This window comes from Undibacterium sp. KW1 (assembly GCF_009937955.1).
Taxonomy (GTDB): domain Bacteria; phylum Pseudomonadota; class Gammaproteobacteria; order Burkholderiales; family Burkholderiaceae_D; genus Undibacterium.
In genome coordinates, this window is sequence record NZ_AP018439.1 from 6514132 (window position 1) to 6557365 (window position 43234).

At 51.9% G+C, this 43234-nt stretch carries 38 protein-coding genes and 1 pseudogene; 15 read left to right on the forward strand and 24 right to left on the reverse strand.

The genetic code is table 11. From position 1 onward, the window contains the following. Nucleotides 1-122: 122 nt before the first annotated feature. Together UNDKW_RS29385 and UNDKW_RS29390 are read right to left on the reverse strand one after the other, a co-directional pair. The gene (locus UNDKW_RS29385) at nt 123-464 is read right to left on the reverse strand and encodes a hypothetical protein (RefSeq protein WP_162061665.1); all 342 of its coding nucleotides are present in this window, start codon (nt 462-464) and stop codon (nt 123-125) included. A 263-nt stretch (nt 465-727) separates the two neighbouring features. After that, entirely contained in the window at nt 728-1993 is a 1266-nt protein-coding gene (locus UNDKW_RS29390; RefSeq protein WP_162061666.1) for a flavin-dependent oxidoreductase, read from the reverse strand. Between the two features lie 198 nt (nt 1994-2191). On the opposite strand from UNDKW_RS29390, the gene UNDKW_RS29395 reads away from it, so the two are divergent. The 3 genes from UNDKW_RS29395 (at nt 2192) to UNDKW_RS29405 (ending at nt 4245) form a co-directional block, all read left to right on the forward strand. Then, the gene (locus tag UNDKW_RS29395) at nt 2192-2428 is read left to right on the forward strand and encodes a hypothetical protein (protein WP_162061667.1); all 237 of its coding nucleotides are present in this window, start codon (nt 2192-2194) and stop codon (nt 2426-2428) included. Then, a complete protein-coding gene (locus UNDKW_RS29400) occupies nt 2425-2724 on the forward strand; it encodes a MarR family winged helix-turn-helix transcriptional regulator (protein WP_162061668.1) in 300 nt (99 codons plus the stop codon). Before UNDKW_RS29395 ends, UNDKW_RS29400 begins: the two co-directional genes overlap by 4 nt. Before the next feature lie 378 nt (nt 2725-3102). Beyond that, on the forward strand, nt 3103-4245 hold the full coding sequence (locus tag UNDKW_RS29405) for an ABC transporter substrate-binding protein (protein ID WP_162061669.1): 1143 nt from the start codon (nt 3103-3105) through the stop codon (nt 4243-4245). A gap of 81 nt (nt 4246-4326) precedes the next feature. Here the strand turns inward: UNDKW_RS29405 and UNDKW_RS29410 are convergent, their stop codons facing one another. From UNDKW_RS29410 to UNDKW_RS29420, 3 genes are all read right to left on the reverse strand, one after another. Next, nucleotides 4327-5733 carry a DASH family cryptochrome gene (locus UNDKW_RS29410; protein WP_162061670.1) on the reverse strand — a complete coding sequence of 469 codons (1407 nt, stop codon included), beginning with the start codon at nt 5731-5733 and terminating at the stop codon, nt 4327-4329. A 33-nt stretch (nt 5734-5766) separates the two neighbouring features. Then, complete coding sequence (locus tag UNDKW_RS29415; RefSeq protein WP_162061671.1) at nt 5767-7323, reverse strand: FAD-binding domain-containing protein; 1557 nt, start codon at nt 7321-7323, stop codon at nt 5767-5769. A 64-nt stretch (nt 7324-7387) separates the two neighbouring features. Further along, entirely contained in the window at nt 7388-7942 is a 555-nt protein-coding gene (locus tag UNDKW_RS29420) for a lipocalin family protein (protein WP_162061672.1), read from the reverse strand. Between the two features lie 515 nt (nt 7943-8457). Here UNDKW_RS29420 and UNDKW_RS29425 point away from each other — a divergent pair. After that, nucleotides 8458-8688 carry a hypothetical protein gene (locus UNDKW_RS29425; RefSeq protein ID WP_174247622.1) on the forward strand — a complete coding sequence of 77 codons (231 nt, stop codon included), beginning with the start codon at nt 8458-8460 and terminating at the stop codon, nt 8686-8688. A 107-nt stretch (nt 8689-8795) separates the two neighbouring features. Here UNDKW_RS29425 and UNDKW_RS31255 read toward each other — a convergent pair. The 6 genes from UNDKW_RS31255 to UNDKW_RS29455 all read right to left on the reverse strand — a co-directional run bounded on the left by UNDKW_RS31255 (nt 8796) and on the right by UNDKW_RS29455 (nt 17894). After that, nucleotides 8796-9583, reverse strand: a protein-coding gene (locus tag UNDKW_RS31255; RefSeq protein ID WP_370529065.1) for an IS5 family transposase whose coding sequence is annotated in 2 segments (ribosomal slippage) — nt 8796-9232 and nt 9232-9583 — 789 coding nt in all. Because the reading frame shifts where the segments join, the coding sequence is not laid out codon by codon here. A gap of 372 nt (nt 9584-9955) precedes the next feature. Further along, complete coding sequence (locus UNDKW_RS30915; RefSeq protein WP_162061673.1) at nt 9956-11713, reverse strand: methyl-accepting chemotaxis protein; 1758 nt, start codon at nt 11711-11713, stop codon at nt 9956-9958. A 69-nt stretch (nt 11714-11782) separates the two neighbouring features. Beyond that, nucleotides 11783-13498 carry a methyl-accepting chemotaxis protein gene (locus tag UNDKW_RS29440; RefSeq protein ID WP_162061674.1) on the reverse strand — a complete coding sequence of 572 codons (1716 nt, stop codon included), beginning with the start codon at nt 13496-13498 and terminating at the stop codon, nt 11783-11785. A gap of 215 nt (nt 13499-13713) precedes the next feature. Next, complete coding sequence (locus tag UNDKW_RS29445; protein WP_162061675.1) at nt 13714-14127, reverse strand: hypothetical protein; 414 nt, start codon at nt 14125-14127, stop codon at nt 13714-13716. 14 nt (nt 14128-14141) lie between these two features. After that, nucleotides 14142-15335, reverse strand: coding sequence for a porin (locus tag UNDKW_RS29450; protein WP_162061676.1), 1194 nt, complete (start codon nt 15333-15335; stop codon nt 14142-14144). 342 nt (nt 15336-15677) lie between these two features. After that, complete coding sequence (locus UNDKW_RS29455; protein ID WP_162061677.1) at nt 15678-17894, reverse strand: TonB-dependent receptor; 2217 nt, start codon at nt 17892-17894, stop codon at nt 15678-15680. A gap of 314 nt (nt 17895-18208) precedes the next feature. Between UNDKW_RS29455 and UNDKW_RS29460 the strand changes: the two genes are divergently transcribed. Continuing rightward, nucleotides 18209-19951, forward strand: a complete 1743-nt coding sequence (locus UNDKW_RS29460) for an ABC transporter substrate-binding protein (RefSeq protein ID WP_162061678.1) — start codon at nt 18209-18211, stop codon at nt 19949-19951. 43 nt (nt 19952-19994) lie between these two features. Next, nucleotides 19995-22238, forward strand: a complete 2244-nt coding sequence (locus UNDKW_RS29465; protein WP_162061679.1) for an ATP-binding protein — start codon at nt 19995-19997, stop codon at nt 22236-22238. 59 nt (nt 22239-22297) lie between these two features. On the opposite strand, the gene UNDKW_RS29470 is transcribed toward UNDKW_RS29465, so the two are convergent. From UNDKW_RS29470 to UNDKW_RS29490, 5 genes are all read right to left on the reverse strand, one after another. Continuing rightward, complete coding sequence (locus tag UNDKW_RS29470; protein ID WP_162061680.1) at nt 22298-23713, reverse strand: metallophosphoesterase; 1416 nt, start codon at nt 23711-23713, stop codon at nt 22298-22300. 15 nt (nt 23714-23728) lie between these two features. Continuing rightward, on the reverse strand, nt 23729-24907 hold the full coding sequence (locus UNDKW_RS29475; protein ID WP_232063171.1) for a serine hydrolase: 1179 nt from the start codon (nt 24905-24907) through the stop codon (nt 23729-23731). Nucleotides 24908-24945: 38 nt separating this feature from the next. After that, on the reverse strand, nt 24946-25266 hold the full coding sequence (locus UNDKW_RS29480; RefSeq protein WP_162061682.1) for an AzlD domain-containing protein: 321 nt from the start codon (nt 25264-25266) through the stop codon (nt 24946-24948). Continuing rightward, nucleotides 25263-26000 (reverse strand): AzlC family ABC transporter permease, encoded by a 738-nt coding sequence (locus UNDKW_RS29485; RefSeq protein ID WP_162061683.1) that lies wholly within the window; start codon nt 25998-26000, stop codon nt 25263-25265. Before UNDKW_RS29485 ends, UNDKW_RS29480 begins: the two co-directional genes overlap by 4 nt. Before the next feature lie 596 nt (nt 26001-26596). Then, nucleotides 26597-27424 carry an AraC family transcriptional regulator gene (locus tag UNDKW_RS29490; protein ID WP_162061684.1) on the reverse strand — a complete coding sequence of 276 codons (828 nt, stop codon included), beginning with the start codon at nt 27422-27424 and terminating at the stop codon, nt 26597-26599. A 385-nt stretch (nt 27425-27809) separates the two neighbouring features. Between UNDKW_RS29490 and UNDKW_RS29495 the strand changes: the two genes are divergently transcribed. From UNDKW_RS29495 to UNDKW_RS29510, 4 genes are all read left to right on the forward strand, one after another. Next, nucleotides 27810-29426 (forward strand): ABC transporter ATP-binding protein, encoded by a 1617-nt coding sequence (locus tag UNDKW_RS29495; protein ID WP_232063172.1) that lies wholly within the window; start codon nt 27810-27812, stop codon nt 29424-29426. Continuing rightward, complete coding sequence (locus UNDKW_RS29500; RefSeq protein ID WP_162061685.1) at nt 29419-30486, forward strand: ABC transporter permease; 1068 nt, start codon at nt 29419-29421, stop codon at nt 30484-30486. Before UNDKW_RS29495 ends, UNDKW_RS29500 begins: the two co-directional genes overlap by 8 nt. A gap of 6 nt (nt 30487-30492) precedes the next feature. Next, on the forward strand, nt 30493-31413 hold the full coding sequence (locus tag UNDKW_RS29505) for an ABC transporter permease (RefSeq protein ID WP_162061686.1): 921 nt from the start codon (nt 30493-30495) through the stop codon (nt 31411-31413). Nucleotides 31414-31484: 71 nt separating this feature from the next. Then, complete coding sequence (locus UNDKW_RS29510) at nt 31485-32642, forward strand: BMP family ABC transporter substrate-binding protein (protein ID WP_162061687.1); 1158 nt, start codon at nt 31485-31487, stop codon at nt 32640-32642. Nucleotides 32643-32848: 206 nt separating this feature from the next. On the opposite strand, the gene UNDKW_RS29515 is transcribed toward UNDKW_RS29510, so the two are convergent. Further along, nucleotides 32849-33775: a LysR family transcriptional regulator gene (locus UNDKW_RS29515; RefSeq protein ID WP_162061688.1), complete on the reverse strand. Its 927-nt coding sequence runs from the start codon at nt 33773-33775 to the stop codon at nt 32849-32851. Next, entirely contained in the window at nt 33772-34563 is a 792-nt protein-coding gene (locus UNDKW_RS29520) for a class II glutamine amidotransferase (RefSeq protein WP_162061689.1), read from the reverse strand. Before UNDKW_RS29520 ends, UNDKW_RS29515 begins: the two co-directional genes overlap by 4 nt. 89 nt (nt 34564-34652) lie before the next feature. Between UNDKW_RS29520 and UNDKW_RS29525 the strand changes: the two genes are divergently transcribed. Together UNDKW_RS29525 and UNDKW_RS29530 are read left to right on the forward strand one after the other, a co-directional pair. Then, complete coding sequence (locus UNDKW_RS29525) at nt 34653-34949, forward strand: YciI family protein (protein WP_162061690.1); 297 nt, start codon at nt 34653-34655, stop codon at nt 34947-34949. A gap of 161 nt (nt 34950-35110) precedes the next feature. Then, on the forward strand, nt 35111-35446 hold the full coding sequence (locus UNDKW_RS29530; RefSeq protein WP_162061691.1) for a hypothetical protein: 336 nt from the start codon (nt 35111-35113) through the stop codon (nt 35444-35446). Between the two features lie 57 nt (nt 35447-35503). Here UNDKW_RS29530 and UNDKW_RS29535 read toward each other — a convergent pair whose 3' ends face one another. Next, entirely contained in the window at nt 35504-36220 is a 717-nt protein-coding gene (locus UNDKW_RS29535) for a helix-turn-helix transcriptional regulator (protein ID WP_162061692.1), read from the reverse strand. Between the two features lie 87 nt (nt 36221-36307). Here UNDKW_RS29535 and UNDKW_RS29540 point away from each other — a divergent pair, with 87 nt between their 5' ends. The 3 genes from UNDKW_RS29540 to UNDKW_RS29550 are packed head-to-tail and all read left to right on the forward strand — an operon-like array spanning nt 36308 to nt 38582. Then, nucleotides 36308-37513 (forward strand): cytochrome P450, encoded by a 1206-nt coding sequence (locus tag UNDKW_RS29540; RefSeq protein ID WP_162061693.1) that lies wholly within the window; start codon nt 36308-36310, stop codon nt 37511-37513. Then, entirely contained in the window at nt 37510-37854 is a 345-nt protein-coding gene (locus UNDKW_RS29545) for an antibiotic biosynthesis monooxygenase (protein ID WP_162061694.1), read from the forward strand. Before UNDKW_RS29540 ends, UNDKW_RS29545 begins: the two co-directional genes overlap by 4 nt. 23 nt (nt 37855-37877) lie before the next feature. Next, nucleotides 37878-38582, forward strand: coding sequence for a DUF6058 family natural product biosynthesis protein (locus UNDKW_RS29550; protein ID WP_162061695.1), 705 nt, complete (start codon nt 37878-37880; stop codon nt 38580-38582). Nucleotides 38583-38628: 46 nt separating this feature from the next. On the opposite strand, the pseudogene mnmE reads toward UNDKW_RS29550, so the two are convergent. The 5 genes and pseudogenes from mnmE to rpmH form a co-directional block, all read right to left on the reverse strand. Further along, nucleotides 38629-40034, reverse strand: a pseudogene (gene mnmE, locus UNDKW_RS29555) (tRNA uridine-5-carboxymethylaminomethyl(34) synthesis GTPase MnmE). A 320-nt stretch (nt 40035-40354) separates the two neighbouring features. Then, nucleotides 40355-42019, reverse strand: a complete 1665-nt coding sequence (gene yidC, locus UNDKW_RS29560) for a membrane protein insertase YidC (RefSeq protein WP_162061696.1) — start codon at nt 42017-42019, stop codon at nt 40355-40357. Between the two features lie 9 nt (nt 42020-42028). Next, entirely contained in the window at nt 42029-42325 is a 297-nt protein-coding gene (gene yidD / locus UNDKW_RS29565; RefSeq protein WP_162061697.1) for a membrane protein insertion efficiency factor YidD, read from the reverse strand. A 20-nt stretch (nt 42326-42345) separates the two neighbouring features. Next, nucleotides 42346-42780: a ribonuclease P protein component gene (gene rnpA / locus UNDKW_RS29570; RefSeq protein ID WP_162061698.1), complete on the reverse strand. Its 435-nt coding sequence runs from the start codon at nt 42778-42780 to the stop codon at nt 42346-42348. 39 nt (nt 42781-42819) lie between these two features. After that, on the reverse strand, nt 42820-42954 hold the full coding sequence (rpmH, locus tag UNDKW_RS29575) for a 50S ribosomal protein L34 (RefSeq protein ID WP_061535510.1): 135 nt from the start codon (nt 42952-42954) through the stop codon (nt 42820-42822). Nucleotides 42955-43234 lie beyond the last annotated feature (280 nt).

The following is a 43234-nucleotide window of genomic DNA, read 5'->3' on the forward strand; positions in this document are numbered from 1 at the left end:
ATTGACGTACTGATCTGGTAGTGATTTTTGGCTACCAGATCAGCATTAGCTACATCTTGCAAACTACCAGAGCTTGTTGAATCCTATATCTTGCTATGCCTGCAAAAACTTAGCATGCGAATCTACTCTTGCTTGAGCTTGCTGGCATGCGACATCATTCTGACGCCAAAGAATGTACCGATAGGGAAAGCGAACAATAAGGGAGTTGCCAAAATATACGAAGCAGTAGATGCCCATGTTTTACCTTTTTCAACAGCATCACTGGTCTTGTAATGTGCAAAAGTCCAAGGAATAAAAATTCCGCAAGCAATCAACATTTTTACCAGCTCGTCTCCACCTTTGCTAAAGCTTTCATACAGCGAATACAGACATAGCAGTGACATAAAAGCATACATCACAGCGAAATAAAGATGCATGCTCGTGAGTGGGCGCACAGGTGAATTACTGTCCCATGAAGAAGACATAGTGGTGATCTTTCAAATTTTGATTTTATTGATACGTATGCGCCCGGTGCACTGTGAAAAATACTACACGATGATGCAATCTTAATCAAACGCAAAGCAAATTCGGAGAAAATTCACAGATAAGCGCAATTGATTGATCGCAGTTTTACGTGCGTCGCGTACGGACATTAGGCACGTCAATCTCGTATCATAGTGAGGCTTGGCCCAGGTGACGAAATCTCAAAGGCCAGACTAGCCACCCCAATAGCTATCCTCAATGGACATCAACTAGTCTTCCCGACTCCCGCCACCTTCAAAGTATCCTTGTCAAACCCAGCCAAACGTTTATAACGCAAAGAAATCGCCTCAAGCTCAGCCTGCGCAATCACCTCATTCACATCAGAAAAACCCTGAGGCGCACGCTCCTCTGCCATCTGCATCACCTGCTCAGGCCCGTTCATGCGGTTACGCAATACTATGCCTGTCGTGCGCGGCAAACGCTCAGCTTCATACTCACGCAAGGCATACAAGGTACTTGCTTCACCACGCAGGCAATCGGCCAGGCAGTCACTCAAATACCGCGCATCAAGTATTGCCTGCGCACTACCGTTCGAGCCTATAGGGTACATGGGGTGGGCAGCATCACCCAGCAGCGTCACACGTTCAAATGTCCAGCGCGGCAAAGGGTCACGATCTACCAGCGGGAATTCATATACCACCTCTGCGGCCTCTATAAGTGCAGGAATATCTATCCAGCCCCAGTTCCAGCTATCAAAGGGTTTGCTGAATGTAGATTTATCGACCTTGCGGTTCCAGTCCGAGGCGGGCAATTCGCCACCCGGCACCCGCAATTCTGCAATCCAGTTGATCAGCGAACGGCCCTGTTTGCGCAAAGGCTCAGAGATAGGGTAGCAAACAAATTTCTGGTCCTGGTGCCCCGCCATGAACATGCTGCGCCCATCCATATACGGTGCAGCTTCTGTCACGCCACGCCACAACATGCGTCCAGAAAACCGTGGCTGATCACCCTGCGGATACAAAAAGCGCCGCACTGCTGAATGTATGCCATCCGCACCTATCAGCAAATCAGACTCCACCGTCACCGCCGCTTTGTCCGCCTGCCTTGTGAAAGTAGAAATCACCTTGTCTGCGACCTGCTCAAAAGACGTGAATGCATGACCTTGGTGGATACACCCAGCACCCAGGCGCTCAATGACATTTTGCAACAAAGTCATCTGCAATTCGCCACGGTGTATCGAGTATTGCGGTGAGTCATACCCAGCTGCACGGCCACGTGGCTCCTGCCAGATTTTTTGCCCCAATTTATTGAAGTAGGACAATGATGAGGTCTCGATGCCCAGCTCGGCAAGGCAGCTTTCCAGCCCCAACTGGCACAATTGCTGGCTCGCATGCGGCAGCAAATTAATGCCCACACCCAGCGGCTTGATCTCATTGACTGCTTCATAGACTTCTACATCTATCCCGCGCTCATGCAACATCAAGGCAAGAGTCAGGCCACCTATCCCGGCACCAGCGATTACCACTTTCATGTCTTCCTCCAGCAAATTGATAATACTGCGCGTTTTTAAATACGACTATATTGTTCTACTGTATAACAATTATTCCGGGTAACACAAGTCTTGTTGCAAATTTCTATTTGTCTATTGCTGGTAATGTAGATTAGCTAATTTAAAATAACCCAACATGTACAATACTTCAACGAACAAGTTCACTCATATTGCCTGACCATGCCCAAACAAAAAACAGACAACTCCAAAGTACAAGCCAGGGCCGTAGCAAGCAAGCGTCAGCCCAGCACACCGCAACTGCCCACTTTCAACGCCCGTATAGAAGGCATAGACTATGGCATCCTTGATGAACTGACTGGCTACGCCGTCCGCCGCGCCCAGCTATCCATCTATGCAGACTTCAGTGCCAGCCTCTGTGTCTATGACATCACCCCCAGCGCTTCTCATCCTTGGTGATAGTCAGCAACAATCCAGGCATCTCCCAAACCCGCCTCGCAGAAGTCATGGGCATCGCCCGCTCAGGTGTGGTCGCCATCATCGACAATTTTGAACAGGCAGGCCTGCTGGAACGCCAGGGTTCTGGCGACCGCAGGGCCTATAACCTGCACCTGACCAAAGAAGGCCAGAAGCAATTAGAGAAATACCAGCAGGCAGTGAAAGAACACGATGACAGGGTTAGCCAGCACCTGAACGCGAAGGAAAGGCAGCAGTTGCGTGCCTTGCTGGGGAAGTTGTGTGTGGAGCCGAAGTAATAATTTTGCGTAGGTTGGGCCGCGCCTCGCTAGGTTACGCTGCATCAACCCAACACTTAGCGGTTAAATAAGGTATACGTTTATTGAGGCCCAGTGTTGGGCTGATACCCCGTAGCCCAACCTACGGTATACGAGTTTACGTTTTCGTGGCGCAATGACTACATCGTCGTCGCCAACGCGAAACTCAAAAATTCAAATCCCCGCTTGCATCCCATCCAAAATATTATTATATTAAATAACTGTTATGCGACATAACAATATTGCGTCGCAATAAAAAAAGCAAAATTGCTAGCCCGGCCAGCAACAAGGCCTATAGAGAAAAGCAACAATACGCCACACCACGCATCTGCAATACCAACAATAATTCAGGAGACCGCAATGCAAATCAAACTCAAACCCAGCTTATTGGCCTTGCTGATAGCCGCCACCACAGGCATGGCCCACGCCGACATCACCATAGGCGTCAGCCTGCCACTGACCGGCCCCGCATCTGGCCTGGGCATTCCCACCAAAAACGGCATAGGCCTGTGGCCAGAAACCATAGGTGGTGAAAAAGTAAAACTGATTATTCTGGACGATGCATCCGACACCACCCAATCGAGCAAGAACGCCCGCAGACTTATCACTGACGACAAGGTTGATGTCATCGTCGGTTCTACCGCCACACCTGCCTCCGTTGCCCTGGCAGAAGTTGCCTCTGAACTCAAGACGCCACAAATCTCTACCTCGCCTGTTGAGGTAGCACCCGGCAAAGGTACCTGGACTTTCCGTGTCGCTCAATCAACCCCGCTCATGGCCCACGCCGTGGCTGATCACATGAAAAAAACAGGTGTCAAAACCTACGCCTACCTTGGTTATTCTGATGCCTATGGCGAAACCTGGTTCAAGGCCATCACCGCTGCTGCCAGCAAAGACGGCTTGCAATCGGTCGCCACAGAACGCTTCAACCGCCCCGACACCAGCGTCACCGCACAAACCCTGAAGTTACTTGCCGCCAAGCCAGATGCGATACTCATAGGCGCATCCGGCAGCGGTGCAGCCATGCCGCACAAGGCTTTGATAGAACGCGGCTACAAAGGCAAAATCTACCAGACTCATGGCGCCGCCTCGCGTGACCTGATACGCCTGGGCGGCAAAGATGTAGAAGGCGCCTTCGTCGTCGCAGGCCTGGCCATCCTGCCCGAGCTGCTGCCAGACAACCACCCGTCAAAACAACTGGCTACAGACTTCACCAACCGCTATGAAAAACAATACGGCGAAGGCACAAGAAACCAGTTCGCCGCCCACGGCTACGACGCCTACCTGCTACTGAACCGCGTCATCCCCCTGGCACTGAAAAAAGCCAAGCCCGGCACACCAGAATTCCGCGCAGCTTTGAAAGATGCGATGGAATCCGAGATCGATATCCCTATTACCCAGGGTGTTTTGCATTACACAGCAAATGACCGTTTCGGTCTGGAAGAAAAGGCGAGGGTGATGTTGACCATACAAGGTGGCAACTGGAAAGCCGTAGGCCCTTGATGTTCAGGGTGAAACCTGGAGCTAAGCACTGATGTCCTGGCAAGCGCCGCCTGATGCGGCTCTTGCCTTTTTAATTCTTGATTAATCGTTTGCCGCGTTGCCAGGTTTGCCCCATAGTCGTCGATATGATCCATCACGATCATGGTCATTGACTTGTTTTTGGACATTGAAGCGCCTGCCATTGCGCGGGTCTGTGCCACGCCCTGCGATATACAACCAGTTACCTTGATTGCTATACACATCATAATCAATAAGCTGAGCTTCAAACCATGCTGCACCAGCGCGCCAGTCGCAAGCCAGTTCATGGATGAGATAACTGGCAACCACCTGACGCATGCGGTTCGATAAATAGCCTGTTGCTGCAAGCTCTGCCATCGCCGCATCAATAAACGCATTGCCTGTCCGGGCCAGACACCAGTTGGTGAAATTTTCTGCATCATGTGCCGGCGCCGCTGCCTGTAAATCGCTCAGACCCTTGGCAAAATATAAGCGGCGTCCATACTTCAGATGCAGCAAGCGAAAATAATCACGCCACAATAATTCAAACCAGATCCAGTAACTGCCTTCATTGGCACCATGTTCCGCTTCAAATTTTTTCAGTGCACTAAAAATCTGGCGTGCTGATATCGCACCAGAAGCCAGCCACGGAGAGAATTTGGTCGAATAATCCAGCCCAGACAATTGATTGCGGGTTTGCTTATAGGTGTGCGGCAGCTTACGCTTCAGAAAGTCTTCTACATGCGCGCAAGCTGCAGTTGAACCACCAGAAAACGCAGGTAAAAAGTAGGGGAAAGATGAGCGATCATCATTCAGCAAGGCTGATGCTTCAGCACTTGCCTCTACCGCGCCAGCGTGTGAGTCAATCCCCCACTTCTTTACAATCTGGCCAAAATTGTCTGGCAGAGCTGGCAAGGACTGTGGTGCTGGCAGCGGCGCAGGCGGCTGCACGCCATTGGCTTCGATGAGAGTGCGAAACTGCGTAAATACATCAGGCAGTGCATCTGGTTTGAACGGCAGATGCACTGGATCAAGCAAGGTGGATTGCCAGTGTGCATGCACCGTCAAGCCTGCTGCTCTTAATGCCAGGATATCGTCTTGCTCATAAGGTGCAGCAATCTCTTCACAGTAAACCACCTTGCTATCTAGTTCACTTGCGAGCAGCGGCAGAAATTCCACGACACTCATGTTCACCTCCAGTAGCTGGCTACCCATTGCGTTTAACTGATCGTTTAAATCAGCTAAAGCAGATGCCTCAAAGCGCTGGCGATGCAGCCCAGGGCGAGGCAAGTTCCAGCGCTGTGGCTGCAAAGTCGAGAGTGAATGACAATAGACAAATACCAGGCTCTCCGCATGCTGGCAGGCATGAACCAAAGCCCGGTTATCTGCCAAACGCAGGTCATTGCGAAACCAATAAATTACAGTACCTGGCGTGTTGGTAGGGCTGCCTTCTTGAGCTGGTGCTGAAAGAACACATGAACTATCACTCATCGCCATCCTTATTCTTTATCTTTTGTTTTCATCTCACCAGTCCAGTTCCAATTGCACGCTGACAGGCTGTTTGCTGGATGCAGTCTGCTGGCGCATCTTGCCAGGCGTCTTTTTGCGCGAACCATGTTTTTTTATGACAGCTAATTTTGGGGCCTGCATGTGAGGCTGCTTGCGCAAATCAAACAACCGGGTCTTGGCAATGCGAGTGGCCTGTTCCAGATCGACTATAGGCTCAGGGATATCGACACCCACTTTGACGCCGCAAGCAGCCTGCACATCTGGCGGCATGTGCCATGGTTCAAATAACCAGGTGTCAGGTACGCGCCGCATCGCAGGCAGCCAGCGCCGCACGAAATGGCCATGGGGATCATGGTCACTGGCCTGCTTGATAGGATTATAAATACGCGGCACGTTCATCCCTGTAGTGCCTGATTGCATCTGCATCTGGCTCCAGTGTATGCCTGGCTCATAATCCAAAAACTGGCGCGCAAGCCAGTGCCCGACTGGCCGCCAGTCCAGCCACAAAGGATAGGCTGCGACAGAAACCAGCATGGCACGCATTCTAAAATTAAGCCAGCCTGTTTGCCGCAACATGGTTACGCACGCATCGACCAGCGGCCAGCCAGTGCGTGCAGAAACGAGTGCGTAAAAATGCGCCTCATTAAATTCCTGCTCACGCAGTCCGTCATAACCACGATGCATATTGCGGTATTCAATTTCTGGCTCACTCTCCAGTTTTTGAATAAAGTGACAATGCCAGTACAGGCGACTGATAAAGGCTTCCAGCCCTTTTTTGTGACGCTCAGCCGTGGCTGGCAAGCTGGCGATGTGGTCGCGTGTGGCATGCACGACTTCCCGCAAACTAAGACAGCCAAATGCCAGGTACGGCGACAGGCGCGAACAAGCCGTGGGTGCCGACAAGGGCGATGAAATCCCGCCCCGGTATTGATGGCTGCGCTCACGCAAAAAACTATCCAGTATCATCAAGCCATTTTGCCTGCCACCACGCTGACGCTCAGGCGGATCATAAGGGTCCAGGTGCAACTCCTGTACTGAAGGCGGTAATCGTGGGAGTGTAATTGCAGGTATCATTGGTGCAAAACTGGCGGTGCTCAATGGCGGCAGCGCTGCAGAGGGCAAGTCATTATGTGCATTCCAGCTGGCCTGCCAGTCATCCCTGCTCTGCAGGCGACGCACCACACCAAACTGGGCAAACTCATGCCATTCCACTTGTTGCGCGCGACACCAGCGCGCCAGCGCCTTATCACGCTGGTAGGTGAAATTGTTGCCCGTTTCTTCGTGTGAATAAATAGCTGAGAATGGCTGGTGTGCAAAAATGTGCGCAAAGACCTCAGTGACTTCGCCCGTCAGGATATGCAGTTGGCCACCGCTTTTTCGTAAAGCAAGGTACAGCACACGCAGGCTCTCTAGCAAAAACTGATAATGCTGGTTCGCCGCAACAGCCTGCGCCCACAAGGATGGCTCGACCACGTACAAGCACAGCACAGGCCCTTTGCTGATTGCTGTATGTAGCGCAAGATGATCATGCAAACGCAGATCGCGTTTGAACCAAACGATGCTATATGTCATGCGGGCATTATATCAACGCCTGTTTATTTTATCCGGCATGCGCAAAAACTGGCAGGCAAGCCTGCTACTCCTGTTTAGTGGGCACCAGCTTGCTTACATCAAAGCCTTGCGCCACCAGCCGTGCGACCAGGGCATCGTACTTTTCCTTATCAACTTTTTTCGTGCGCGACAATATCCACAAGAACTCGCGCTTGGCTTCGCTGACGGCAACCAACTGATAATCCTGGTCCAGATCTATGACCCAATAATCACCCCACACCATAGGCAGAAAAGACAAAAACGCTGGCGCAAAGCGCACTTTCAACTTCGGTGAGCTTGAGTTGCCCACCTGCCTGGCCTCGCCTATAGCCTCGATGACTTCACCACCACTGCCCTGGCAACGGTTGGTGACCTGTACCTTGTCGTCCGCTAATGCTGAATACGTCGCCGAGGTAAAGCCCGTACAATTCTTCTGGAACCGATTTTCAAACTTTGCTATTTCATACCAGGTACCCATGTAGCGCGGCACATCCAGTGCGGCTATCGTCACAACCGGCTTGGCAGCAACTTGCGGCGCGTCGGCAGCATTCGCGCTAATGCTTAATGCAAACATTACCGCGCAGATGATTCTCTTCTTCATTAATACTCCAAATGATTTCATGGCAATTGCAGTTCAGTGACGGCGACGCTTGCCGGACATGCCAATATACAGCTAATTTGTAAGACGCTCACAGACGTTGGGTAAGTTCAGGCATTGACCAGCGATCATCTGTCATGATCTACCATGTCTCATGCAACAGCATGCGCTGGCTGGTACCACTCTGGAATTCATATGCCAGTCCAGTGATGGCGCCGCTTCAATATGCAAACTCCGCAACCAGACTGGCAAATTTTCATATTGCATGTTTTTCAACTGAGACATTTTGTCCTCATGTAGGGAAACAGCTTTGAGGTAGTATGCATCAGGGCGCACAGCAACACCATTATTGCGTGACAGTTGTGAACGTCTGCTTATTTCTCATCCGAATTCAGCAAATCACTATGCTGGATGCCTGAGGGGGGATGGTTTAAAAAAACGAAGCTGCTGGAGCGGTGTTTTACGGTAGTGCTCTCCACACCATAGATAGTGCCAATAACAACCTGAAAATACTCAAAATGATGGATTGGATTCCTATAGTCCTGCTGACATTCAAGCTCCTCGTGCTCGCCATAGGCATGTTCTTCGCCATCAAGTGGCATTATGACCAAGGGAAGAAAATGGCGACGAATGCGGTACTACGCGCGGGCGGCAAGGTGGCCGCAATCTTCATGTTCTCGCTCATGGGCCTGGGACTCTTCACCCTCGTCCTTGCCAGGACGTTCGGTTTGGACTTGAGTTTCCCGTGATCGCAAAGAATAGTCGGTTGATATCCAGTGATGCGGTAGCAATTCTCCGATGCGGCTATGAGGCAATGTAGGCAGGCGAGTCGTCTATATTTTTACTAGAACTCATTTCATAAATACCTTCGAAGCAGGCTCATAGAAAGAGCCAAATGTACAAAGCTTGTATATCGATCAGCACAACGATCCCAAGGAGTGAGGACACGCTTGAATTTGTTGGGCCATGCGAACAGACGTTCGACTTTCCAGCAACGCTTGTATCGACGCAAAGTGCGACCATCCTGAGTAACTGCACGTTTGCGGTTGCGTTTGTGTGGTGCGATCAGTTCTACACCTTGTTTTGCCAAGAGGCAATCGAGCGGATCACTATCGTAGGCGCGATCCCCAATAAGTCGTTTGGGTCGTCCCACCGTGATGGTTTCATCGAGCGTAGCTTCGACAAGGGTGACTTCATGTGGGCTAGCAGAAGACGTGTGCACGGCGAGTGGAAGACCAGTAGCGTCTGCAATAACCATGAGCTTCGTACCCTTGCCCCGCTTGGTCTTTCCCACTTTTGGGCCCCTTTTTTTGCCAGCACAAATGTGCCGTCTATAAAGCATTCGGATAAATCGATTTGCCCCACTTCTTCCAGATGCCGTGCCAGCGTTTCCAATATCTTGCGCAATACACCATCTTTAACCCACCGGCTAAATCGACGAAAGCAGGTAGAGCCTGATGGGAATCGGTCTGGTAAATCAGCCCAACAAGCTCCGGTACGTAATATCCATAAAATCCCGTTGAGCACCGCACGATTATCATGCACTTCGGGCCTTCCACGACCATCACTACGCCTGGTCGATTCTGGAATTAAGGGAGCTAATACGCTCCATTGATCTTCGGTTAATTCTTCTCTTCGTGTCATGCTCCAAGGTTAACATAATCCGAAAAAAGTTAACAGGCCCTATTTATGAAATGAGTTCTAGTCTGCTTCAACGAGCTGTCTCCCAGGATAAGGTCGCGGAGATAAGCCTGTCCGCCATGAAGTGGGTAAATATTCAGTGGGTAATTATTCAGCAGGTATTATGCTGGCAGTCTGTTGGTCTTGGGCAAGCTAAGTGCTGGCGAGATAGCATTTGTATAAAAAACAGACATTCCGGCGTGGTAAGGCAGGTATTTGTGATATCAGCAGGCAGGCAATTATCGGCAGGTTTATTCGTGCTAGCTCAGGTCTTGAATTGAGTCCGTAAAAAATAAACTGAACTCCAAAATCTGGTGCTCCAATTTTGGGTTCAGTTCAAGTTTGTTGAGGAACTTTTATTGAAGGCTTAAAACTCTTCCCAGCCATCGGTCGCTGTTGCCACGGGTTCTTTTCTGGGGCTACTGGTTTTGTGGTTTTGGTGACAGGTTTAGCTGTCGGTTTGGACAGCCTGCGTACCAGCGGTTTTTCAGAAACGCTGGCGACTGCGACCGGTTTTGAAGCAGGTTTGGGTACAATGACGTGGCTCTGGTCAAGTTTAAAGACACTGACTATGCGGCTCAGGTTTTCGGCCTGGTCTTGCAAGGCACCTGCAGCGGCTGCGGCCTGCTCTACCAGGGCAGCATTTTGCTGCGTCATCTGATCCATCTGGGTAACGGCAACATTGATCTGTTCTATACCGGCGCTCTGCTCGGTGCCCGCTGCGGTAATTTCACTGATGATGTCACTGACGCGTTTGACACTATCCACGACTTCTTTCATGGTTTCACCAGCCTGATCAACCAGGCGGGTACCTTGTCCTACTTTATCGACAGAATCGTTGATGAGTTCCTTGATCTCTTTGGCGGCACTGGCCGAGCGCTGCGCGAGGTTGCGCACTTCTGATGCCACTACGGCAAAGCCGCGCCCTTGTTCACCGGCACGAGCAGCTTCTACCGCTGCGTTCAGGGCGAGGATATTGGTCTGGAAGGCAATCCCGTCGATGACGGCGATGATATCGACGATTTTTTTCGAGGATTCATTGATGGAACCCATGGTATCAACTACCTGCGACACCACATCGCCACCTTTTTGTGCCACCGCAGATGCAGAATGGGACAGTTGATTGGCCTGGCGTGCATTATCGCTATTGTGTTTGATGGTAGAGGTAATCTCTTCCATCGAAGAAGCGGTTTCTTCGAGTGAACTGGCCTGGTTTTCTGTACGGTTGGACAAGTCCATATTACCTTCGGCAATTTCTTTGGTCGCCGAAGCAATTTCATCGGTGCCCTGACGTACTTCACTGACTACCTTTAGCAGGCTCTGGTTCATTTCTTTCAACGCTTGCAATAACAAACCGGTTTCATCAATGGTGTGCGACTCGATATGGCTGGTCAGGTCGCCGGCAGCCACGGTCTGAGCGACCCTGACAGCGTCTTGCAATGGCCGTGACACAATGCGCGCAATCGCGACCGCAAGCAATATGCCAAGGACGAGACTACTGACAAGCACGATGATAATCAGGGTGCGTGAAGACTCATAAGATTCCGTACCACGCTTGTAGGCATCAACACCACCCTCGACATTGGTCTTGACCATTTTATCGACGAGAGCACGGACTTTGGTATTGAGCTTGGAAGAGTCTCCACGCATCAAGGCCATGGCATCCTTGCTGTTACCCTCTTTTGCCAATGCCGCCATCTTGTCCGAGATTTGCAAATACTCGGTCATAGACTTGCTGTATTCCTCAAACTGCTTTTTTTCATCAGGATCAGAAATCAGACGTGAATACTCGGCCTCGTTCTCTTTGAGGCCGCTCACAGCTTCTTTGGTGCGGCCTATATATTTTTCGACCTCTTCGGCATTTTCAGCGGAAACCAGTTGTGCTTCCTGTGAGCGTATGCGCGATACTCTTTCCTTGATACCCATGGCGGCGTTCACGCTGGGCATCCAGTTGGTGCCCAGCTCGTAGGCGTTCTGGTTCACCTTGGCCAGCATGGTAATCGAAAATACGCCGAGGAATATCGTCAGCAGCAACAGCAAACCAAAGCCAACAAACAGCTTGGCTGAAATTTTCAGGTTATAAAAAATCTTCATCACAACTCCCGGTAAAAGGGACGACAATACGTCGAAAAAAAGTCAGTAATACGGGCCGGGTCAGACATCTCAGAATTCTTCCCAGTCTTGCTCTGTTTTGGCTGGTTCTCGCTGTTTGGATACTGCTTTTGCTGGTGGCAGTTTGCGTGTATTCGCTGCAGGTTTATCGGCTTGTGCAGATATTCTGACTGCGGGCCCGGCTACCTGTTTTTGAAAACCTGCTGCAGGCTGCACGTGATGGAGTTTGAACACCGCAACAACGCGGCTCAGGTTGGCTGCCTGTTCTTGCAGAGCCCCCGCTGCTGCGGCGGCTTCTTCCACCAGCGCGGCGTTCTGCTGGGTGACCTGGTCCATTTGTATGATGGCGGTATTGATCTGGTCTATGCCTGAGCTTTGTTCGGCACCGGCTGCCGTGATTTCGCTGATGATGTCACTGACACGCTTGACGCTATCGACCACTTCTTTCATGGTGATACCTGCTTCATCGACCAGGCGTGTACCGAGACCGACCTTTTCGACTGAGTCATTGATGAGAGTCTTGATTTCTTTTGCGGCACTGGCAGAGCGCTGCGCGAGGTTGCGCACTTCTGATGCCACCACGGCAAAGCCGCGCCCCTGTTCGCCAGCCCGTGCAGCCTCTACCGCTGCGTTCAGCGCCAGGATATTGGTCTGGAAGGCGATGCCATCAATGACAGCGATGATATCGACAATTTTTTTAGACGATTCGCTGATGGAACCCATGGTATCCACTACTTGTGATACCACACTACCGCCTTTTTGCGCAACGGCAGAAGCCGAATGCGACAACTGATTGGCCTGGCGCGCATTATCACTGTTATGCTTGACGGTAGAAGTCAGTTCTTCCATGGAAGATGCCGTTTCTTCGAGAGAACCGGCCTGGCTTTCTGTGCGGGCTGACAAATCCATATTGCCATTCGCAATTTCTGTCGAAGCGGTGGCGATCAGGTCTGTACCGGTGCGCACTTCGCTGACTACCGACAAGAGGCTGGCATTCATTTCTTTCAGGGCTTGCAGGAGTTCCCCGGTTTCGTCCCTGGTCTTGACCTGAATATCGCTGGTCAGGTCGCCAGAGGCCACCGTCTTGGCGACCTTGACTGCTTCCTGCAAGGGTCTTGCCACCACCCTGGCTATCCAGGAGGCCAGTAACAGGCCAAGTGCAATGGTCACCACGATGAGGCCGATTATCAAGGCTCGGGAGTTGGCATAGATCTGTTCGCCCATACGGTATTCAGCGATACCGCCATCGGCGTTTACCCGCACCATCTTGTCGGCTAGCGCCAGTATCTCGGCATTCAGTTTTGACGACTCGCCGCGCAAGGTGGTGCGCGCTTCTTCCATATTGCCTGCATTGGCCTGGGCGGTCAGCTTTTTTGCCTCTACTACATAGCGATCCCACAGTTTGCTGTAGTCGGCAAAGAACTTTTTTTCGTCCTCCGTGCTGATCAGTTTGACGTAGTCTGCTTCATACTTCTTGAGCTCGGCAACATAATCATTCCAGCGTTTTTCGTATTTCTTCAAATTCGCTTCATCACCTGCTGATAACACTATTTGCATTTCCTGCGTGCGCAGGCGTGAAATTCTTTCCTTCATGCCCATGGCGGCGTTCACGCTGGGCATCCAGTTGGTGCCCAGTTCCAGTGCAGTACCATTTACCCGCGACAATTGAAAGACTGAAAAGCCGCCAAGAAAAACGGTGAGTATCAGCAGCAGCATAAAGCCAACGAACAGCTTGGCAGAAATCCTCAGGTCGTAAAACAATTTCATGGTGAGTCCTTTACAGAAAAGAACAACAAAATTGCTAAGGTCAGGAAATCAGGAACAGAGGCAGGGGATGCTATAACTATATATCTAGTTGTAGAAGGAAGTGTTGCAAAATGCAAATTTCTTATTACTAATCAGCAGGACAGGTGAGAAAAGCGTGGCAAAAAAAAAGAAAGCTGACCAGCAGCTTTCTTTTTGATAATTGGCCGACTGATTGGTCAGGGCAAGAAAGTGACAACCTTGACCGTGGCATCCACCGCTGATTTTTCTATATAGCCTATGCCGGTAGGATTGGCAGCCACGGCTTTTTTTACTTCTGCACTATTGTGCAATTCCTTCGGTGCTGTACCTTTGCCGGTGAACACCAGCTTGGACCAGATGGTCTTTACTTCAGACAAGTCCTTGTCGGCGACTTTCTTGTAGAACTCTGCACGTATCGGTGAGTTGTCTGGCAAATCGACAGGAGTAAACATGGCCGACTTGCCAAGGAAAAACTGCGAAGCCTGGGTGGCTGTCATTGCCGTTGCCGGGTTGGCAGTATTCACGATCACTACCAGCTCGGCTGCTTGCACCATTGCAGTGCCAGTCATGACAGTGGCGGCCAACAAAAACTGTATCAATAGCTTATTCATCGCGCCTCCCCCCATCAGAATACAAAATCAACTGCTGCTGCAAACACGGTCACTGGACCTTTGAAACCCGGCTTGGCATTGATGAATACCCCTGGGCCATTGTCGGGTGACATCCTGTCGAGCTGCAATTTCAGTGCGGCAGATTTATGGAAATCCCAGCGTACACCTATGCTGTTGCTGCTTTGTATAGGAGATGCTGACGCCAAAGCATTGGCTCCCAGCGTATAAGGCAGCAGCGGGCCAGCTGTTGGCAAGCCAGCGACAGTGCGTGGGCTGTCCTGGGTGGCCGATGCATGGACTACATAGGGAAGGAAGGCACCCATGCGGTAGCCAAACATGGTGTACCAGGAAGTGGTGTCAGCAATAGACAGGCTGGCAGATTTACGCTTGCCATATTCTGCCTGCACTACCATGCTCTTCCAATCCACACCGAGACCGACGGAAGTGAAAGAAGCCTTGGTGTCATTCACTGCAATTGCATTTGCCCCAGAGGCAAAACCAAACTTCGTCAGGCCAGAAACCAGGGTGTTCAGGTTAGTGGAATTATCGACAGTGACATTCGCATCGACACGGCCAAAACGGAAAGTGAAAGGACCGTTTTCAGCAACGATATTGATGCTCGATACCTTTTTAAATTTCGCTGTGAAGCCACCGCGGTTGTCCGAGTCTGTGACACCATAGGCAACTTGTGCAGTCACGGAAGTATCACCAAGATTGGTCTGGTACAGCACGTCGGCACCATCCAGGCTTTCCAGCGTGACCTGGGTATACATTTCTACTGGCGGGCGCAACATGGTGTTGGCATAGCCTACATTACGGTAGTCAGAAATCATATACACAGGCAGACCGACGCGGCCCACGCGTATGTTCAGGTTGTCAGATACCTTGGCTTTGGCAAAGGCCCAGGCCAGTTCTGCACCAAAATTGTCCGTAACGTTTTTACGCACCAGACCCTGCCCCGTAAAAGACAGCCAGTCATTCATTTTTGCCGTGACCTGCAAACCAAGATTGGAATCCACCCCGGTTTTTGCGCCGCTGGTGACGCCAGCCAATTGATTTGGGCGGGCAAACTCTGCGTCAGAAGTATTGCTGCGTGTCAGTGCGGCCGTACCAAATCCGCTAACGGTGATGTTCGATGTGTCCTCAGCCCAGGCGGCTGAAACAGCGGATGCCATCGCCAATAAAGTGATAAAAGGTTTCAATTTCATGCTATCTCCTTGAAAGTTTCTTCATTGTAAGTTTTATTGAACAGACAGATTTAGACTATTTCCTCAGGGAAATCCGCAAAACAATTGCATAGTGGCAACTCGATGGTTGGCAAAAAAATAGTAATCTGTTATGTGATTTTTTGATGCCTACTAGGAGATGCTTGACGGAAACATAAACAAAAGGCCCGCCTTTTCAAATTAGGCGATGGTCAGACTTACAAAAAGTCATTTCACCATTTCTTGCACTTTCCGTGGCGAAATGCCGACAATACGCATGCTTAAAAAGCAAAAATGGCAGGTCAAAACGGCCTGCCATCACCAAATCAGTGCACGCAAATTAGTTTAAAAATCAGCCGTCACTGAAAAATTCCAGCTGCGTGCTGGTACAAAAGTATATTGATCAAATGCTGCACCCTTGCTATTTGCGGAAATGGATGTGGCATCCTGTTTGTCGAACAGATTATTGATGCCAAACTGCGCCTTCACATTTTTGAGCATCAGCCCATCGGTCTTGTAGCGATAACCGATAGTGAAATCCGTAGTTGTATAAGCCGCTATTTTGTAGGCTGACGGTTCGCCATCTTTTGCATATTGCTGGCCCGTGGTTTTTGCGATCAGTGAAGCATGCAAGCCGTTGGCCTTGTACAGCAAACCAAAAGCAGAGGTAGATTCTGGTGCCTTGGCAACCTGCAAGCCTGTGTCTTTTGTCTTGGCACTATTCAGGGAAGCATTCGCATGCACTGAGAAACCGCTACCGAGATAGTAAGTCGCCGCAGCTTCTATCCCCTTGTAGATGACACCACCCTGGTTGTAATACACGACATCATTGCCTGTGCCAGTGGATGCAATCTTGTTGTTGAAGTCTATGTAATACACATCGGCATCCAGCGTCAAATCGCGGGATTGATGAACCATGCCCAACTGATAATTGGTCGATGTCTGTGGCTTTGGTGCGCTCAGGCTGGGCGTGTTGACATAGAACATGGACAAGTCAGGCACCAGAAAGCCGCGGGCGATTTGCGTATAGGCAGACCATTCCTTGTTGATGCTGTAGTTGGCAGTCAGGAAAGGCAAGGTCGTTGTATAGGTTTGCTCTGTAACGGTCGGGATGCGGGTGGTCTGGTTGACCTTGGCATCGAGTGAGCGCTGGAAGCTGACATATTTCAAACCTGGGGTAATTGTCAGGTCTGGCATCGCGGCCCATTCAAATTCGACGAAGGGCTGATATTGCCTCCAGTTCGAGCCTTGCTCATAGGCGACATTCTTGGGTGCAGTCGATTCTTTCGGGTTGGCGACACCCAGGGTCCAGTCAAAGTCATAGGTATGGCGGTTGGTGCTGGCATTTTCCATCCATATGCCAAGACGCAGCAAGCCAGCATCAAATTGATTGCTCGCCTTCAGGATATCGCCATTCACGCGGTAGGCATTGAGCTTGTTATAACCCGGGACATTCAGATTACCTGTTACACCAGCCTTGGTGCCATTCGCAGTCGCGCCACTGGCGTCCTGGCCAGAGTAAGTGTCATTGGTATAGGAGTAGGTGTAGAGGGTATTATCGATTCCCCAGCCAGCCAGTTTTGACTGCAGGCGTATGTAGTCAAAATCCGTGTTTTTATTATTGAAGTTGTAGCCGTAATAATTCTGGCTCTTGGGATCATTATTGAGTGCATAGTTTTTGCCGAACTGCGCTACCTGGTTCAAGGTCACGCCACCTTTGTCGGCTGCATAGCTGGTGATTTTGTTGAAGGTCGAGAACACGGTCAGCGTGGTGTCCTTGCCCAGGCTGCGTTGCAGTTTGAACTGGTAATTGTCTTCGGTCACGCCGCTATAAGTCAGATAGCCATCTGTCGTCAGGCGCGAACCATTGAACATGAAACGGGTATCGCCAAAATACGAGCTGGTGCCGCTGTCGATTTGCACGCCAGTCATCCTGGTATTCCAGGAACCAAATGTGGCATAAGGCGAGAAATGAAAATCCTGCGACAACTCTTTGGAAAACAGATTGACCGAGCCACCAAATGTCGCCTGCCCCAGATTGCTGGCATTGCCAGGGCCACGTTCTATGACCATGCCACCGATGATGCGTGCCGGGAAATACGATGTGGAATGATGAGTAGGATTATTGGTGTCGCCAAAAGGAATGCCATCATAGGTGATGTTATATTCACCATCCTGAAAGCCACGCAGTGTCACCTTGGTTTCTGCCAGGCCCGGCCCATTCGGTGAGACACCGGCACCGACGCTGGGGGCGATGCGTGCCACCGCATTAAAATCTGCCAGTGGCGTCACTGATTGTTCTATGAAGGTCGCCGTGATCACGGACTGTGGCTGAGTCGCTTTCAACGACGTTTGTACTGGTGCCCGGTTACCTATTGAAGAGCCACTGATGACAACACGCGATTTGATGGCATCCGCATCCAGCGCGGATGGGGATTCTTGAACAGTTTCAGGAGCAGCAATGGCTTGCGCCATGACGTGCTGCTGTGTCATGCATGCGATGGCGAGCAACACCTGCGCCGTCATGATATGCATGGAAAATTGAACTTGCTTGCGTGTCATTATTTGCCTTCCAATGAACTTGGTGGGTAGAAAACCCGCAAGTGTAGGAAGTGCATGTGACCGGACGGTGTAAATAGCGTGACTGTTTGATGACGCAGCAACAGGCTCTGTTTGCAAAAGTTAAAAATCTTGAACTCATTGTAAATCCCGGCTTATGCCAGGTGGATCGTTGTATCGTCCTCATCTGTAAGAAATATATATAAATTTTCTTGAAGGGCACTTCCTTCTTATAATCAATTGATCTGCGTTCTGGTAGCATTAATTGCACTATTGGCAAACAATTTAGACTATTTCCCATAAGACGGAGTCCATGAATGGCTGCAATCAGGAAATCAGGCACCGTGCTGGCAATGTCGCTGGTGCTTGTGCTGCCATGCCTGCATGCACATGCCGATCAACTGGCTGCCGAAAAATGGCTGCGCGAAGAATTCAGGATATCCACCTTGTCTGCTACCCAGCAGATGGACGAGATGCGCTGGTTCATTGCAGCGGCGGACAAACTGAAGCGGGCCGGTGTCAGCGAGATCAGGGTGGCGTCTGAAATCATTGATACCCATGCCTATGAATCCACCGTGCTGGCAAAAGCCTTTTTCGAGATTACCGGCATCAAGGTCATTCATGAAACCATGCCTGAGGGTGAGCTGGTTGAGCGTCTGCAAAAAGCAATCTATGCCGACAAGAGCAGCTACGATGGCTGGATCTCCGACTCTGACCTGATAGGCACGCATTACCGCTACGGGGTCATCGAGCCCTTGTCGGATTATATGAAGGGTCAAGGCAGGGAATACACCAACCCCGGCCTCGACATCAAGGACTTCATCGGTACCAGTTTTACGACTGCACCCAATGGCAAACTCTACCAACTGCCAGACCAGCAATTTGCCAATCTCTACTGGTTCCGGGCTGACCTGTTTGCCCGCAAGGACTTGCAAGAGCAATTCCGGCAAAAGTATGGCTATGAACTCGGCGTACCGCAAAACTGGTCGGCCTATGAAGACATCGCAGAATTCTTCAGCAAGGATGTCAAAACCATAGACGGCAAAGCTATCTACGGTCACATGGACTATGGCAAGCGCGACCCTTCGCTGGGCTGGAGGTATACCGATGCCTGGTTGTCGATGGCAGGCGCGGCAGACCGTGGCATACCAAATGGTTTGCCGGTCGATGAATGGGGTATACGTGTCGCCAGTGACAAATGCACGGCAGTAGGTGCCAGTGTTGCCAGAGGTGGTGCCACCAATTCACCAGCGGCAGTGTATGCACTCAGCAAATACCTGGAATGGCTGAATAAATATGCGCCGCCGCAAGCCAGGCAATTGAATTTCAGCGAGGCCGGGCCAGTGCCGGCGCAGGGGCAGATTGCCCAGCAAATATTCTGGTACACCGCTTTCACTGCCGCCATGATCAAGCCTGACTTGCCGGTCATGAATGCTGACGGCAGCCCCAAATGGCGCATGGCGCCATCTCCGCATGGTGCCTACTGGAAAACCGGCATGCAAAATGGTTACCAGGATGTGGGTTCATGGACCTTCTTCAAATCCACACCAGAACAACGCAAGGCCGCTGCCTGGCTGTATGCGCAATTCGTCACTTCAAAAAGCGTGTCGCTGAAAAAATCCATCGTCGGCCTGACCTTCATACGTGAATCCGACATACGTCATGAGTACTTCACAAAAAATGCCTATCGTTACGGCGGCCTGATCGAGTTCTACCGCAGCCCGGCCAGGGTGGCATGGACACCAACCGGGAATAATGTGCCGGATTACCCAAAACTGGCAAGCCTGTGGTGGAGCAATATCGCCCCCGTAGTGCAAGGCGAGATCAGCCCACAAATAGCGCTCGACAAACTGGCCGTACAGATAGACCAGGTCATGGCGGAACTGCAAAGCAAGGGTATGAAGAATTGCCCGCCAAAACTGAATCCCGTGCGTGATACAGCAAAGTACCTGACCGACAAGGGCGCACCATGGAAAAAACTGGCGGTGGAAAAACCCAAAGGCGAAACCATTGCCTACGACAAGTTATTGCAAGCCTGGCGCGAGGGCCGTGTTAAATAATATGCCTTAAATCACATCGGTCAGGCTGGTGATGGATGGAGTAATGAAAGAAAGGGAAGCTGTGTTCCTGCGTAAAAATCTGAGCCTGATTACCGTTACGATACTGATCGTGTCGGCCATCCTGGCGCAGTCATACTGGAGTGCCCGGCAAGATAGGGAATTGACGCTGGAAGCAGAGCGCAGCAATGCCCATGTAGCCGTGCGCCTGCTTGAAGAACATGTGGCCCAGACCATGCAGGATGGCGTGCAAAAAATTGATACTGCTGCCATTGCCGCTGCCTCTTTCACGGACGTTGGTGTTGATATCCAGCATTTCATCAATAATTATGATGCCCAGGATTACCGCTATATCAAGGCTTTGCGCTACATAGACCTGGCTGGTAATAGCTGGGTCAGCTCGCCTGATTTTCCATCGCATCAAATGTCAGTTGCTGACAGGGATGATATTCATTTCCTCATGCAACATCCTGAATATAAAGAGGTCGTCATCGGTAGCCCGTATGAAAGCCGCTACGACAGCCAGCTGGTCTTGCCTATCGCGCGCAATGTGTTTGATAAGAAGGGTAAGCAGGTGGCAATGATCAGCACTGACCTGCGCATCGCTTACTTTGCCGAGCTGTATGCGAATGTGGCAAAAGAGAATAATGCGATGCTGGCCCTGATTGCCAATGCTGGTTTTATCATCGTTCGCTCCCCGTTTGAGGCGCGCTATGTGAACCGCGATATCAGCAAGGAGCCTGCGACACACAGGCTGGCCAGCCAGGACAAGGAAGGCAGTTTCACTGACCCTGAATGGCTTGATGATGAGTTTGAGCGTCTGTATGCGTATCGCAAGGTCAGCGGTTTCCCGCTCAGCGTCGTATATGGGCGTGATCTTGAAAGTATACTCGCCCCCTGGCACCAGCGCCTGCAAACCAGGGCCATCTTTACTGCGGTGGTGGTCTTGCTACTGCTCGGTGTCATGGCCATGCTGGCCAGACAATTCCATAAATTGCGGGTGTCTGAAGCGACCCTCAGAAATGCCGAATATAAATTTTCTGAAATTTTTGAACGTTCGCCACTGGCGATTTCCCTGGTCAATCTGCACACCCGGAAAATCGATGCTGTCAATGATGCCTGGATACGATTATTTGGCTACCGTCAAGAAGACATCGTCGGTCCTGAAGAACAGTACCTGAAATATTTTTGGGTAGATAAAGAAGAGTTACGCAGCTTTGTCTCACTCTTGCGCACTGAACCGCAGATAGATCATTTTCAGGCGAGACTCAGGCATGCTGACGGCAGCATCAGGGTTTGCCTGCTGTCCTCGCGCACTTATATGGCGGATGGTGAAGCTCGTTACATCGTCACCCCGCAGGATGTGACACGCCAGCTCGCCGCAGAGCAGGACTTGCTGAACCTGAATGCCTCGCTCGAAGACCGGGTTGCCAGGCGTACAGAGAACCTTGAGCGCTCGAATGCAGAACTGGCAGAAGCCCTGAATTCGCTGCAACTCATGCAAGGTGAATTGATACGCCAGGAAAAACTGGCCTCGCTGGGTTCGCTGGTGGCGGGTGTGGCGCATGAACTCAATACCCCGATAGGCAATAGCGTGACCGTTGCCAGTACCCTGCAAGACCAGGCCAGGGTATTTCAGGGCGAATTGCAGCAAGGGGCAATCAAACGCAGTGCCTTTAACGCTTTCCTGGAGAGCACCATTTTTGGTGCTGATGTCTTGATGCGCTCTCTGCAGCGTGCTTCTGAACTGATACGCAGCTTCAAGCATGTGGCGGTCGATCAGTCCAGCGATATGCGCAGGCAATTTGACTTGAGGCAGGTAGTGGAAGAAATCCTGCTGACCAATTCATCCCTGTATGCCAAGACCGGCTTTGCAATGCAAACCGATTTGCAGGCAGATATACGTATGGATAGTTATCCTGGCGCGCTGGGACAAATCATAGGAAATTTCCTGACCAATTCCATCCGGCACGGTTTTGAAGGACGCAGCAGCGGCATGATGTGCCTGAGTACCAGCCTGCTGGACCAGGATCATGTCAAACTTGAATTCAGGGACAATGGCAGCGGGATCGCGCAAGAGCATTTGACGAAAGTCTTTGATCCCTTCTTTACCACCAAGTTAGGCCAGGGTGGTTCTGGCCTGGGCATGAATATAGTCTATAACCTGGTGAGCAAGATACTCGGTGGGAAAATCCAGGTGCACAGTGAAGCTGGCGAGGGCAGCTGTTTTACTGTCATCGTGCCTTTAATTGCGCCGGTAGCGGAAGAAAAAACCAAGCCCCAGCCCTGATCCTGATCCTGATCTTGAGACAGGGACTGGGGTAGTATTAAAAAAGCGATAACCCAGATTTACTTGTTGCTGCACTCCGTCTTATTGCCCTGCATGCGGCACTCAGTAATCAGCTTGCCCTGCTTGTTCCAGGCCTGGACTTTCCAGCTTTGCTGTTCACGCTCCATGGTCATGAAGCCGACTTCATTCGAATTGCTGAAGTAATCCAGTTTTGCCTCGGTATACGGTGTGGAATTGGCTGCCAGTGGCACAGGCAGCGGCGTATCAAGCGAAGAGCCACCATTCCCTGAAACAAATTGCACAGGATGATCAGTACTGAAAGTCAGCGCTTCAAACAGATGCACATGACCGGACAAGGTCGCCTGTACTTTGGAAGGGAACAGGCGTGTGGTATTCAGGGTTTGCATGATGTCTTGCATGGCGAGATTGCCAGGGAAGATATTCAGCGGCCCGTCTTTTTTACGTTCAGCAGCAAAGGCCAGCACTGGGTGGTGGTCGATGAAGATATTGAAGTCTGCACTTTCTGCCAGCTTGTTGACGGTCTTGAACTGCTCCATATATAAAGAATAGGCAGCATCGGTTTTTGCAAGTGGTTTGATAGGTACTTTGGCTGAATCAAAGATGATCAGTTGCGCCTGCTCGCTGCCTATACGCCCCAGCGGTACGGCATAAGGGTCGCTATAGTCGCCACGTATATCATTTGCTTCATCGACACAGTCACGTCCTCTCTTCAAAGGGCGCGGGTCCATCAGACGCCACCAGCCCTGGCCTGCACGGACACATGTTTCATGATTGCCGCGCACAACGACCCACGGTGCAACCTTCAGCAAAGCTTGCGCAGGCGTGAAGAAATCTGCCTGCCAGGTATCCCAGCCATAACCCCATGGGCTGCCTGCACATTCCTTATTACCCTCAGGGCAGGCATTTTCACGGTAATGGTAATCACCGACATGCACAACCAGGTCAGGCTTGAAGCGCGCTGCGGTTTCCACCATTTCACGGAAAGCCCATTTCTCGCTGTCATTGCATGACTGGAAGTAATTGTCAGCCACTTTCAAACGGCAACCGGTATCGCCAATGACGATGATTTTTTGTGCGACCGGTTTTGGTATCGGTAAATCCCGTCCGCCTACGCTGGCTGTTTTGGTCGCAGGCAGCAAGGGTGCTTCACAAGTCAGCACAGGGAAATCGGAAGGCTTGCTGTCTTCCGGTTTGCTGGCTGTCTTGCGCAAAGGCAGGGTATTTGCCGCAGCCCTGTGGTTCATCGCAACCAGATTGCCATCCTGCACCAGGGCAGGACAGATATTGTCGGTCGTGACAGCGCGGGCAATCGCCTGGCCATTTTCACCCAATACTACCCAGGCAGCCTGTATTTTTGCATCGTGTTGCGTAGGCAGGCTGCTACAGGCCGCCAGCAAGCTGCTGATGGCAGCGATAGCGAATAGTCGTCGTCCTGGCAAGCTATGTGTGTGCATATTGTTCTCCATCTTTTATTTCAATCCCAATGTCTCGTAGGCCAGTCTCTTGAAGTCAAAAGAGAACGGATGCCAGAAGCTCATCAATCTTTGTGTCATCAATACCCCGGCGATATTGTGGCGTGGTGATATCCACCAATGCGTGCCAGCGATACCACCCCATTCAAATTCGCCAACGGAAGCTGGTGGGTCTATCGATGAAGGTTTTATTGTTACCGCGCCACCGAGGCCAAAGCCCTTGCCAGGTACATCACCAACGCCAGGAAAAGCAATGCCTGTACCAGCAGGCAAGTGGTTTTGCATCATCAATTTGATCGTTTCTGGCCTCAGCAAGGTATCGCCATCGGGCATGAAGCTGCGCATCAGTGAAAGCATATCCTGCATGCTTGATACCAGTCCACCACCGCCGGACAGGCGTGCTACTGGCGAGGTGAATGCGCCGGGGTAAGGTGATTTGTCGAGCTTGCGCAAGCCACGCTGCAAGATATTTTGCGGGTCCGTACCGGCATAGTAAGACGCCAGCCTGGCTAGCTTATGCGCAGGCACGACAAAGCTGGTGTCATGCATGGCCAGGGGATTGAATAAGCGCAACTGCAGGAAGCGTTCAAAGCTCATGCCACTAGCCACTTCGACCAGGCGCGCCAACACATCGGTGGCTATCGAATATTCCCAGTCTTCACCAGGATGAAAGCTCAGCGGCAATTCTGCCAGCACATCCATCATCTCAGCCAGAGTAGTAAAGGCATTCATGACCCGCTTTTCATTGTAGGCCTTGTACATGACCGTACCATGATCCAGCAAGCCATAACTGAGGCCAGCGGTATGGCAAAGCAAATGCCTGATGGTGATCTTGTTGCGGGCTGGCTCGGTATCGTCAATACGGGTCGCACCGGGTTTGAGCACCTGCAGGTGCGCGAGCTGAGGCAGGAATTCTTCGGCAGGTTGATCGAGTTCCAGCTTGCCGTCTTCCATCAACAGTAGCACAGCCACTGAGGTAATCAGCTTGGTATTGGAAAACACGCGGAACAAGTGGTCATCGCGCATAGCCGTCTGGCTCTCGCGGTCAGCCCAGCCTGTACTATGCTGGTGCACCAGTTCACGTCCAACAAGCACCGCAGTCGAGACACCGGACAGGATTTGCCTATCTACATATTTTTGCATCGCTGCGTTAACTGCGCTGAAATCGTAAGTCATTTGCCAAATATTGAAGCTACAAAGGGTATATCCTACCCTCAACTCAACATATACTGCCAGCTAAAGAATACGGTCAGACCGACGATGATGGTCGCTAACTGATGCCTGGTCACCGCGCACAGCAAGGCTGCCACAGTTGCTGCCACCAGTTGCGGATTACGCCAGCTCAATTCCAGTTCCTTGCCATGCGGCGACAAAATCATGGGAACGATGATGGCTGTCAGCACAGTCACAGGCACAAACTCCAGCGCCTTTTTGAGATTACCGGAAAATGCAACGCGGTCGCCAAGGATAAAGATGAGGGCTTTGACCAGAAAGGTGATGATAGCCATGCCGAGTATGGTCAAAGTGATATTCATGCCTGCTCCACGGTGATTTGTTCTTGCTTATTATCTTGTCTGGTGAAGCGCGACGCCAGCATGCCAGTCGCGACCCCAAAGGCAATCGCCACCAGCAAACCCAGCTTATAGGGCAAATGTTGCAAGACATAGGCCGTGCTGCCAGCAACGATGGCTGCCAGCAAATGCGGGCGCTTGAACAATTGCGGCACGACGATAGCAATAAAAGTTGCCACCATGGCAAAATCCAGACCCAGGGTCTGCAACTGCGGGAATATCGCCCCGAACATCAGGCCTATCAGCGTCCAGACTTGCCAGTTGACATACATGGACAAGCCAGAACCCAGGAAATACCAGTGCCCCAAAGCATCTTGCGGATGCTGGCGGTAATAGCGATCTACTACGGCAAAGGTCTCGTCAGTCAACAAGAAGCCCAGCGCCCAGCGCCAGCGTCTTGGTAAATGACGTACATGTGGCATCAGGGCCGCTGCATACAGCATATGGCGCAGGTTAACGATGAAGGTCGCCAGCCAGATCACCAGCATGCCCGTGTGGCTGGCAATAAGACCCGTGGCAATAAACTGGCTGGACCCGGCAAACACCGCCAGCGACATCAACTGCCCCTGCCAGGCTTGCATTTGTGCTGTGGCGACCAGAGTGCCAAAGATCATGCCGAAAGGGGCTGCACCTATCAGCATGGGGATGGTGTCGCGGACGCCGGCGGTGAAGTGCTTCGTTCTTGAGGATGAGGGCATGGGGTGATTCCATATTGCATTGTGATTGAATGGGATCTTGCCTGTTAATTGGGGAATGGGCTTGTACGTTCTTGCGGTTTGGGGGCGTTATTTGAAATAAAGAATTTACTTATGCACCTTACCTGGCTGAAAGTAAATTAAATGACTCTAAATGTTAGTTACGTCATTCCAGCGTGGGGTTAGCTGGAATACAGCGGGCTGGCGCTCCAGCGGCGTTCGCGGCATATCGGACAACACATTAAATTCAGAATCGTGAATTTATGAGTTAAGTATTTCAAATACCATTATCAGTCACTCACGATTGCCGGTCGGGGGTAGCCCGACAGCTACATACCTTTCTTGCGTCGCCAAGAAAGGTATGCCAAAGAAGGCGACCCAGGCGTCGCTGCCCCCTAAAGGGGGTTCCCTTTGCTGCAAGTCAAAAAATGGGAAATGCCCGAAACTCGCTTCGCTCAAACAACGGTCATTTCTTAATCCATTTTCTGCCTCGCAGCAAAGGCATCGACACATGGGAACTGCGAAAATCAACAACAACGTCAATACGACCGTTAATTGCTTTACTTAATACACGAATGGTCGAACCATCAAAAGTAAATTCAAACCCGCCATCTCCCCGGCGCGACCCCAAACGCCTTCTTAAAATGCCGCGTGAAATGACTCTGGTCCGCAAACCCCGTCATCGTTGCTATCTCAGTCACCGACAAATTCTGCCGCAGCAGACTCTGTGCACGGTTCAGTCGAAGTTGATTACGCCAGGCATGTGGTGGCATACCAGTCGTACGGGAGAACAAACGGGCGGCGTAAAAGGATGAAAGGCCTACCTCTTGCGCCAGTTCAGTCAGGCTGATCGCAGCGCTGAGGTCTTCGCTAAGCCTGGATTTCATCATTTCTACCCTGACGGCGTCGGGCAAGATAGTTTGTATGGTCGGACGGCTGCGGGCGTAGCGCGACAGCATCAGGGCAAAGCCTGCCGTCAGGGCGTTTTCGGCTGCAAGTGGATCACTACCCGCTTCCAGCAAACGGTGTGCAAAGGCAAGTTGGGCAGAGACTTCGGCATCCTCGATTACGCCATCAGGTAACCAGGGGACACCGACAGCGCTGCCTGCCATGTCGCTGGCGAGCTGCTGCATCCACTCTACCGAAGGGTAAAAGGCGCGGTAGGCCCAGCCATGCTCAGTGGCCCTTTCACCCGTATGCACTTCGCCGGGATTGATAGCAGCGATGCAGCCAACCGAGGCCAGGCAACGGCTGCCGCGATAGCGGTAGGTTTGTGCGCCTGACTGTATGACGGGGATGGAAAAGCCTTCATGCCAGTGCGGGGCAAATTCTTGCGCGAAGTATTCAGCCGTCAGCAACTCAGCATCTGGCAGCAGCGGGCTGCGCCAGAAATGGGCATCGTCACGGAAGGTTGCTGGTTTGTCCATACACAAAGAAATGCTGTAAAGGTTTGATTATTAAGGGCTATTCTATACTTAGTCGGTAAATCTTACATTTGACACCACCATACATTTGCCTGAAACCTGTGCATTTGCAAAATCTTGTATGCAGGTTTGCAGGCAAGCGCGCATTCATTTTTATCTGATGCTGGAAAACAACGCAAAACAGTCACATGAAAAATTTAAATGATTTCTTCCAATTTGATATCGGGCAAACAAATTCCACCTTGTACTAAATGACAGATAGATTTTGAAATTGTGCGTTGCCGCCACTTATAATGTCAGGCGTATGTCCGCCATGTTGTTGCCGTGATGTACAGCAACAGGCTTACTCCCTACTCTAGAATCTTGAATACCGGATGGAAAGGTCAAAGTGACTTCTGCTGATGCGCCCATAGTACCCAGGCTGGAACTGACCGATATCTGTAAACGCTATCCGGCGGTGGTTGCCAATGATGGCGTCAAACTGCAGGTGGCACCGGGTGAAATCCACGCGGTGCTGGGTGAAAATGGCGCAGGCAAATCGACGCTGATGAAAATCATCTTTGGTGCCGTCAAGCCAGATTCAGGCACGGTGCGCTGGAATGGCCAGGAAGTCAGGGTAGCGACACCACAGGATGCGCGCAAGCTGGGCATTGCCATGGTGTTCCAGCATTTTTCCCTGTTTGATACCCTGACCGTGGCCGAGAATATCGCCCTGGGTCTGGACCAGCATGTGAATATGCTGGAGCTGTCCGAGCAAATCGCCCAGACCGGTGAAAACTATGGCCTGGAGCTGGAACCACACCGCCATGTACATACCTTGTCAGTTGGTGAAAGGCAGCGCGTGGAAATTGTGCGCGCCCTGCTGACCAAACCGCAATTGCTGATACTTGATGAGCCAACCTCGGTACTGACGCCGCAAGCCGTACAAAAACTGTTTGTCACCCTGCGCAAGATTGCTGCTGAGGGTTGCAGCATCCTGTACATCAGCCACAAGCTTGATGAAATCCGTGAACTCTGTCATAACGCCACCGTCATGCGTACAGGCAAAGTCACAGGCCATTGCGACCCGGCGCAGGAAACTGCCGCCAGCCTGTCGCGCATGATGATAGGTGAGGACTTACCTCCATCTGCCCATACAGAGCCAGTCACCCTGGGTGAGTCGCGCTTGTGCATCAGGCAATTGAGCCTGCCCAAGGCACATGCGTTTGCCACTGCACTCGAAGACATACATCTGGAATTATTTGGTGGCGAAATTGTTGGCATCGCTGGTGTATCCGGCAATGGCCAGCAAGAACTGCTGGCCGCATTGTCGGGCGAAGACAGGCGCGCCGCGCCGCAAATGATAGAACTCAAAGGCAAGCCAGTAGGCAACCGCGGCCCTGAGAGCAGGCGCAAGCTGGGCCAGAGCCTGGTGCCGGAAGAGCGCCTGGGCCGTGGCGCAGTACCTGAGATGAGCCTGACTGCCAATATGCTGTTGTCGCACCAGCACGCGCCCTTCATCAGCAAGGGTATGATCAATTTTCGCCATACGATACAGGCAGCGGCAGACATCATCGCCCGCTTCCGTGTCAAGGCTGGTGGGCCTGCGGCACTGGCGCGCAGCCTGTCGGGTGGCAATCTGCAAAAGTTTATTGTGGGTCGTGAAATTACACGCCAGCCCGATGTCTTCATCGTCGCCCAGCCAACCTGGGGTGTTGATGTAGGTGCGGCAGCGCAAATCCATGATGAGATACGCAAGCTCAAGCAGGCGGGTTGCGCGGTGCTGGTGATTTCGGAAGAGCTCGATGAATTGTTTGAATTATGTGACCGCATGCATGTGATCGCTAAAGGCCGTTTGTCGCCATCAATAGCAACTGCCAGTGCGACCAGGGAAAAGATAGGATTGTGGATGAGCGGTTTGTGGGAAGAATGGACAACGGCAGAAACTGTGTCCCTCGGTAAAACCGGTGGCGGTGGCAGCCGCAAAAAGAAACCATACATCAACGAGCGGGGTGAGCATGCTTAAGCTGGAATTGCGCGCTGCCAGCTCGCGCAGCATGGCCTACCTTTCTCCTGTGCTGGCTTTGCTGCTGACGATCTTTTTGGGTGCCCTGTTATTCATGGCACTGGGCAAAAACCCTTTGACTGGCCTGCAGGTATTTTTGATAGAGCCGATACGCAGCAAGACTGCCATCGCCGAATTATTATTGAAGACCACGCCGCTGGTCTTGTGCGCGCTGGGGCTGTCGGTCTGCTATCGCGCCAATGTCTGGAACATCGGTGCCGAGGGACAGTTGATCGCCGGCGGCCTGGCTGCGGGCAGCACCATCTTGTTTTTTGATACCGGCACGCCAGGTTTGTCGGGCGGCATGGTCTTGTTGCTGGCAACCTGCGCGGGGGTGCTTGGTGGCGCTTTATGGGCATCCGTCACTGCCTTGCTGCGTGACCGTTTCAATGCCAATGAGATACTGGTGTCGCTGATGCTGACCTATATCGCGCAATTGCTGCTGATGTATGCCGTCAATGGCCCGCTGAAAGACCCACATGGTATGAACTTCCCGCAGTCCAAGGTGTTTTCCAGCGATTATCTGTTGCCCCACCTGTTCTCGGGCAGCCGCCTGCATATAGGCTTTATCGCCATGCTGGTCGCCAGTGGTTTGATGGCAGTGTTTGTGTATCGCAGCTTTGCTGGTTACCGCTTGACGGTAGGCGGACTGGCACCGCTGGCAGCGCGTTATGCAGGTTTCTCCAGCCGCCGTGCCTTGTGGACATCCTTATTGATATCTGGCGGTTTCGCTGGCATGGCGGGTGCGTTTGAAGTGGCCGGGCCGATAGGGCAGGTCTTGCCGTCCATCTCGCCCGGTTATGGTTTTGCTGCCATCATCGTCGCTTTCATAGGCCGTCTGAATCCCATAGGCACCATCTTTGGTGGCCTGGTGCTGTCGCTGTTTTACCTCGGTGGCGAAATGGCGCAATCGCGCCTGGGCCTGCCTTCTGCCATCACTGGCCTGTTCCAGGGCATGCTGCTGTTTTTGCTGCTCGCTTGCGACACCCTGATCAATTACCGCCTGCGCTGGCAGAAATAAACAATCATGGAAAATTTTGCTGCCCTGATCGCCGCCTCCATCAACTCTGGCACACCCTTACTGATCGCTGCTTTGGGTTTGCTGATCAATGAACGTGCAGGCGTGCTCAATCTTGGTGCCGAGGGTATGATGCTGGTGGCTGCCATCACCGGTTTTGCCGTGGCCCACCAGACCCATCTACCCTGGCTGGGTTTTGTTGCAGGCGCCGTTGCCGGCATGTTGATGGCCTCGCTGTTTGCCTGGCTGGCACTGGTGCTGGCAACCAACCAGGTAGCAACTGGCCTGGCCCTGTCCATCTTTGGTACCGGCCTGTCGGCCTTCATCGGACAGTCATTTGTCGGCCAGTCTTTGCCTGCCGGGCCACATGGCGTCGCCTTTTTATCGGACATCCCCTTCCTCGGCAAAGCCTTTTTTGATCAGCATCTGGCCGTGTATTTTGGCCTTTTGCTGTGTGCAGGCATCATCTGGTTCCTGCAACGCAGCCGTGCTGGCCTGGTCTTGAAGGCGGTCGGGGAATCGCCAGAATCTGCCCATGCACTGGGTTACCCCGTGCGCAAGATACGTTATCTGGCGCTGCTGTTCAGTGGAGCTTGCTGTGGTATCGCCGGGGCTTACCTGTCTGTCGTGTATACACCGATGTGGGTGGAAGGCCTGGTCGCCGGGCGTGGCTGGATCGCACTGGCGCTGACGACTTTTGCCACCTGGCGTCCGGCACGGGTCTTGCTGGGTGCTTTACTGTTTGGCAGCGTGACGATCTTGCAGTTCCATTTCCAGGCGATAGGCATTGCCATCCCCTCGGAAATTTTATCCATGCTGCCCTATTTGGCAACGATTATCGTGCTGGTGCTGATCTCGCGTAACCCTGACTGGATACGCCTGAACATGCCAGCCTCCCTGGGCAAGCCTTTCCGCCCGGGGTCTGCTTAAGTATTGATAGAGATGTCATTTGCTGTGCGTTTTTTTGATTACAACTGAAATTCAGACGAAGGAAGCTACCCATGAAAATTACCCGCAGAAAAACCCTGGCAGCCGCGCTGTCCCTGGCTATTGTCGGTCTTGCTGGTTGTGGCCAGAAAGAAGAAAACAAATCCGCCAGCGCCAGCGCAGCAGCGCCTGCACCAGCCAGTACCGCTGCCGCACCTGCTGCGGCAGAACCGCTGAAAGTCGCTTTCGTCTATGTAGGCCCGGTCGGTGACGCAGGCTGGACTTATGCCCACGATGCAGGCCGCAAGGCAGTGGAAGCCAAGTTTGGCGACAAGGTGAAAACCAGCTTCGTTGAAAACATTCCTGAAAGTGCCGCCGATGCAGAACGCGTCTTCCGCGACCTGGCCACACAGGGTAACAAAGTCATCTTCGGCACCACCTTCGGTTACATGGAAGCCATGCTCAAAGTCGCCAAGGATTTCCCCGATGTGAAGTTTGAACACGCCACCGGCTATAAAACTGCTGAAAATCTCGCGCAATATGATGTGCGTACTTACGAAGGCGCCTACCTCGCCGGTATCGCTGCTGGCAAGATGAGCAAGTCTGGCAAGCTCGGTGTGGTCGCCTCCCTGCCTATTCCTGAAGTGCTGCGCAATATCAATTCCTTCACCCTCGGTGCCCGCTCTGTGAATCCCAAAGCCACCACCAAGGTAGTCTGGGTCAATAAATGGTTTGACCCAGGCAAGGAACGCGAAGCCGCCACCACCCTGATAGGCCAGGGCGTTGATGTGCTCATGCAAAACACTGACTCTGCCGCCGTCGTGCAAACTGCAGAAGAAAAAGGCGCATATGCCTTTGGCTGGGACAGCGACATGAGCAAGTTCGGCGCCAAAGCCCACCTGGCAGCATCCGTCATCGACTGGGGTGTGTATTACACCAAGCGCGTCGATGAAGTGCTCAACAAAACATGGAAATCAGACACCACCTGGTGGGGCCTCAAAGAAAACATGATAGACCTCAAAGCCTTCAACGCAAGCCTGTCAGACGAAGTCAAGAAACTCATCGCCGACAAACGCCAGGGCGTCATTGACGGCACGGGCCCGATCTGGAAAGGACCTATCAAGGACAATACCGGTAAGGAAGTACTGGGCAAGGATGCGGTGGCGGATGACAAGTTCCTGCATGACATCAAGTTTTATGTCGAGGGTGTTGAAGGGAAAGTGCCGGGTTGATGTAGGGAAAACCTTTAGCGTACGCTATGTTTTAGTTCCCTCCCTTTCAAGGGGAGGGTTAGGGTGGGGATGGTTTTCGGTTAATTAACCTATAATCAAATTGTTAGGGAACCCCATCCCAACCCAACCTTCCCCTTCAAGGGGAAGGAGTCACTTTAATCCCACTTTGCCGGGCTAAGGTTCATCAACCAAGCTACGCGAGTGCTTTACACCATCACCTTAGCCGAAGCCTCTGCCACTATCCTTCGTAACCATTGCACCTCCGCCGCCGCATGCGCACGTTCATGCCAGAGCATGAAGAACTTCATCTTGGGTACGGTAATCGGCATGGGCAAGACTTCTATCGGCCAGTCTTTCGAGCATTGCACGGCGAAGCTGCGGCTGGTGGTGAAGATGAGATCGGTGCGTGAGAGTACATAGGGCACCATGCCGAAGTAGGGGATGGTCATCTGTATCTTGCGCTTCAGACCCTGCTCTGCGAGCGCGCTATCGATGATGCTGCGGTGGCCCATCATGTAGGGCGTGGGGGCGAGGTGAGCCATTTCCAGGTAATACTTGATCGACAAACCCTTGCTGACTACCGGGTGTTTACGGTTGACCATGCACACTACTTCATCTTCAAACAATTGTGCCAGATGCAGATGAGGTGGCAAGTCTGGCCAGTTGCCGATGACGCAATCAAGCTCACCACTTTCGAGACCAGCGGCATAGTCAAAACCGGCATTCAGGGCATGTACGGTCAGGCCAGCATTGGGAGCTTGTTCGCGCAGTTTTTCAATAATCAGTGGAATCAGCAGAGCGCTCAGGTAATCCGGTGCACCGAGCTGGAATATGCGCTGGCTCGAAGCAGGCATGAAAGCCGGTGCCGGGCTGGCGATGCTTTCCAGTACATTCAAACCCTGGCGAGCCAGCAACAAGAGTTCTTCACCACGCTCGGTCGCGGTCATGCCATTCTTGCCACGCACCAGGATGGCGTCTCCGGTAATTTCGCGCAGGCGTTTCAGCATATTGCTGATGGCGGGTTGTGATTGCCCCAGCTTCATCGCGGTGCGGGTGACGCTGCGCTCGGTCAGCAGGGTATGCAAGACACGCAAGAGATTGGTGTCGAGCTGATCGACCAGGCGCTGGTTCATGCCGCAACCCCTGGCTGGGGCAAAGCCAATACATCACCATCCACAAATACCAGCATCTGGCCAGCTTCACATTGCGTCCAGCTTTCATTCGTGGTCAGGGGTTCGGTAACGATGATGGCGACCTTGTCGGCTGGCGTAGTGACTTGAGAAAAATCCACAGCCACGTCTTCATCCGTCAAGGCGGCTGTGCTGAAGGGATGCTGGCGCACGATGTAGTACAGCTTGGTCGAACAATGGGTGAACAGGGCTTCGCCATTCGACAGCATCATGTTGAAAGTACCATAGCTGGCGATTTCTGCCGTAATCTCATACATGAACAGCGCCAATTGTTGCACAGATGGTAATTGCTCGCCAAAATGGCGGCGCATACGTTGCAACAGGTAACAGAATGCCCGTTCACTGTCGGTATTGCCCACCGGCTGGAAGCTGCCATCCAGCACGGGTGAAAATTCCTTCAGATCGCCATTATGGGCAAATACCCAGTAACGTCCCCAGCATTCACGTACAAAAGGGTGACAGTTTTCCAGGCTGACCTGGCCCTGCGTGGCCTTGCGTATGTGGGCGATGACATTCCTGGATTTGATGGGATAACGTTTGATGAGCTCAGCCACCGGTGATTCTACCGCTGACTGGTGATCAACAAACAGGCGTACGCCGCTGCCTTCAAAGAAAGCGATACCCCAGCCGTCCTTGTGCTCGTCCGTCAAACCACCGCGTGTTGCAAACCCGGTAAAACTGAAAACGATATCAGTCGGGGTATTGCAGTTCATTCCTAGTAATTGACACATGATGCATATAGTGAAAACAGTTTGCACATACCTTACCATAGGCAAACCCACTTATTATTCCCATCTTTATAAGATTTTGAAGTTTGCTTATGTTATTTGTTGTCAGATTTACCGACAAAACAACGATGCGCCATGTCCGCACCGACTATATGGCTGCTCACATAGACTGGCTGGCAGCGCGTCAGGCACAAATCAAGGTGGCCGGCTCATTGCGCCATGATGCCAATGACTACCCCATAGGTGCTTTATGGATCATCGAAGCCAAAGACCGGGCGGAAGTGGAAAACCTGTGGCGAACTGACCCTTTCTGGCTTCACGGTATGCGCGAAAGTGTGGAAATTTTGCACTGGTCCAAGGCATTTCCAGAGGCGATGGTGGCAATTTGAGGCAGTCTTCAGGGGGCTTTTACTATTTTGATAGCAAGTTGGCAGTGAGCTCACAACATGCCCGTGGTAAATGTTTTACATTTTGACCGTGGACTAAGTTGATATTGAAGCCGATAATAATCTGTGAGACCTGATATCAGGTGAACAAAGGATGGATAATCATGCACAATTTCAGCACTGATGCCTTATTGCTGGCCGTACCCGAATTAAAGGATGTTGCGCCCAAACACTACCCTGAGCTGGTATTGCTGGCAGCGCAGAAAACATTCAAGACACGCAAGCCATTCTGGCGTGAATTCCTGACAGGCCTGACAATATTTGCGGCTGTTTATCTGTCCAACCGTATCGCTGCTCCAGACTCGATATGGATCAGCTGCGTGCTGACTGTGGGCCTGGCTCTTGTTTCCATGTTTGCGATAGACCTGGTGTACTTCCGCAAGTTAAAGCCTGCGATCATAGACCGCCTTGCCAAGATCAAGCTGGGTACAAAAGAATAAGCCGAATAAACCAAATAAGCCAAATAAGCCGAATAAGCGAAGCGCAGGTTCCCAGCTTCAGGTTTTTATGGCAAACACTTTTTGAAACTCACGTTTGCCCTTGCTGGTCAGTGCCAGTGCCCGGCTATCAAGATCACGCTCCAGCCAGGCGCGGTTCAGCAGCAAATTCAATAAAGCCGCGCCCAAAGCGCCACCCAGATGTGGTGTGCGCTCACTCCAGTCCAGGCAGGAACAGGCGAAACGCCGTCTGGCCTTGCGGGTAGCAGCAATATCCAGCCCCAGTTCTTCCAGGCCCTTGCTGCCTGCTGTTGTCAATTCATAAGCGGTTTCTTCGCCTTCTACTGGCCTGATCCAGTCTTGATGCATCAGGTAATCATGCACACCCACTGCCACCTCGCCCGCCATATGGTCATAGCAGGTACGCGCCTTGCGCAGCCGGTCTGGTGTATTCGGTACAAAGCGTGACTTGGGCAAACCGGCGATCAGCAACAGCGATTCCAGTGCAATTGCCACTTCATTACTGGCAAGCTGGTAATAGCGGTGCTTGCCCTGCGCCACCACGTTCACCAGATGCTGTTCCAGCAATTTGCTCAAATGCACACTGGCAGTGGAGGGGCTGACCTCTGCCACGGCAGCCAGCTCGGTACTGGTACGGGCGCGCCCGTCCATCAGGCTGCACAGCATGCGCGAGCGCGCAGGCTCGGCAATGGCCCCGGCCAGCTTGGCTAACTGGGTATCGGCGTATTCTATATGGGTGGAATTTTCTGCATTCATAGTTTGATGGTAAGCGAATTGTTCAATGCAAACAAGTCCTATACTGCATTTCATTACTTAGCCACCAAACTTAGCATTAAGCCTGCCATGACACAGAAAATCTCTATCCTAAATTCCGCTTGCCACCCAGACCCCTATCCGTATTACGCCAGCCTGCGTGCAGGGCCAGCGCTGGTTTTTGATACCGAACTCAAATGCTGGATTGCCAGCCGGGCCGCTATAGTGCAACAAGTACTCGAATCTCCGGCCTGCGCCGTCAGGCCGGTGACAGAACCCGTGCCGCGCAATATTGCAGGTGGCACAGCGGGAGAAATATTTTCACATCTGGTACGCATGAATGAAGGTCAGGCGCATGCAGTGCCAAAACAAGTCATACAAAGCTCGCTACGCAAGCTCGATTTGTCTGGCGTCGCTGCATATACACAGCAGCATGCTGCCGAGCTCGCCAGCAAATATGATCTCACTACCGGAAACGGGCTGACACAATACCTGTTAGCCTTGCCCATCCATGTCATGGGCAGCATATTGGGATTTGAAGAAAATGCTTTACCCGATCTGGCAAACTGGATGGCAGATTTCGTGCGTTGTCTTTCTCCCTTGAGTACTGCAGAACAAATTGATGCGGCACATGTGGCGGCAAAGACTTTGCAAAGCAGCTTTCGCCAGTTGCTACAAGACAGCCAGGCAAAACCGCATGGATTTTTGGCCGACCTGCAAAGCGAAGCTGAGCTATGTGGCTGGCAGCATGCTGACGGCATTTTGTCCAACCTCATAGGCTTGCTGTCGCAAACTTATGAAGCCACTGCCGGCCTGGCTGGCAACAGCCTCACCGCGTTGCAAACTCACTCTGACATACTGAAAAGCCTGCGTGAGGCTGGGGCTGACTTGCCACAAAAATTAGACCAACTGATAGCCGAGGTGGTACGCCATGACGCATCAGTGCAAAACACCAGACGCTTCGTCACTCAGACTTGCGAAATCGGCGGTCAGGCTTTGCAAGCAGGCGATGTCATCGTCGTCTTGCTGGCGGCTGCCAACCGTGATGCGGCAGTCAATCCTGATCCTGATATTTTGCAACTGAGCAGGCCAGACAGAAAAGTCTTCACCTTTGGCTACGGTCGCCACGCCTGCCCTAGTCAGCACATTGCAGAACAAATCACCGTCAATTGCCTGCATCACTTGCTAAACATGCCTGCATTTGATTTCACTACCTTGCGCTGGGCATACCGGCCTTCACTGAATGGTCGCATCCCCATATTCACACAGAATATACAAAACCAGGAGAACACATGATCGCCGTAATTTTTGAAGTCATCCCGCATGCAGAAAACAGGCAGGAATACCTGGATATCGCAGCAGGACTTGCACCCTTGCTCAGGGAGATGGATGGCTTCATTTCCATAGAACGTTTTCAGAGTCTGATTGACCCCGGCAAGATTTTGTCCCTGTCATTCTGGCGCGATGAAGCGGCAGTCGCCAACTGGCGCAATACCGAAGAGCACCGGGCGGCGCAGTCGCAAGGACGCGGTCATGTCTTTGCAGGCTATCGTCTGCGCATCGCGTCTGTCGTGCGCGACTATGGTTTGCTGGAACGTGAGCAGGCACCGGCAGACAGCCGCCAGGTGCATGGCTAATTCAATTCATCCAGGAACTCAAAATGTCAGCACTTGATCTTTACCTGAAAAAACACTACCTGAACAAAGTACAGTTTGCTGCTGCCTGCCTATGCACAGAGGCAGATATTGATGCACTGATACAGGCTCAGTTATTGGCTGCACCATCCTATGTCGTCACTGACGATGCAAAAATTCACTCTGCTGTTTTTGGTGAGATGGATGCAGTCAATACCAGCGCTGGCGCTTATTTTCATCCGGCCAATGCAGTCTGGTATACGCTTGCATTGCAGCTTATCGATAAGCATGGTCTAAACGCCGCGCCAGCTATCCTGAAAGAAAATTTCATCAGGGATTTTATTGCTGCGCTGACCGAGATGCATCACAGCACATGGCGTCTGGATGATTGTTTTACTGCAGACGGCCAGCCTGTCGTTTCTGGCCTCATGCAACGTGCAGAATTTTCGTGGCAGCATTTTTTGCTGGGTACTTTTGGTCTTTGTGTCGCCCATCCTGTTTCTGTCTCAGCGATAGTGTGCAAAGAAATACTGCAGGAAAAACTCGCCCATCTTAGCGACAATGGCAGCAAGGAAAATTTTACTTCTGCCGAAGCAAAAGCATTGCTGCCTGTTGTTGATGCTTTTGCAGAAGCCGCCATGTGGTTTTCACCAGCAGAATATCCACGCTGCAGCCGCAAACGTCTGGTGGATGATTTACGGCCACGCCTGCAAGCTGCCATGGCGGCATAAATGATGGGCAGGCTGTCTGCTCTACTTGCCCTACCTGTCCTATTTCTTATTTACCTATACAAAAGCGCGAGAAAATCACACCCAGCAAATCGTCAGACGTAAATTCACCCGTGATGCTGTTCAAGCGGTCTTGTGTCAGACGCAGTTCTTCGGCAAACAAATCCAGCGACTGGTCATTTTGCGCTGCATACTCTGCCGCGTTTTGCAGATGCTCATGCGCATGCTTGAGGGCGATCAAGTGGCGTTCACGTGCCAGGTACAGCGACTCACCTGTCTGCTCCCAACCGGCAATGCGCAGCAGTTCCTTGCGCAGCAAATCTATACCTATGTGTTCATGGGCAGACAGATAAATATGTGTCGCATCTGACATTTCATCAACGCTGGCATGATGGCCGGACAAGTCTATCTTGTTCCAGATGCGTATGACCGGCACACCTTCCGGGAAGCGGGCGACGATGGCTTCATCGGCGCGGGTAGGGCCACGGCTGGCATCGAGCAGGTGCAGGATGACATCGGCCTTTTCCACTTCTGCCCAGGTGCGTTCTATACCTATACGTTCTACCGTATCAATGGCATTGGCGACCTGGCCTTCTTCAACTTCATCATGCTCATGGCGTATGCCGGCAGTATCGATGATGTTGAGGGGGATGCCTTCAATATGGATAGTCTCGGTCACCTTGTCGCGGGTAGTACCAGCGATAGGCGTGACGATGGCCACGTCGTCACCTGCCAGCACATTCAGCAAAGATGATTTGCCAACGTTAGGTTGACCTGCCAGCACCACATTCAAACCGGCACGCAACAAGGCACCCTGGGCTGCCTGCTCAAACACTTTTTGCAGAGCAGTTTGTATCGTCGCCAACTGGCCGCGGGCATTCGATTTTTCGAGGAAGTCGATTTCTTCTTCCGGGAAATCCAGCGTCGCCTCCACCAGCATGCGCAGGTGCACGACTTTTTCTACCAGTGCATGAATGACTTTGGAAAAAGCACCGGACAGCGATTGCGATGCCGATTTGGCTGCAGCCTCAGTCGATGCCTCGATCAGATCAGACACGGCTTCAGCCTGCGCCAAGTCCAGCTTGTCATTCAAAAAAGCGCGCTGGGTGAATTCACCTGGTTCTGCCAGCCGCAAACCTGCATCCTTGCCTGCTTCCAGACAACGTGACAGCAGCATCTGCATAACGACCGGGCCGCCATGGCCTTGCAGTTCCAGCACATCTTCACCGGTATAAGAATGCGGCGCCTTGAAATAAATCGCGATGCCCTGGTCAATGACGGTGCCATCAGCCTGGGTAAACGGCAGGTAACTGGCATGACGTGGCTTGAATTGGGTAGCGCCAAACAAGGCAGTGATAACAGGCGCAAGGTCCTTGCCGGAAATGCGCACTACACCTATGCCACCACGCCCGGGGCAGTGGCAATAGCAGCGATGGGAATGGGTTCGTAGATCATGTTGAAATTCTATCTGTGCTTGCACAGTATGAGTGCAAATTAGTCTGTGGGTTTGTGACGGAAATGCGACAGGGGCTTATATCTATAAGAACAATTATTGTAGGTTGGGCTACGCTTTACCAGCCCAACACTGGGCCGTTAAATGACGTATGTGTTTGTTGAGGCCAAGTGTTGGGCTGATACCCCGTAGCCCAACCTACGAGACGGACTATCTCATTTTTAATCCACTCCCTTTAAGGGAGAGGAACTAAAACAAATCACATCATAAAAAAAGCCCGCAAGCAAACTTGCGGGCTTTCTCATTTGCTCAATCTTGACGCTTAAGCCTTATGCTCTGGCGGTATCAATTTATTGTTGATGACCCATTGCTGTGCAATCGACAAGATATTGTTGACTACCCAATACAATACCAAACCAGACGGGAAGAAGAAGAACATGACCGAGAATGCCAGTGGCATGAACATCATCATTTTCGCCTGCACTGGATCAGCCGGGGCCGGGTTCAGCTTGGTCGTGATGAACATGGAAATTGCATACACCACAGGCAAAATATACCAAGGGTCAGGAGAAGTCAGATCGGTGATCCAGCCCACCCATGGTGCGCCGCGCATTTCCACGCTGGCTTGCAAGACCCAGTACAGCGCCAAAAAGATAGGCATCTGGATCAGGATAGGGAAGCAGCCACCGAGAGGGTTGATCTTCTCGGTTTTGTACAACTCCATCATGGCCTGGTTCATTTTTTGCGGATCGTTTTTGAAACGTTCACGCACAGCCTGCATCTTCGGTGTGACGACCTTCATTTTTGCCATGCTGCGATAACCGGCTGCCGACAAGGGGAACAAAGCCAGTTTGATCGCGATCGTGAAGACCACGATAGTCCAGCCCCAGTTACCCAGCATTTTGTGGATTTGTTCCATGACCCAGAACAGCGGCTTGGCGATGATAGTCAATACACCATAGTCTTTCACCAGTTCAAAGCCAGGAGCAATTGCTTCCAGCTTGGCAGATTCTTGCGGGCCGGAATACAGATGTGCATTCATGCTCACTGTTGCACCAGGTGCCACTGTACCCATAGGCAAGACATTACCAACTGCGTACAAGTTGGTATCAACCTGTTTCGTGAAAATTTCGCGCTTGGTCTTGTCTTGCGGAATGAAAGAAGACACAAAGAAATGCTGCAACATCGCTACCCAGCCATTATCCGATGCTTTGGCATGGCCATCTGTACCCTTGGCGATTTTTTCAAAATCCAGTTTCTGGAATTTTTCTGCGTCTGTATATACAGCCGGCGCATAGAATTCGCCGCTGCCAGAGAACATGCCGCCACTTTCAGGCTTGGTGCCGTCATGCAGTAATTGCAGATACAGGGAAGGCGTGATAGCTGCCGCACTGGAATTGGTCACATCATGGCGCACGTCGATCAGGTACTCCCCCTTCTTGAAGGTATAAGTCTTGGTCAGCTTGACGCCGCCTTGCTCTGCTTCCAGCACCAGTTGTACCTGGTTGCCACCTTCCAGGGTACGAACGCCTGGTTTGGCGATGAAGCCAGATTTGTGATTAGGGAAAGGGCCACCCAACAAACCAGTCTGCGCCAGATAAGTACGTTTGGTCGAGTTATCGAACAGAACCATGTTTTTTGTATGGTCTGAGCCATCTTTATGCTTCAGCAATTCCAGCTTTTTGAGTTCGCCACCGATGGTATCAATATCTGCCTTGATGACATCAGTAGTAATAGTGATGGTTTCGCTTTTGATGACAGGGGCAGCATCAGTACCCGCCGTTGTCGTAGCACCAGCCACAGCACTGGCGCTACCCGTAGCGCTTGATGCACTGGCAGACGCGTTGGCAGATGCAGAAGCACTGGCCACTTTCGGTGGTGGAGGGGCAAAGATAGACGGCTTGCCGCTATACACGCCCCAACCATTCCAGAGCATGATCAGCGCGAAAGAGAAAATTACCCACAGGACGGTACGTTTGATATCCATTTGTGTATGTCAGGAAAGGGGAGAAGAATGTCCATTGTGCTTGCCATCATGGCAGCACTGGGCAGATGTGGGGGTGGTTTGCGATTTTTCACTAGCTGGCGGCACGTTATCCACGCCACCGGGATGCCAGGGATGGCATTTGCACAAGCGTTTCCCTGCCAGCAAGCTACCCTTGGCAGCACCGTGTATTTTGATAGCCTCTGCCGCATATTCAGAGCAACTGGGATAAAAACGACAGTTCTGCCCCAACATAGGACTAATTGCCAGTTTATAAAATCTGAGCAACAGGAGCAGCAGGGTTTTCATCTTAAATGCCCTAAGTTCGCTTATGTACTACTTGCAGGTGGCTTATGACTAACTGGCGCGCAAGCCGGTGCCGCAAACAGACGCAAGATTTCCGCCCTGAGCTCACGCTTGAGCTGGGCGGTCGTCGCCGGCCCCGCCTTGCTGTTAACAGGGCGGGACAGCCGCACGATGCAATCCACATTCAACAAGGCTGAATGGCGAAATATCTCGCGAGTGACACGCTTGATCGTATTGCGCGTCACTGCACGTGGCGCAAAACGCTTGGCGGCCACCACACCCAGACGGGCATGCGGCAAATCATTGGTTCTGGTATAAAGCACAAAATGGGCTGTCTTTTGCACGGGGCGCAAACGAAAAACGGATGAAAACTCATCCGTTTTAACGATGCGCCTGACGCGGGCAAAATCTGCGCCGCCTGCACCTGCCTGAACTGGCTCAGTTATATTATTGATCATGCGAATTCAGCAAGGCTGCGCAGATCAACGAACTGATAATCAAGCTGCCAGGCGTTTACGGCCTTTGGCGCGACGTGCGTTCAGAACAGCGCGGCCACCGCGGGTTGCCATGCGTGCGCGGAAACCGTGAGTGCGCTTGCGGCGAACGACGGAAGGTTGGTAAGTACGTTTCATGTTGGTCTCGCTAATTGAGCAATAAAAAAAATCGGAATTACGGATAAAGGCTGTCTTGGGTGCGACTTCGGCTTGCACATTTTCGTCAGGCCTTTCGCCTTTACTGCCCCAAAACCGCTGCTCATGGTGTTGCGCATCAATCCATCAAAAAACCGATAATTAAAGCCGCACCAATAAAAGAGGGGTAGGGAACCCTGAATTAGACACCATTTTTGCTTTGCGTGTCAATCACTTAGCGCAAAAATTAATCAAACAAGGCACACCTATTGGTGCAATGCAA

Excerpts from the sequence above, each read along its gene's own strand:
- UNDKW_RS29545 (WP_162061694.1), top strand. The coding sequence starts at position 37,510 with ATGATCGCCGTAATTTTTGAAGTCATCCCGCATGCAGAAAACAGGCAG.
- UNDKW_RS29420 (WP_162061672.1), bottom strand. The coding sequence starts at position 7,942 with ATGAAGAAGAGAATCATCTGCGCGGTAATGTTTGCATTAAGCATTAGC.
- UNDKW_RS29550 (WP_162061695.1), top strand. The coding sequence starts at position 37,878 with ATGTCAGCACTTGATCTTTACCTGAAAAAACACTACCTGAACAAAGTA.
- UNDKW_RS30915 (WP_162061673.1), bottom strand. The coding sequence starts at position 11,713 with ATGAAGATTTTTTATAACCTGAAAATTTCAGCCAAGCTGTTTGTTGGC.
- UNDKW_RS29520 (WP_162061689.1), bottom strand. The coding sequence starts at position 34,563 with ATGTGTCAATTACTAGGAATGAACTGCAATACCCCGACTGATATCGTT.
- UNDKW_RS29395 (WP_162061667.1), top strand. The coding sequence starts at position 2,192 with ATGCCCAAACAAAAAACAGACAACTCCAAAGTACAAGCCAGGGCCGTA.
- UNDKW_RS29465 (WP_162061679.1), top strand. The coding sequence starts at position 19,995 with ATGAAAGAAAGGGAAGCTGTGTTCCTGCGTAAAAATCTGAGCCTGATT.
- UNDKW_RS29445 (WP_162061675.1), bottom strand. The coding sequence starts at position 14,127 with ATGAATAAGCTATTGATACAGTTTTTGTTGGCCGCCACTGTCATGACT.
- UNDKW_RS29530 (WP_162061691.1), top strand. The coding sequence starts at position 35,111 with ATGCACAATTTCAGCACTGATGCCTTATTGCTGGCCGTACCCGAATTA.
- UNDKW_RS29460 (WP_162061678.1), top strand. The coding sequence starts at position 18,209 with ATGGCTGCAATCAGGAAATCAGGCACCGTGCTGGCAATGTCGCTGGTG.
- UNDKW_RS29425 (WP_174247622.1), top strand. The coding sequence starts at position 8,458 with ATGATGGATTGGATTCCTATAGTCCTGCTGACATTCAAGCTCCTCGTG.
- yidC (WP_162061696.1), bottom strand. The coding sequence starts at position 42,019 with ATGGATATCAAACGTACCGTCCTGTGGGTAATTTTCTCTTTCGCGCTG.
- rpmH (WP_061535510.1), bottom strand. The coding sequence starts at position 42,954 with ATGAAACGTACTTACCAACCTTCCGTCGTTCGCCGCAAGCGCACTCAC.
- UNDKW_RS29515 (WP_162061688.1), bottom strand. The coding sequence starts at position 33,775 with ATGAACCAGCGCCTGGTCGATCAGCTCGACACCAATCTCTTGCGTGTC.
- UNDKW_RS29405 (WP_162061669.1), top strand. The coding sequence starts at position 3,103 with ATGCAAATCAAACTCAAACCCAGCTTATTGGCCTTGCTGATAGCCGCC.
- UNDKW_RS29470 (WP_162061680.1), bottom strand. The coding sequence starts at position 23,713 with ATGCACACACATAGCTTGCCAGGACGACGACTATTCGCTATCGCTGCC.
- UNDKW_RS29500 (WP_162061685.1), top strand. The coding sequence starts at position 29,419 with ATGCTTAAGCTGGAATTGCGCGCTGCCAGCTCGCGCAGCATGGCCTAC.
- UNDKW_RS29450 (WP_162061676.1), bottom strand. The coding sequence starts at position 15,335 with ATGAAATTGAAACCTTTTATCACTTTATTGGCGATGGCATCCGCTGTT.
- UNDKW_RS29410 (WP_162061670.1), bottom strand. The coding sequence starts at position 5,733 with ATGAGTGATAGTTCATGTGTTCTTTCAGCACCAGCTCAAGAAGGCAGC.
- yidD (WP_162061697.1), bottom strand. The coding sequence starts at position 42,325 with ATGAAAACCCTGCTGCTCCTGTTGCTCAGATTTTATAAACTGGCAATT.
- UNDKW_RS29440 (WP_162061674.1), bottom strand. The coding sequence starts at position 13,498 with ATGAAATTGTTTTACGACCTGAGGATTTCTGCCAAGCTGTTCGTTGGC.
- UNDKW_RS29385 (WP_162061665.1), bottom strand. The coding sequence starts at position 464 with ATGTCTTCTTCATGGGACAGTAATTCACCTGTGCGCCCACTCACGAGC.
- UNDKW_RS29480 (WP_162061682.1), bottom strand. The coding sequence starts at position 25,266 with ATGAATATCACTTTGACCATACTCGGCATGGCTATCATCACCTTTCTG.
- rnpA (WP_162061698.1), bottom strand. The coding sequence starts at position 42,780 with ATGATCAATAATATAACTGAGCCAGTTCAGGCAGGTGCAGGCGGCGCA.
- UNDKW_RS29510 (WP_162061687.1), top strand. The coding sequence starts at position 31,485 with ATGAAAATTACCCGCAGAAAAACCCTGGCAGCCGCGCTGTCCCTGGCT.
- UNDKW_RS29535 (WP_162061692.1), bottom strand. The coding sequence starts at position 36,220 with ATGAATGCAGAAAATTCCACCCATATAGAATACGCCGATACCCAGTTA.
- UNDKW_RS29525 (WP_162061690.1), top strand. The coding sequence starts at position 34,653 with ATGTTATTTGTTGTCAGATTTACCGACAAAACAACGATGCGCCATGTC.
- UNDKW_RS29455 (WP_162061677.1), bottom strand. The coding sequence starts at position 17,894 with ATGACACGCAAGCAAGTTCAATTTTCCATGCATATCATGACGGCGCAG.
- UNDKW_RS29490 (WP_162061684.1), bottom strand. The coding sequence starts at position 27,424 with ATGGACAAACCAGCAACCTTCCGTGACGATGCCCATTTCTGGCGCAGC.
- UNDKW_RS29415 (WP_162061671.1), bottom strand. The coding sequence starts at position 7,323 with ATGACATATAGCATCGTTTGGTTCAAACGCGATCTGCGTTTGCATGAT.
- UNDKW_RS29485 (WP_162061683.1), bottom strand. The coding sequence starts at position 26,000 with ATGCCCTCATCCTCAAGAACGAAGCACTTCACCGCCGGCGTCCGCGAC.
- UNDKW_RS29475 (WP_232063171.1), bottom strand. The coding sequence starts at position 24,907 with ATGACTTACGATTTCAGCGCAGTTAACGCAGCGATGCAAAAATATGTA.
- UNDKW_RS29540 (WP_162061693.1), top strand. The coding sequence starts at position 36,308 with ATGACACAGAAAATCTCTATCCTAAATTCCGCTTGCCACCCAGACCCC.
- UNDKW_RS29390 (WP_162061666.1), bottom strand. The coding sequence starts at position 1,993 with ATGAAAGTGGTAATCGCTGGTGCCGGGATAGGTGGCCTGACTCTTGCC.
- UNDKW_RS29505 (WP_162061686.1), top strand. The coding sequence starts at position 30,493 with ATGGAAAATTTTGCTGCCCTGATCGCCGCCTCCATCAACTCTGGCACA.